Here is a 56,889-nt window from a genome sequence, read left to right on the forward strand (position 1 = left end):
GGCGCTCGATCTCATAGGCGCCAGAGGAGCAAAGACAGGCACCCCCACAGCCAATACCCTCTCAAGACAGGCCCATAGCCGCCCTGACGCACCCCACAACCAAAAGCCAAACCCCAAAAACAAAACGGGGAGGCCTACCGGCCTCCCCGCTTCTATATAGCTACACCCAAAGCCAATCACTCAGCCTTCAAGGTAACCCGCGCAAACGACTTCTTGCCCGCCTGGCACACATGCGTCGCACCCAGCGCAAACATGAAATCGCGATCAACCACCACACCATCAACCTTGACCGCACCACCACTCAGCAAGTCCCGCGCCTGCGCCGAGTTCTTCACCAGGCCAGCCCGGTTCAGCACGGCAGCAATCGGCAGGCTTTCCGCCGCAGCCACTTCGACTTCCGGCAGGTCTTCCGGCAGCTCACCTTCCTTCATACGGTTACCCGCAGCGCGGTGAGCATTGGCCGCAGCCTCCTCACCATGGAAGCGCGCAACGATCTCTTCGGCCAGCTTGATCTTGATGTCCCGCGGGTTGGCGCCATTGGCAACATCGGCACGGAACTGCTCGATCTCTTCCATCGAACGGAAGCTCAGCAGCTCGAAGTAGCGCCACATCAACGTATCCGGGATCGATACCAGCTTGCTGTACATCACCCCCGGCGCTTCCTGGATACCTACATAGTTACCCAGCGACTTGGACATCTTCTTCACACCGTCGAGCCCTTCGAGCAGCGGCATGGTCACGATGTTCTGCGCTTCCTGGCCATAGGCGCGCTGCAGTTCGCGCCCCATCAGCAGGTTGAACTTCTGGTCAGTACCACCCAGCTCGACATCCGCCTTCAGCGCCACCGAATCATAGCCCTGCACCAGCGGGTACAGGAACTCGTGGATGGCGATCGGCTGGTTGGTGGTGTAGCGCTTGTCGAAATCATCGCGCTCGAGCATGCGCGCCACGGTGTACTGCGACGCCAGACGAATGAAGTCGGCCGGGGTCAGCTTGTCCATCCAGGTGGAGTTGAACGCGACCTCGGTCTTGGCCGGGTCGAGGATCTTGAACACTTGCTGCTTGTAGGTCTCGGCGTTTTCCAGCACCTGCTCGCGGGTCAGCGGCGGGCGCGTGGCGCTCTTGCCGCTCGGGTCGCCGATCATGCCGGTGAAGTCACCGATCAGGAAGATGACCTGGTGCCCCAGATCCTGGAACTGGCGCAGCTTGTTGATCAGCACCGTGTGCCCAAGGTGCAGGTCAGGCGCGGTCGGGTCGAAGCCGGCCTTGATGCGCAGAGGTTGGCCGCGCTTGAGCTTCTCCACCAGTTCCGACTCGACCAGTACTTCTTCCGCACCGCGCTTGATAAGCGCCAGCTGCTCTTCAACCGACTTCATAGACAAACCCGCAAGGCTCAGATTCAGGGGGAGCCAACCATACAAGATCGGCCGTCAATTACAAGTTTCGCAAAGGAATGTGACCCGAACACAGGCTTGCGGCGTCTACGCGCCCTTGCGTGAAAATGGATTTGGTTATATTTTATACAGTTATTTCATCTTCATCATGTCATTCATCTTTTCCATTTCACCTTTTTCAAAGTCACCTTGCCCATGACCAACGAACCGCCTAAAGCGCCCCCGCTTTATCCGAAAAGCCATCTGTTGGCCGCCAGCGGCATCGCCGCCCTGCTCAGCCTGGCCCTGCTGGTGTTTCCCTCCAGCGAAGTGGAAGCCAAGAAAACCACCCTCAACCTCGAGCTGGAGAGCCCTGCCGAGCAGTTGAAGGACGAATCCCGCGCTGCGCCCCTGGTGCAGGCAGAAACCGAGCAAAGCTCGCCATTCGCCCAGATCGAAGACGCCGCCCCCGAGACCCAGAAGGCCGAACAGGAGGCGCCTGCTGCCGAACCGGTCGTCGAAGCCGCCAAGGAACCCAGCCACCGCGAAGTCACCGTGGCCCGTGGTGATACGCTGTCCACCCTGTTCGCCAAGGTCGGCCTGCCGACCAATGCGGTGCATGACCTGCTGGCCAGCAACAAGCAGGCCAAGCAGTTCAGCCAGCTCAAGCACGGCCAGGTACTGCAGTTCGAGCTCGACAAGGATGGCCAGCTGGCCAGCCTGCACAGCAAGGTCAGCAACCTCGAAACCATTCGCCTGACCAAGACCGCCAAGGGCTACACCTTCAACCGCGAAATCAGCAAGCCGGTAATGCGTACCGCCTACGCCCACGGCGTGATCAAAAGCTCGCTGTCGGCCTCGGCCCAGCGCGCCGGCCTGTCCCACAGCATGACCATGGACATGGCCCGCGTGCTGGGTTACGACATCGATTTCGCCCAGGATATTCGCCCGGGCGACGAATTCGACGTGGTCTACGAGCAGAAAGTGATGGACGGCAAGGTGGTCGGCACCGGCAACATCCTGTCCGCACGCTTCACCAACCGCGGCAAGACCTACACCGCCGTGCGCTATACCAACAAGCAGGGCAATACCAACTACTACACCGCCGATGGCAACAGCCTGCGCAAGGCCTTCATCCGTACCCCGGTCGATTTCGCCCGCATCAGCTCACGCTTCTCCGCCGGCCGCAAGCACCCCATTCTGAACAAGATCCGCGCCCATAAAGGCGTCGACTATGCCGCCCCACGCGGCACGCCGATCAAGGCAGCCGGTGACGGCCGCATCGAACTGGCCGGGCGCCGCGGTGGTTATGGCAACACCGTGATCATCCAGCACGGCAACCGCTACAAGACGCTGTACGGCCACATGCAGGGCTTTGCCAAGGGCATCAAGACCGGCAGCTTGGTCAAGCAGGGCCAGATCATCGGTTACATCGGCACCACCGGCCTGTCCACCGGACCGCACCTGCACTACGAGTTCCAGGTCAACGGTGTACACGTCGACCCGCTGAGCCAGAAAGTGCCGATGGCCGACCCGATCGCCAGGAACGAGCGCCAGCGTTTCCTGCAGCAGAGCCAGCCCCTGATCGCCCGCATGGATCAGGAAAAGGCCACCCTGCTCGCAGCGAACAAGCGCTAAGCCCATGGCGCTCTACCTGGGGGTGATGTCCGGTACCAGCCTCGATGGCCTGGACATTGCCCTGATCAAACAAGGCGAGCAGCTCGAACTGCTCGCCACCCACTACCTGCCCATGCCCGGCGACCTGCGCCAGGAACTGCTGAGCCTTTGCAGCAGCGGTCCTGACGAGATCGCCCGCGCCGCACTGGCAGAAAACCGCTGGGCCAGCCTGGCAGGCGAAGGCATCCGCCAACTGTTGGCCAGGCAAGGGCTGCAGGCCGATGCCATCCGTGCCATCGGCAGCCACGGCCAGACCATCCGCCACGAACCAGCACGCGGTTTTACCGTGCAGATCGGCAACCCGGCGCTGCTGGCCGAGCTTACCGGTATCAGCGTGGTCGCTGACTTCCGCCGTCGCGATGTGGCGGCCGGTGGCCAAGGTGCGCCACTGGTGCCGGCCTTCCATGAAACCCTGTTCAGCCACCTCGGCCAGCGCCTGGCCATTCTCAACGTGGGCGGCTTCAGCAACCTCAGCCTGATCGAACACGACAAGCCGGTCCACGGCTTCGACTGTGGCCCGGGCAATGTGCTGCTGGATGCCTGGATCGAGCGCAAGCGCGGCCAGGCCTACGATGCGGATGGGGCGTGGGCTGCCTCGGGTGTGGTGCAGCCCGACTTGCTCAGCGCACTGCTGGCCGACCCGTTCTTCGCCGGCAGCGGCCCGAAGAGCACCGGCCGCGAAGTGTTCAACCTGCCTTGGCTGGATGGCCACCTGGCCCGCTTGCCCGCTTACCGCGACGAGGACGTGCAGGCGACATTGCTGGAGCTGACCGCACGCAGCATCATCGACTCGCTGAGCAACGCCCAGCAAGATACCGAAGCGTTGCTGGTCTGCGGTGGCGGTGCGCGCAACGGCGCCCTGATGGCGCGCCTCGGCCAGTTGCTGCCCGACGCCCGTGTCGCCAGCACCGGTGCCCATGGCGTGGACCCGGACTGGGTCGAAGCCATGGCCTTCGCCTGGCTGGCCCACTGCTGCCTGGAGGGCATCGCCGCCAACCGCCCTAGCGTGACAGCGGCCAAGGGCCTGCGTGTACTCGGCGCAATCTATCCGGCCTGAGCGCTACGCCAGAAAGCAAAACGCCGCGCAATTGCGCGGCGTTTTCGTATAGCCTGGCCTCAGATCGAGAACGACGAGCCGCAGCCGCAGGTGGTAGCAGCATTCGGGTTCTTGATTACGAAGCGCGAACCTTCCAGGCCTTCCTGGTAATCCACTTCGGCGCCAGCCAGGTACTGGAAGCTCATCGGGTCGACCACAAGGGAAACACCCTCGCGCTCAACGATGGTGTCGTCTTCGGCCACGTCTTCATCGAAGGTGAAGCCGTACTGGAAGCCCGAGCAGCCGCCACCGGTGACGAACACGCGCAGCTTCAGACGATCGTTGCCTTCCTCGGAAACCAGGTTCTTCACCTTTTGTGCAGCGCCGTGGGTGAATTCCAAAGCCGTGGGGGTGAAGGTTTCGACGCTCATGTTGATTCTCCCGGCGCGGTAGCCGCCATAAAACTCGATGACGCGCATTATCCGCTTTCCCGAGAAAATCGGTCAAGAATTGTGCGGCTTTAGTCGCGACATACAAAAAGGCCCGCACGACGCGGGCCTTTTCGAACGCTGGCTGCTTACGGCAGCAAGCCCGCGTGGGACAGGCCCATGCGCTCGTCCAGGCCGAACAGGATGTTGAGGTTCTGCACCGCCTGGCCGGACGCGCCCTTGACCAGGTTGTCGATCACCGACAGTACGACTACCAGGTTACCACCCTGCGGGCGATGAACGGCAATGCGGCAGACGTTGGCGCCGCGCACGCTGCGGGTTTCCGGGTGGCTGCCCGCCGGCATCACGTCGACGAACGGTTCATCGGCGTAGCGCTTCTCGAACAGCGCCTGCAGGTCGACCGAGGTGTCGGCGACGGTAGCGTACAGGGTCGCGTGAATGCCACGGATCATGGGCGTCAGGTGTGGCACGAAGGTCAGGCCGATATCCTTGCCAGCGGCCAGGCGCAGGCCCTGGCTGATCTCCGGCAGGTGGCGGTGGCCCTTCACCGCGTAGGCTTTCATGCTTTCACCGGCTTCGCAGAACAGCGAACCCACCGCCGCACCACGGCCAGCGCCGCTGACGCCCGACTTGCAGTCGGCGATCAGGCGCGACGGGTCGGCCAGGCCAGCTTCCAGCAGCGGCAGGAAGCCCAGCTGGGTGGCGGTCGGGTAGCAACCCGGCACTGCGATCAGGCGCGCCTGGCGGATCTTCTCGCGGTTGACTTCAGGCAGGCCGTACACCGCGTCCTTGAGCAACTCTGGCGCACCGTGCGGCTGGCCGTACCACTTGCCCCACTCGGCGGCGTCCTGCAGGCGGAAGTCGGCCGACAGGTCGATCACCTTGGTACCGGCCGCCAGCAGCTCGCCGGCCAGGGCATGGGCTACACCGTGCGGGGTGGCGAAGAACACCACGTCACAGGCGGCCAGGGTCTTGCTGTCCGGCACGCTGAACGCCAGCCCGTCATAGTGGCCGCGCAGGTTCGGGTACATGTCCGCCACTGCAACGCCCGCCTCGGAGCGCGAAGTGATGACCGCCACCTCGGCCTGTGGATGCTGTGCCAGCAGACGCAACAGTTCGACGCCGGTGTAACCCGTGCCGCCGACGATACCGACCTTGATCATAACGCTTGCCCCTTATCAACGAGCCGTCTGGAAAGCGCACGATAATAGGGGCGCAAGGCGCCTGTAACAACTCTTCGGGTGACCCTTCGGGCGCTTGACCACTACTATCTGACGACCGTGTATACCTGAAGGAACTCCCCCATGCTTTACCTATGGATCAAAGCGCTGCATATCGTCAGCGTGGTCTGCTGGTTCGCCGGCCTTTTCTACCTGCCGCGGTTGTTCGTCTACCACGCCCAAAGCCAGGACAGCATCAGCCAGGAACGCTTCGTGACCATGGAGCGCAAGCTGTTTCGCGGCATCATGAACCCGGCGATGATCGCCACCTACGTGTTCGGCGCGTGGATGCTCTACCTCACACCCGGCTGGCTCAGCCAGGGCTGGCTGCATGCCAAGCTGACCCTGGTCATCCTGCTGACCGTCTACCATCACATGTGCGGCGCCCAGCGCAAACGCTTCGCCAGCGGCAGCAACACCCACGGCCACGTCTACTATCGCTGGTTCAATGAAGTACCCGTGCTGTTCCTGCTGGGTATCGTAATTCTGGTGGTGGTCAAACCGTTCTGACATAGCCACTCGCTCAAGGAGCCTTGCCATGTCGCTACCTGCCTCCCTCGAACAACGCCTGCGCCTGCCCGTGGTTGCCGCACCGATGTTCCTGATCTCCAACCCCAGGCTGGTATTGGCCTGCTGCGCCAGCGGCGTGGTCGGCAGCTTCCCGGCCCTAAACCAGCGTGACAGCGCCGGTTTCAAGGCCTGGCTGGAGGAAATCGAGACAGGCATGGCGCAATTGCAGGCGCCAGCGCCCTATGCCGTGAACCTGATCGTCCACCCGACCAACCCGCGCCTGCAGGCCGACCTGGCGTTGTGCGTGGAACACCGCGTGCCGATCGTCATTACCAGCCTGGGCGCGGTGAAGGAAGTGGTCGATGCCGTGCATGGCTACGGCGGCCTGGTGTTCCACGATGTCACCACCCGCCGCCATGCCGAGAAAGCCGCCGAAGCCGGTGTCGATGGCCTGATCGCCGTCGCCGCCGGCGCAGGCGGCCATGCCGGCACCTGGAGCCCGTTCGCCCTGGCCGCGGAAATTCGCCAGTTCTTCGACAAGACCCTGCTGCTGGCCGGCTGCCTCAACCACGGCCACGAGATCCTCGCCGCGCAAATGCTGGGTGCGGACCTTGCGTACATGGGTACCCGCTTCATCGCCACCGCAGAAAGCCAGGCCCCGGGCGCCTACAAGCAGATGCTGCTCGATGCCCATGCCGCCGACATCATCCACACCCCGGCGGTGTCCGGCGTGCCTGCCAGCTTCCTGCGCCCGAGCCTGGAGCAGGCTGGCTATGACATGAACGCTCTCAAGAGCGGCCACGAGCAAGGCAAGCTCAAGCCGATCGACGACGAAGCCAAGGCCTGGAAGACCGTGTGGTCGGCGGGCCAGGGGGTCGGCGGTATCGACGACCTGCCCAGCGCCAGCGCGCTGATCGGCCGGCTGCATGACGAGTACCGGGACGCCCTGGAACGCTGCCAGGCCCTGCGCGCGCGGACCTTGTAGCAAAAGGCAACACCTTGCCCGGCCAAGCTGTACACTAGGCGCCCTCTTCAGCCCCCAGGAGCCTTGCATGACCCGTTACGCCATGATCACTGGTGCTTCCAGCGGCCTGGGCCTGGCCCTGGCGGAAGCCCTGGCGCGGCGCGGGCGCAACCTGATCCTGGTGGCACGCCAGCGTGAAACGCTGGAGCCGGTGGCCATCGAGCTTACCCAACGCTTCGGTGTCGAGGTGCTGTTCCGTGCCTGCGACCTCAGCCAGCCGCTGCGCCTGTCGGGCTTCGTGCTGGAGCTGGAAGAAGGCGAGCGGCGCATCGACCTGCTGGTCAATTGTGCCGGCCTGCGCACCTACGGGCCATTCCTGGCCCATGAGTGGGCCGACGAGCAGGACCTGCTGGAAGTCAACGTGCTGGCCCTGAGCCGCCTGTGCCACGCCATCGGCAACCTGATGGCCGTGCAGGGCGGCGGGCAGATCCTCAACGTCGCCGGCCTGGCCGGGGTGGCGCCTGGCCCCTGGATGGCCACCTATGCCGCCAGCAAGGCCTATGTGCTGAGTTTCTCCCAGGCCTTGCGTGAAGAACTCAAGCGCACCGGCATCAAGGTTTCGGTACTGTGCCCCGGGCCGGTGCGCTCCGCGCGCCGTCGCATTCCGCGGCTGCATGGCAAACCACGCTGCCTCAGCCCTGAGGAAGTGGCTTTGTACACCGTGCGCGCGCTGGACAAGAACCGCGCACTGATCCTGCCCGGTCGGCGCAACCGCTGGCTGGCGTTCGCCCCGCGCCTGCTGCCGCGCTGGCTGGTGCGCAAGCTGGCCGGGGTCATCCACCGCCGCTATTGCCCGGTCGGCATGGAATAGCCACTGGGCGAGCGGCGCCCGGCTGAGTACACTCGGCCCGACCCTCACCATGGAGCAAGTGCTGTGGACGATTTATTCATCAAGATCATCAACCGGGACATCCCGGCGAAGATCATCTACGAGGACGACCAGGTACTGGCGTTCCACGATATCGCCCCCCAGGCGCCGGTGCATTTTCTGGTCATCCCGAAAAAGCACATCCGCACCCTCAATGACTTGACCGAAGAAGACAAAGGCCTGGCTGGCCACATCTTGTTCACCGCCCAGCGCCTGGCCAAGGAACTTGGCTGCGAGGACGGCTTCCGCGTGGTCATGAACTGCAACGAGCAGGGCGGCCAGACCGTCTACCACATCCACATGCACGTGCTTGGCCAGCGCCAGATGCACTGGCCACCGGGCTGATCCACGGCAAGCGACCCTGCCACTATTGCGGTAAACTGTCGGGCACATTCTTGCGGAGGTGCCCGATGGCTACCGAACGTCACTACTCGCCGCTCGACCGCTTGTTGCTGCAGGCCGATACCGCCATGCGCACCTTGCTGCCCTTCAGCGGCCAACCCGCCCGCCCATCGCCGGCCATCGTCCAGCCGGACGTCGACCTGGACGAGCAGCAAGCGCGCCATGTTGCCGGGCTGATGCGCATCAACCACACCGGTGAAGTCTGCGCCCAGGCGCTGTACCAGGGCCAGGCCCTGACCGCCAAGCTGCCCGAAGTGCGCAAGGCCATGGAACACGCCGCCGAGGAAGAAGTGGACCACCTGGCCTGGTGCGAACAGCGCATTCGCCAGCTGAACAGCCACCCCAGCGTACTCAACCCTTTGTTCTACGGCATGTCGTTCGGCATCGGCGCACTCGCCGGGCTGGTCAGTGACAAGGTCAGCCTGGGCTTCGTCGCTGCCACCGAGCACCAGGTCTGCAAGCACCTCGACGAGCACCTGGAGCAGATCCCGCAGGAAGACGAAAAATCCCGGGCCATCCTCGAGCAAATGCGCATCGATGAGGAACAGCACGCCGAGTCTGCGCTGGAAGCCGGCGGATATCGCTTCCCCGCCCCGGTTCGCTTTGGCATGAGCCTGTTGGCCAAGGTCATGACCAAGAGCACCTACCGTATCTGAAGGCATCACCATGACGGACCGTTTCGACGCCAAGGACCTGGCGCGCGCCGTGCAAGCCGGCATTCTCCAGCCGGGCCAGGACCAGGCCCTGCTGGCGTTCCTGCGCCAGCAACCGGCACAGCGTGGCAGCTTCCAGCTGGCCCATGTCGCTTTCTACTTCGGCGCCATGCTGATCATGGCAGCCATGGGCTGGTTGCTCACCGAAGCCTGGATGCGCATCGGCGACTGGGCGCTGCTGGTCATCGCCAGCCTCTATATTCTGCTGCTCACGCTGTTCGCCGTTAACCTGCAACGGCGCGTACAGCCCGTCGCGGCCGGGGTGCTGGCGGCGGTGGCGGTCAGCATCGTGCCGTTGGCGGTGTTCGCCATCGAACGGCTGGCCGGCTGGTGGCCGATGGATGATGCGCAGGCGAACTATCACCAGTACTACACCTACGTGCAGGGCGGCTGGCTGGCAATGGAAGCGGCCACGATGCTTGCCGGGTTGTTGATGCTGCGGCTGATCCCCTACCCGTTCATCGTCATGCCGATTGCCGTGGCCTTGTGGTTCATGTCGATGGACCTGAGCGAATGGTTCTTCGGCTCGCCATTCAGCTGGGAGCAACGCCGCGAGGTTTCGTTGTGGTTCGGGCTGGGGTTGCTGGTGGTGTTCGTCGGGGTGGATGGTCGCACCCGCGAAGACTACGCCCACTGGGGCTACCTGGCCGGGCTGGCGGCATTCTGGGGCGGGCTGACGCTGATGGACAGCGGCAGCGAGTTGGGCAAGGCCCTGTACTGCCTGATCAATATTGTACTGATGGGCATGGCGGTGCTGTTACGTCGGCCGGTGTTCATGGTGTTCGGGGCGCTGGGCGTGGCGGCTTACCTGGGGTACCTGTCGTACGAGGTGTTTGCCGACTCGCTGCTGTTCCCGCTGGTGGTGACCCTGATCGGGCTTGGGGTTATCGGGCTGGGGCTGGTTTACCAGAAGCGGCGGGAGCGGTTGAGCCGGGTGATGCGGGGCTGCTTGCCGGGATGGGTGCGGGCTGCACTGCCGGCGCTTCGCAGCTGAAATTGTCGGGGCTGCGTTGCAGCCCCAAAAATCCGGGGCTCAACCCAGCTCTACAATCTCGTACCCGTGGGTAATCTCTACCCCGGCACGCTCGAGCATGATCGAAGCCGAGCAATACTTCTCCGCCGACAGCTCCACCGCACGCTTGACCTGGGCCTCTTTCAGCCCACGCCCCTTCACCACGAAGTTCATGTGGATCTTGGTAAACACCTTCGGGTCTTCGCTGGCACGCTCGGCCTCCAGGAAAGCCTCGCAGCTTTCCACTGCCTGGCGCGACTTCTTCAGAATGCTGACCACGTCAAAGCTGCTGCAGCCACCCAGGCCCAGCAACAGCATTTCCATCGGGCGCACACCCAGGTTGCGGCCGCCGGCCTCGGGCGGGCCGTCCATCACGACGACATGGCCGCTCCCCGATTCGCCGAGGAACATCGCCTCACCGGCCCACTGGATACGTGCCTTCATCTACCCGGACTCCTGATATTCGAAAAAGGGTGTCAGCTTAGACCTTGTATGGCTGCGGGAAAAGTACGAGTCGTGTCGGTTTAGTACCGAAACATCCTGTAGTGTCTGATAAGCTGGCGCCAAATGACTGGCGCACACCGCCAGCCAACCTTTATAAAAAGGCCTATGCGTCGTATCGAACAGGATTTCGTGATGGTTGCCTCTGCCCTACCCGCCAAGATCAAGAACATCGACAAGCTGCTGGCGCACTGCCAGCGTCGCCGCTATACCGCCAAAAGCAACATCATCTGCGCCGGCGACCGGGCCGAGACATTGTGGTTCATCATCAAGGGATCGGTCACCATCCTCATCGAGGACGACAACGGCCATGAAATGATCATCGCCTACCTCAACAACGGTGACTTCTTCGGCGAGCTGGGCCTGTTCGAACCGGTCGAGGGTGAACAACAGCGCAGTGCCTGGGTGCGCGCCAAGACCGAATGCGAAGTAGCCGAAATCAGTTACGAGAAGTTTCGCGAACTGGCCCGCCAGGACCCGGAAATCTTGTACGCCCTGGGCAGCCAGATGGCCCAGCGCCTGCGCAACACCACGCGCAAGGTCGGCGACCTGGCTTTCTTCGACGTTACCGGGCGCGTCGCCCGTTGCCTGCTGGAGCTGTGCAAGCAACCCGACGCCATGACCCACCCCGACGGCATGCAGATCAAGATCACCCGTCAGGAAATCGGCCGTATCGTCGGTTGCTCCCGGGAAATGGTCGGCCGCGTCCTCAAGGACCTTGAAGAGCGCAGCCTGGTGCAGGTCAAAGGCAAGACCATGGTGGTCTACGGTACCCGCTAGTCCTTGGGCAGGTCGGCCAGCACCTTGGCATAGGCCTGCGACAGCCGCTCGAACCAGGGCGCCGCGGGCGCCACTTCGTGCAGGGCGATGTGCGCATCGGCGCGGCAGCGCTGCTCCAGCTCGCAGCACTCGTTGAAGCGGTTGACCGCCGCCACCATCGACTCACGCTCGTTATCCAGCAGCAGCGCACCGTGCACCAGCACCACCGGGCGTTTGCCGCCCAGCCCCTGGCGCCAGCGTTGGGCAGTGCCCACCAGCTTGCGGCCATTGAGGTTGACGTTGTAGCGGCCATCGCAGAAAGCGCCGTCGATTTCGCCCACCGACGCCACCCCGCCCCACTCGCGCAGCACATCGCACAGCGGCAGGCACAGGCGCTCGTAGGCGTTCTCGATACGGCCGTGGTCGCCTTCACTGCGGGGGGCGACATAGACCAGGGCAACGTTCACCGTCGAATGAGACTGCGGCACCGGCTCACCACCGGTTTCGCGTAGCAGCACCGGCCAGCCGGCGATTGCCAGCTCCGAGCAGGCGGCTTCAAAGTTTTCCAGTCGGCTCATGCGCCGAGGCATGACCAGGGCGTGGTCGGTCGGGCGCCAGAACAGCACGCCACTGTCGCGTTCGCCGCGGCAGACGGCGGCCAGCAGTTCCTGTTCGGCGTGCAGGCCTTGTTCTACGGTCAGGGCCAGGGGTTGATCGGTCATTGATCCACCTATGTCGTTTTTACCGGCCTCTTCGCGGGCTCGCCCGCTCCCACAGGGATTCCACAGATGCCAAAGGCAGTGATCATCCTGTGGGAGCGGGCGAGCCCGCGAAGGGGGCATGGCAGGCATACAAAAAAGCCGGCGACAATGCCGGCTTCGCTTCGATCAGTCCAGTTGCTGAACAGTCTTCTTCACCTGATCCGGGAAGAACAACCGCTGCAGCTCAAGCCCTGGCTGCTCGGCGCGCATGAACGCCTCACCCACCAGGAACGAGTAGACCTCGTTGATCGCCATCAGCTCCACATCGGCCCTGTTCAAGATACCGCTCTCGGTAATCGCCAGGCGATCACGCGGAATACGCGGCAGCAGGTCGAGGGTGGTTTCCAGGCTGACCTCGAAGGTGTGCAGGTTACGGTTGTTCACCCCCACCAGCGGTGTATCCAGGGTTTTCAACGCACGCTCCAGCTCATCGCCATCGTGCACTTCCACCAGCACGTCGAGGCCGACATCCTTGGCCGTGGCCGCCAGTTCGGCCATTTTCACGTCATCCAGCGCCGACACGATCAGCAGCACACAGTCCGCGCCCAGGGCCCGGGCTTCAACGATCTGGTACGGGTCTACCATGAAGTCCTTGCGGATCACCGGCAGCGACACCGCCGCGCGGGCCTGCTGCAGGTACTCGTCGGCACCCTGGAAGTAATCCACATCGGTCAGCACCGAAAGGCAAGTCGCCCCGCCCTTCTCGTAGCTGACGGCAATTTCCGCCGGCACGAAATGCTCGCGAATCACGCCCTTGCTCGGCGAAGCCTTCTTGATTTCGGCAATTACCGCCGGCTGCTTGCGCCCGGCTTGCTCGATCAGGGCCTTGGCAAAGCCACGCGGGGCATCGGCAGCCTTGGCCAGGCCCTCCAGTTCGGCGAGGCTGACGCGCGCACTGCGCTCGGCCACTTCCTGGAACTTGCGGGCAATGATCCTTTCCAGCACCGTCGGCACACTCATGCTTCGTTCTCCACCTTGAATACTGCAGTAAAGGCACCCAGCTCCTGCAGCTTCTCCCAGGCCAGCCCGGTGTGCAGTACGTCGTGGGCCAGTTCCACACCGGCTTTCAGGCTCATGGCATGGTCAGCGGCATACAGCGCCGCGCCCGCATTGAGCACGATCATCTCGGCGGCCTTCTGGCCGTTCTCGGTCTTGCGTCGGCCCAGCGCATCGCGGATCAGCTCCAGCGACGCCTGGGGGTTCTCGACAGCCAGGCCGTGCAGGCTCTGGCTCTTCATGCCGAGGTCTTCCGGCTCGACCCAGTATTCGGTGATTTCGCCATTCTTCAGTTCGGCGACGAAAGTCGGCGCGGCCAGGCTGAACTCGTCCAGGCCGTCCTTGGAGTGCACCACCAGCACGTGCTTGCTGCCCAGGCGCTGCAATACTTCAGCCAACGGGCGGCACAGGGTCTGGGCGAATACACCGACCACCTGATGCTTCACTCCGGCCGGATTCGTAAGCGGGCCGAGCATGTTGAACAGGGTACGCAGCCCCAGGTCGCGACGCGGGCCGGCAGCATGCTTCATGGCCGAGTGATGGCTTTGCGCGAACATGAAGCCGATGCCCAGGCTGTCGATGCAGCGGGCCACCTGGGTGGGCGTCAGGTTCAGGTAGATGCCGGCGGCCTCCAGCAGGTCGGCACTGCCGCTCTTGCCCGATACCGCGCGGTTGCCATGCTTGGCCACGGTGCAACCCGCCGCCGCCAGGACGAACGACGAGGCGGTGGATACGTTGAAGATGTTGGCACCATCACCGCCGGTGCCGACGATATCGACCACGCCATCGAGACTTTGCAGTTCGACCTTGTCGGCCAGCTCGCGCATCACCGACACCGCACCGACGATCTCGTCGATGCTTTCGCTCTTCATGCGCATGCCCATCAGGAAGGCACCGATCTGCGCTTCGCTGCACTGGCCGGTCATGATCTGGCGCATGACGTCACGCATTTCTTCGGTGGAAAGGTCCAGCTGGCCGACGATACGGCTCAACGCACTCTTGATATCCATGTTCGATCCTTAGCGGCGGCCGCCGGTCTGCTTGAGGAAGTTGGCGAACAGTTCGTGGCCCTGTTCGGTCAGGATCGACTCGGGGTGGAACTGCACCCCTTCGATATTCAGCGTTTTGTGACGCAGGCCCATGATCTCGTCGACCGAACCGTCAGCATGGGCGGTCCAGGCGGTCACTTCCAGGCACTCGGGCAAGGTTTCGCGCTTTACCACCAGCGAGTGGTAACGGGTCACGGTCAACGGGTTGTTGAGGGTGGCGAACACGCCCAGGTCGCGGTGGTGGACCGGGCTGGTCTTGCCGTGCATCACCTGGCGGGCACGCACTACGTCACCGCCAAAGGCCTGGCCGATGGACTGGTGGCCCAGGCACACGCCGAGGATTGGCAGCTTGCCGGCAAAATGCAGGATGGCCTCGATCGACACGCCCGCCTCGCTCGGCGTGCACGGGCCTGGAGATACGACGATGCGCTCGGGGTTGAGGGCTTCGATCTGGGCGATGGTCATTTCGTCATTGCGAATGACCTTGACCTCGGCACCCAGCTCGCCAAGGTACTGAACGACGTTGTAAGTGAATGAGTCGTAATTGTCGATCATCAGTAACATCGGGTTAAACCTCTTGAATCTACTGACTTCAGAATTCGAACCTTTCTGCACCCGCCAACAGGCGCGGCTTTGCCACAAGGGGCGGTAGACAGGAAGGCAAACGGGGGCGGGCCGGACGGGCCGGCAGGAGATAAAGTCAGGCGCGCCAACGCCAACGGGCGTGGGCCTTGATTACGCGCATCAAGAGTTTGCTGACGATCAACACAGGATAGGTCTCGCTCATACGTCACGGCACAGTAGCCTACCGGGGCGGCGGGCGCAATATGCCCGTAAACACGGGGAAACGAATGGACTTAGGAGGGATGCACTGCGATTTGCTAAGGTCGATCGGGTTGTCCTTCATAAAAAAACAAAGAAAAGGATATTCCCAGATGCGAAAAGCACCGTTATTGCGCTTTACCCTCGCCTCCTTGGGCTTAGCCTGCAGCCAAGCCTTCGCCGCCCCCTCTCCCTACTCCAGCATGATCGTGTTTGGCGACAGCCTCAGCGACGCGGGACAGTTTGGCGGCGTGCGCTTTACCAACCGCGATGCCGATGGCAATTATGCGCCGGTGTCGCCGATGATCCTTGGTGGGAAGCTCGGGGTAGACCCGACAGCGCTGAGCCCTTCCACGTCCCCCATCAACCCGGCACTGGGGATTCCCGACGGCAACAACTGGGCCGTTGGCGGCTATACCACCCAGCAGATCCTGGATTCGATCACCACTACGTCCAAGACGGTCATCCCACCCGGGCGCCCCGGCGCCGGGCAGGTACTGCGAGAAAAACCGGGCTACCTGGCCAACGGCCTGCGCGCCGACCCCAACGCGTTGTACTACCTGACCGGTGGCGGCAACGACTTCCTGCAAGGCCTGGTCAGCAGCCCGGCAGATGCCGTGGCCGCTGGCGCCCGCCTGGCCGCCAGCGCCCAGGCCCTGCAGCAAGGCGGTGCCCGCTATATCATGGTCTGGCTGCTGCCCGATCTCGGCCAGACGCCGAACTTCAGCGGTACGCCGCAGCAGAACCCGCTGTCGCTGCTGTCCGGTGCCTTCAACCAGTCACTGCTCGGCCAACTGCGGCAGATCGATGCCGAGATCATTCCACTGAACATCCCCATGCTGCTGAGCGAAGCGCTGGCCAGTCCCGAGCAGTTCGGCCTGGCCAGTGGCCAGAACCTGGTCGGCACCTGCTACAGCGGCGAAGGCTGCGTGGAAAACCCGGTGTATGGCATCAACGGCACCACGCCGGACCCGACCAAGCTGCTGTTCAACGACTCGGTGCACCCGACCATTGCCGGCCAGCAACTGATTGCCGACTACGGCTACTCGATCCTTTCCGCCCCGTGGGAACTGACCCTGTTGCCAGAGATGGCCCACGCCAGCTTGCGCGCCCACCAGGACGAATTACGCAACCAATGGCAGACACCCTGGCAGGCAGTTGGCCAGTGGCAGTCCTTCGTCGCCAGCGGCGCCCAAGACCTGGACTTCGACGGCCAGCGCAGCGCAGCCAGCGGCGATGGCCGCGGCTACAACCTTACCCTGGGCGGCAGCTACCGCCTGAACGATGCCTGGCGCCTGGGCCTGGCCGGCGGCGTGTACCGGCAGAAGCTGGAAGCCGGCGCAGAGGACTCGAACTACAAGCTGGACAGCTATCTGGCCAGCGCCTTCGCCCAGTACCGCGAGGACCATTGGTGGGCCGATGCAGCGCTCACCGCCGGGCACCTGGACTACAGCGACCTCAAGCGCACCTTCGCCCTTGGCGTGAACAACCGCAGCGAAAAGGGCGACACCAATGGCGAGGCCTGGGCGATGTCGGCTCGGCTGGGCTACAACCTGGCGGCCGAGGGCAGCAGCTGGCAGCTGGCGCCGTTCATCGGCGCCGACTATGCGCGGGTGAAGGTGGATGGCTATGACGAGAAGAGCGGGCGCTCGACGGCACTGGGCTTCGATGACCAGGAACGTACATCACGCCGTTTGGGCGTGGGGTTGCTGGGCAGTGTGCAGGTGCTGCCGAGTACCCGGCTGTTCGCCGAGGTGGCGCAGGAGCATGAGTTCGAGGATGACCAGCAGGATGTGACGATGCACCTGACCAGCCTGCCGGCGAACGACTTCACCCTGACCGGGTATACGCCGCACAGCGACCTGACCCGGGCGAGCCTGGGGGTGAGCCATGAAGTGGTGGCGGGGGTGCATTTGCGCGGGTCCTACAACTGGCGCAAGAGTGATGAGTTGACGCAGCAGGGGGTAAGTTTGGGTGTCAGCGTCGACTTCTGAATTGATGGGGCCGCTTTGCGGCCCTTCGCGGGCTCGCCCGCTCCCACAGGTATTGCACAGGCCTTGTGGGAGCGGGCGTGCCCGCGAAGGGCTGCAAAGCAGCCCCAATCAATTTATTTGGCGGAAGTCTGCTCGGCCAGCGCGACCGCACGGAACATCGCCCGGCGCTTGTTGATGGTTTCTTCCCACTCCAGCGCCGGCACCGAGTCGGCAACGATGCCGCCACCAGCCTGCACATGCAGCTCACCGTCTTTGATCACGGCAGTACGGATGGCAATCGCGGTATCCATGTTGCCGTTCCACGCGAAGTAACCGACCGCCCCACCGTAAACCCCACGCTTGACCGGCTCCAGTTCGTCGATGATCTCCATCGCACGAATCTTCGGCGCCCCCGAAAGCGTACCGGCCGGCAGGATTGCCCGCAGCGCGTCCATTGCCGTCAGCCCTTCACGCAGCTGGCCAGTGACGTTCGACACGATGTGCATCACGTTGGAGTAACGCTCGATCACCATCTTCTCGGTCAGGCGCACGCTGCCGGTCGAGGACACACGGCCCACGTCGTTACGGCCCAGGTCGATCAGCATCAGGTGCTCGGCAATTTCCTTGTCGTCCGACAGCAGGTCGTCTTCCAGCGCGCGATCGGCCTCTTCGGTAGCACCACGCGGGCGGGTACCGGCAATCGGGCGCACGGTGACCAGGTTGTCCTCGACGCGCACCAGCACCTCGGGCGAGCTGCCGACCACATGGAAGTCGCCAAAGTTGAAGAAGTACATGTAAGGCGTCGGGTTGAAGCAGCGCAGCGCACGGTACAGGTCGATAGGCGCGGCCTTGAAGTCGATCGACATGCGCTGCGACGGCACCACCTGCATGCAGTCACCGGCCAGGATGTATTCCTTGATACGGCCGACGGCGTTCTCGTAATCCTCACGGGTGTAGCTGGAGCGGAATTCCGGTTCGGCAGCCTGCGGGCCACTCAGGTCCAGACCACGGCGTGGGGTGATCGGCTGACGCAGGGTTTCCAGCAAGCCTTGCAGGCGTGCCTGACCCTGTTCGAATGCCTGCTCTTGAGCCGGGTCGACCAGCACGATCGCGTGCATCTTGCCCGCCAGGTTATCGAACACCACCACCGCATCGGACACCATCAGCAGGATATCCGGCACGCCCAGCGGGTCCGGGTTGGGGCTGGCGCCCAGGCGCTTTTCCACATAGCGCACGCAGTCGTAGCCGAAGTAGCCGACCAGGCCGCCGTTGAAGCGCGGCAGGCCGGGGATATCAGCAACCTTGTAACGGTCCTTGAAGGTTTCGACGAAGGCCAGCGGGTCTTCGACCCCAAAGCTTTCCACCTCCACGCCATCCTGCAGGATGCTGACATGGTAACCGTGCACACGCAGCACGGTGCGCGACGGCAGGCCGATCATCGAATAACGGCCCCATTTCTCGCCGCCCTGCACCGATTCGAGCAGGTACGAGTTGGGCTGGTCGGCCAGTTTCAGGTAGATCGACAGCGGCGTGTCGAAGTCGGCCAGGGTTTCGCAGGCCAGGGGAATGCGGTTGTAGCCGGCAGCGGCCAGGCGCAGGAATTCTTCGCGGGTCATGGGTAGCCTCGTGGCAAGCAGCAATAGGTCAGGCAAACGGACGGGCCGGCACGCGCCGGCAGGCTAAAGTCAGGCGCGCCAACGCCAACGGGCCAGGGCCTTGATGACTTTCATCCAGAATTTGCCAGTAACCGCCACGGTGGACTCTCTGTCTTGTGAGGCTTGAAGGTCCGCCAACGTTATCCCAGTGGCCGGGTCTGCGCAACCGGGCAGCAATGCGCGCAGGTCGTCGATCACCAGGCTGGGGGATTCGTCGTGGATCGGCCGCCCGTGGTTGTAGCCGTAGGTCAGGCCCACGCACTGCACGCCAGCCGCCTTGGCCGCCAGCACGTCACTGCGCGAATCGCCGACGAACAGCGACTGTTGCGGGGTAACGCCGGCCATCTGCATGACGAACAGCAGCGCCGCCGGGTCGGGTTTTTTCTGTGGCAGGGTGTCGCCGCCGATGATCCAGCGGAAGTAGTTGCCGATCTTCATCTGGTCCAGCAACGGGCCGACGAAGCGCTCGGGCTTGTTGGTGATCAGCGCCATCTCCACGCCCTGCTTGCGCAGCCAGCGCAGGGTGTCCTGCACACCGGGGTAGACCACTGTCAGTTCGTGGCTCTCGGCATAGGCGTCCATGAACAGCGCCAGCGCCTGGTCGGCCAGCGCATCGTCCACGGCGGCGTGGTCGATGCCACCGGCCAGCGCCCGACGCACCAGCACCTGGGCGCCGTTGCCCACCCAGTGGCGCACCGCCTCCAGGCCGGCGGGCGGGCGCCCCAGTTCGAGCAGCATGCGGTCCACGGCGGCGGCCAGGTCTGGCACGGAATCGATCAGGGTACCGTCCAGATCGAACATCACCAGCCTGGGCAGCGTCCCCGGGAACAGCTGCTCGAAGCCGCTCATGGGCGGGCCTGAGCCAGTTCGGCGCGCATCCTGGCGATGACTTCCTGGTAGTCCGGGGCGTTGAAGATCGCCGAGCCGGCCACGAAGGTGTCGGCGCCAGCGGCAGCGATCTCGCGGATGTTGTTGACGTTGACGCCACCGTCGATTTCCAGGCGGATATCACGGCCACTGGCATCGATCAGCGCACGCGCCTCGCGCAGCTTGTCGAGGGTACCAGGGATGAACTTCTGCCCGCCGAAACCTGGGTTGACGCTCATCAGCAGCACCATGTCGACCTTGTCCATCACGTACTTCAGGGCATCCAGGCTGGTGGCCGGGTTGAACACCAGGCCGGCCTTGCAGCCACCGTCCTTGATCAGCTGCAGCGAACGGTCGATGTGCTGCGAGGCTTCCGGGTGGAAGGTGATGTAGGTAGCGCCAGCTTCGATGAAGTCACCAATGATGCGGTCGACCGGGCTGACCATCAGGTGCACGTCGATGGGAGCGGTGACGCCGTACTTGCGCAGGGCGGTGCAGACCATCGGGCCGATGGTCAGGTTGGGGACGTAGTGGTTGTCCATGACATCGAAGTGGACGATGTCGGCACCCGCGGCCAATACCTTGTCGACATCCTCGCCCAGGCGGGCGAAATCGGCGGAGAGAATGGAGGGGGCAATAGCGTAGGGCTGCATGGCGCACCTGTTGGCAGAATCACGGTGGCGCGCATTGTAACCCAGGGAAGCGGATGAAGGCTGATTAGCATCAACCTGTACTGGCCTCTTCGCGGCTAAAGCCGCTCCCACAGGTGCACAAACCCTGTGGGAGCGGCTTTAGCCGCGAAGAGGCCAGCACAGGCAACATACCTTCAACCAGGCTGCTGGGTTCTCAACTTCTCGCTACGCCCGCGCAACCACTCCAGGGTCAGCAGCAACACCACCGAGAAGGCAATCAGCAAGGTCGCCGCCGCGGCAATGGTCGGGCTCAGGTTTTCGCGAATACCACTGAACATCTGCCGCGGCAGGGTCGCCTGCTCCGGCCCGGCCAGGAACAGGGTCACCACTACTTCGTCAAACGACGTGGCAAAGGCGAACAACGCCCCCGAAATCACCCCGGGCGCGATCAACGGCAGGGTCACCCGGCGGAACGTGAGCAGTGGCGAGGCGCCCAGGCTGGCCGCAGCGCGCACCAGGTTATAGTTGAAGCCCTGCAAGGTCGCCGACACGGTAATGATGACGAACGGCACGCCCAGTACAGCATGCACCAGGATCAGCGAGGTGAAGCTGTTGCCCATGCCCAGCGGGGCGAAGAACAGGTAGCTGGCCACACCGATGATCACCACCGGCACCACCATCGGCGAAATCACCAGCGCCATCACCAGCGACTTGCCAGGGAAGTCGCCACGGGTCAGGCCGATGGCTGCCAGGGTGCCGAACACCATGGCCAGCACCGTGGCCGCCGGGGCGACGATGATGCTGTTCTTCAAGGCCCGCATCCATTCGGCCGAGCCGAAGAAGTCCTGGTACCACTGCAGCGAGAAGCCCTGCAGCGGGTAGACCAGGAAACTGCCACTGTTGAACGACAGCGGCACGATCACCAGAACCGGCAGAATGAGGAACAGCAGGATCAGGCCGCAAAGAATGCGCAGGCTGTAGAACCACACCCGCTCCACGGGCGACATGTAAGGGCTCAGCATGACAAGGCTCCTCAGCTCAGGCGCAGGCGGCTGGCGCCGACCAGCCAGCTATAGATCAGGTACAACAGCACGGTCGCCAGCAGCAACAGCCCGCCCAGCGCGGTGGCCATGCCCCAGTTGATGCTGGTGTTGGTATAGAAGGCCACGAAGTAGCTGACCATCTGGTCGTTCGGGCTGCCCAGCAGTGCCGGGGTGATGTAGTAGCCGATGGCCAGGATGAACACCAGCAGGCAACCGGCGCCAACGCCGGCGTAGGTCTGCGGGAAGTAGACCCGCCAGAAGCTGGCGAACGGGTGGCAGCCCAGCGAGATCGCCGCACGCATGTAGCTGGGTGAAATGCCCTTCATCACGCTGTACAGCGGCAGGATCATGAACGGCAGCAGGATGTGCACCATCGAGATGTACACGCCGGTACGGTTGAACACCAGTTCCAGCGGCTGGTCGATGATGCCCATGGCCATCAGCGCGCTGTTGATCAGGCCACCCGACTGCAGCAGCACGATCCACGCCGCCACCCGCACCAGGATCGAGGTCCAGAATGGCAGCAGCACCAGGATCATCAGCAGGTTGCTCTGCCGGGTCGGCAGGTTGGCCAGCAGGTAGGCCAGCGGGTAGGCCAGCACCAGGCAGATGGCGGTAATCACCACACCCATCCACAGGGTGCGGGCGAAGATGTCCAGGTAGATGGCCTGGTCCGGGGTGGCCTTGGCCAGTTCGCCAAGGTCATCGATACGGTGGTCGAGCGAAGCCAGCAGGTAGAACGGGGTGACCGTGCTGGTGTTGCGGCGGATCGCCTGCCAGTAGGCCGGGTCGCCCCAACGCTCGTCGAGGGCCTGCAAGGCATCTTTATAGGAAGCGGGTTCGCTCTTGAACGGCAGCGCCCGCGCGGTCTTGGCCAACAGGCTGCGGTAGCCGGCCAGCTCCATGTTCAGGCGCTTGGACAGGTCGCCCAGGGTCTGGTTCTTGCGCGATTCGGCCAGGTCCTGGCTCAACGCCTTGTACACGTCCTCGCCCGGCAGGCTCTTGCCATCCCACTGGGTGATGACGCCCACGGTGCGCGGCAGGCCGCCAACCACTTCCGGGTTGCCGACGCTCTTGTACAGCAGCGCCGCGATCGGCACCAGGAACACCAGCAGGAGAAACAGCGCCAGCGGCGCGATCAACGCCTGCGCCTTCCAGCGGTTGACCCGCTCGGCGTGCTTGAGGCGCTGCTTGAGACTTGGACCTGCGCCTTCTTTGAGGGGCACTGCAATGGCCATGGCGAACTCCGCGATACAGGCTGAAATGGGGGCTGCAATGCAGCCCCACACACTGGTCGTTTACTTCTTCGCCGCCCAGGCGTTGAAGCGTTGCTCCAGCTGCTCGCTGTTGTCAGCCCAGAAGGCCACATCGATCTGCACCTGGTTGGCGATGTTTTCAGGCGTGGTCGGCATGTCCTTCTTCACCGCGTCCGACAGCAGGCTCACGGCCTTGGAATTGGCCGGGCCGTAGGCGATGTTCTCGGAGTAGGTCTTCTGCTGCTCGGGCTGCACGCTGAAGGCGATGAATTTCTTCGCTTCGTCGGCATCCTTGGCACCTTTCGGGATGGCCCAGGCGTCGAAGTCGTAGATGCCGCCGTTCCACACCACCTTCAGGTTGCTCTCTTTCTGCACGGCAGCGATGCGGCCGTTGTAGGCCGAGCTCATGACCACGTCACCCGAGGCCAGGTACTGCGGCGGCTGGGCGCCGGCTTCCCACCACTGGATGCTGGGCTTGAGTTCGTCGAGTTTCTTGAAGGCGCGGTCCACGCCCTCTTTGGTGCCCAGCACCTGGTACACGTCCTTCGGCGCCACACCGTCGGCCATCAGGGCGAATTCCAGGGTGTACTTGGCGCCCTTGCGCAGGCCGCGCTTGCCGGGGAATTTCTTGGTGTCCCAGAAATCGGCCCAGCTGGTCGGTGCGGTCTTCAGCTTGTCGGCGTTGTAGGCCAGCACCGTGGACCATACGAAGAAGCCCACACCGCAAGGCTGGATGGCGCCCGGCACGTAGTCACCCTCGTTGCCGAACAGCGCCGGGTCGAGCTCTTCGAACATGCCCTCGTCACAACCGCGGGCCAGCTCCGGTGACTCCACTTCCACAAGGTTCCACGACACGCTCTTGGTGTCGACCATGGCTTTGACCTTGGCCATTTCGCCGTTGTACTCGCCAGCGACGATCTTGCCCTTGCCGGCCTTCTCCCAGGGCTCGTAGAACGCCTTGACCTGGGCCGCCTTGTTGGCACCGCCGAACGAGACCACAGTGAGGTCTGCGGCCATGGCCTGGCCAGCGGCGAACAGCCCCAGGGCCAGGGCGGTCAGTTTCAACTGCTTGCGCATTATTATTCTCTCCACAGTACAGGGTTGGTGAAGCAATCCATCAATGGGCTTCGGCAATCGGATCGAGCGCGCGGGCGTGCTCCACCTCCCAGCCCAGCGGTACCACATCGCCCACGGCCAGGGCCGGGTCGAGCTCGGCAATCGGCTGCTTCACGAAGAAGTCGCCCTTGCCGCAAACCTCCAGGCGCACCCGCACGTGGTCGCCCAGGTAAATGAATTCGGCCACCCGGCCCGAGAAACGGTTCACGCAGCTTTCGCTGTGGCCGTTCAGGCGCACGCGCTCCGGACGAATCGACAGGGTCACCGGCTCGCCGGCCTGGCCGACATTCACCGCCAGCGCCTCGACCCGCTCGCCACGCGGCAACTGCACCTGGCAGCGCTTGCCATCGCTGCCCAGCAGGGTGCCGTTGATGCGGTTGTTCTCGCCGATGAAGTTGGCGACGAAGGTGTTGCAGGGCTCTTCGTACAGCGTGCGCGGGTCGGCGATCTGCTGGATCTCGCCCTGGTGGAACACCGCCACGCGGTCGGACATGGTCAGCGCCTCGCCCTGGTCGTGGGTCACGTACACCACGGTCACGCCCAGGCGCTGGTGGATGTGCTTGATCTCCATCTGCATGTGTTCACGCAGCTGCTTGTCGAGGGCGCCCAGCGGTTCGTCCATCAGCACCAGCTGCGGCTCGAACACCAGTGCCCGGGCCAGGGCCACACGCTGCTGCTGGCCGCCGGACAACTGGCCGGGGTAGCGCTTGGCGAAGGCGTCGAGCTGGACCATGTTCAGTACCCGCTTGACCCGCTCGCTGATGTCGGTCTTGCTCAGGTTGCGCACGGTCAGCGGGAAGGCCAGGTTCTCGGCCACGGTCATGTGCGGGAACAGCGCGTAGTTCTGGAACACCATGCCGATGTCGCGCTTGTGCGGCGGCACGTTGTTGATCGAGCGCCCGGCCAGCTGGATCTCACCGGCGGTGGGGGTTTCGAAGCCGGCCAGCATCATCAGGCTGGTGGTCTTGCCCGACCCGGACGGGCCAAGCAGGGTAAGGAACTCGCCCTTGCGAATATCCAGGTTGAGGTCTTTGACGATCAGCGACTCGCCGTCGTAGCTCTTCTGCACACCACGGAAGCTGACCAGCGTTTCGCTGGTTGCAGCGTTCGACTTCGCCTCGCTCATGCCTGCACCTTCTTGTTGGATGACTGCGTAGGCAAAGACTAGACAAGCGGCAAGCGCCGGAAAATCGGGGGTGCTGAGAGAATGCCATCATCCGGATGGAAGATTTTTTGTAGGGATTCCCCTACAAAGATGGCGGTTTTGGAATGCTCCCCTCAGCCCTCCGGCGCCCGCTGTGGGAGCGGGTTCACCCGCGAAGAGGCCGGCCCAGGCACCGCAGATGGCAGGTCAGGCCCTTTCGCGGGTAAACCCGCTCCCACAGGGACTCGCTACAGACTGCAGGAAGTGCATGTCGCAATCAGACCAGCTTGTGCTCCATGGCGTACTTCACCAGCTCCGCCAGCGAGTTCACTTTCAGCTTCTGCATCAGGCGCGCCTTGTGGGTGCTGATGGTTTTGCTCGACAGTGCCAGCTGCTGGGCGATGTCGTTGACGTTGGCGCCCTGGGCCAGGCGCTCGAACACCGAAAACTCCCGCTCCGACAGCAGCGTGTGCAACGGCCGCGACTCGGTCAGGCCCACTTCGAAGACCATGCGGTCGGCCAACGCCGGGTCGATATAGCGCCCGCCAGCGGCAACCCGGCGAATCGCGGTCAGCAACAGCGCCGGGTCGCTGTCCTTGGTGGCATAGCCCGCCGCCCCGGCCTTCAGCGCCCGCGCCGCCATCTGCGCTTCATCGTGCATCGACAGCATCAGGATCGCCGGGGCGTCGTGCAACGCGCGGATACGCGGGATTGCCTCCAGGCCATTCACGCCCGGCATCGAGATATCCAGCAACACCACTTCGCACGGTGTGTGGCGCAGGGTTTCCAGCAACTGCTCGCCATTACCGGCCTCCCCCGCCACCTGCATGTCCTTGGCCAGGCCAATCAACTGCTTGATGCCCTCACGGACAATGGTGTGGTCTTCGGCCACCAGCACTCGAATCACGATCGCTCTCCTACTCCAAGGGTATGGCCACGCTCAGGCTGGTGCCTTCGCCCGGTTCACTGTCCAGCACCATGCTGCCGCCCAGCATCAGCACCCGCTCACGCACCCCCACCAGGCCAAACGAGGTGGGCCGGGGCTGGTCGCGGCAAAAGCCCTGGCCGTCATCGCTGACGGTCATGCGCAATTGCCCGTGCTCACGCACCAGTTCGATCTCCACGCTGTGCGCCTGGGCGTGGCGCATCACGTTGGTCAGCGCCTCCTGGAGGATACGGAACAGCCCGATGGCCTTGGCATCGCTCAATGCTGGCAGATTATCCGGTACTTGTACCAGGCAGGGGATTTGCGTGCGTGCTTCAAAGCGCCGCGCCTGCCATTCGATGGCCGAGGCGATGCCGGCATCGAGAATCGGCGGGCGCAAGGCGGTGGCCACATCGCGCACCAGCTGGAACAGTTGGGCGATCAGGCGCTTCATGCTGGCCAGGCGCTCGTTCAGGCCCGGGTCCAGTTCGGCAAAGGCCAGCTCGCACATCGACACCTCCAGCTTGAGCACAGTCAGCATCTGCCCCAGTTCATCGTGCACTTCCCGGGCGATGCGGGCCTTTTCTTCCTCGCGCACGCTTTCCAGGTGGGCCGACAGTTCGCGCAGCTGCTCCTGGGACCTGGCCAGCGCCAGCTCGGCCCGCTTGCCTTGGGTGATGTCCCACACCACGCCGTCCCACACCACCTGGCCGTTGCCCAGGCGCCGGGTACTGGCCTTGATGTCGGCCCAGCGCTGTTCACCCTGGCGGGTGAGGATACGCCCCTGCCAGGACCAGTCCTGGTCGCTGGCCAGGGCCAGGTCCTGCACCCGGTGGTAATCGGCGCGGTCCTCGGGATGCACCAGGTTGCGCAGGCCCATCTGCGGGTGCTGGATCTCGCTGGGCGCATAACCCACCAGGGCCTCGCTGCCCTCGCTGATGTAGGGGAACTCCAGGTCGCCCTCGGCCGGGTCGCGCTCAAGGCGAAACACCAGCCCCGGCACGTTGCCGGCAATGCCCTTGAGCCGCGCCTCGCTTTCGCGCAGGGCCGCCAGGGCGCGGTGGCGCTCGGTGACATCGGCGAGGTAGACCACCAGGTACTCGGAATCACGAAAGCGCAGAAAACTCAGCGACAGCTCGACCGGCAGCAGGCTCTGATCAGCCCGACGGCACTGCGTCTCGAACTGGCCGACACCGCCCGACCCGGTGCGCGCGCCCTTCCACAGCTCCAGCCAGCGGTCCATGCTCAAGCTGGGTTCAAAGTCGCTCAGCGGCCGCTCCAGCAGCGCGCCTTCACCGTAGCCCAGCATGCGCTCGGCGGCATGGTTGGCGTACCGTACGTGGCTGTCCCAGTTGACCCAGAGGATGCCCACCGTGCTCTGGTCGATGGCGAACTGGCTCAGACGCAACGCTTCTTCACGCACTTGCCGCTCCACCAGGCTTTCTCGCGTGGCCAGCAGGCTGCGCTCCAGTTGGCGCTGCTGCCGACGCTGCCACACCAGGGTGGCCAGCGCGCACAACAGCAGCAGGCCGGACAGCAAGGCCAGGTTCTGCCAGAAACCAGTCGACTCACTCAGACGTGGGTACTTTGGCTGCAGCCAACGCTGGTGCAGTTGTTCCAGCTCCTTGGCCGGCAGCGCCTGCAGCCCACGCTCGAGCACATCGGCCAGCAGCGGCCAGTCGCTCCGCGAACCGATGCGCAACAGTTGCGGCAGGCCGATATCGCCGACCACCGCCAGCTCGCCGAACTCGCTTTCGCGCGACAGGCGGCTGAGCTGGGCTTCATCCAGCACGGCGAAACTGGCCTGGCCGCCTACCACCAATTGCAGGGCCTCGCGCTCGCTGGGCACCCCTTGCAGGTTGAGGTTGCTGTAGTTGCCGCGCAGGTAGTCCGCCAGTTGGCTGGGCATGCGCACAGCAACCCGCTGCTCGGCCCCGAGCGTTTCCAGTTCCACGGCCATGGTCCCGGTGCGCGGCCCCACCACCAGTTGCGGCACGCGCATGTAAGGGTCGCTGAACAACCACAGGCGCAGGCTGGCGGGGGTCTGGGTAAGGCCTGGGGCAAAGTCGATTTCGCCTGCCTGCAGGGCATGCTCAAGGCTGGCCTGGTCGGTGAAGTTGCGCCAGGTCAGGTCCAGGCGCAGCACCTGCGCCAGGCTGCTCACCAATTCCACGTTGGCCCCGTACAGTTGCTGCAGGCGCCGGTCGAACTGAGCGTAGGGCGCCTGCAACACCAGGCCGACGCGCAGGCTGCGGTGCGTATCCAGCCATTGCTGCTGGGCCGGTTCCAGGGAAACCGTGGGCACCGTCTCGGGCCTGGCCAATGCAATCAAGGGCAGCCACAAGCAGCCGATAACCAACAGGCGACGCACTCGCTTCATCTATACGCTCGTCTTGGCAAAGGCGGCCATGCAGCATGGCCGTCACGGGCAAATACTATTAGGCTGCCGGTATCATTCTGGCCCCGGGTTGACTCATGTCCACACTTTATCGCACGACGCTGGCAATGTGCTGCCTGGCCTCGATCCTTCCTCTCGGCGCCCTTGCCGCCGATGCCGAAAAACCATCCACCACCACCGAGGCACCCGCGGCCCAAGCCCAGCGCCCGCCGCTGCTGGAACGCAGCCAGGAGGATGCCCAGGCGCTCGAACGGCTGGTGCCCAAGGCCGAGCAGCAGACCCTGCAGGCCGGTGCCGACAGCTTCCTGGCCCTGTGGAAACAGGCCAACGACAGCGACCCGCAAGGGGCGGTCATCATCGTCCCCGGTGCCGGCGAAACGGCCGACTGGCCAAATGCAGTCGGCCCATTGCGGCAGAAATTCCCCGATATCGGCTGGCACAGCCTGAGCATCAGCCTGCCCGACCTGCTCGCCGACAGCCCGCAGGCGCGGGTCGAAGCCAGGCCGGCTGCCGATCCGGAGCAAGACAAGGGCGAAAGCGCGCCGGCCAAGGACGTGCCGGCCGATGCCAATGCCAACGTTGCCCAGGCCACGGCGGCCGATGCCGACACCGCAGAAAGCACTGACGCCAAACAGGCCAGCGAGCAAACCGACCCGGCCGATGCCGAGCGCGTTTTCGCCCGCCTGGATGCCGCGGTGGCCTTTGCCCAGCAACACAATGCCCGCAGCATCGTGCTGATCGGCCATGGCAGCGGCGCGTACTGGGCGGCCCGTTACCTGAGCGAGAAACAGCCGCCGCAGGTGCAGAAACTGGTAATGGTCGCCGCGCAGACACCGGCGCGGGTGGAGCATGACCTGACAAGCCTGGCCCCGACCTTGAGAGTGCCGACTGCCGACATCTACTACGCCACCCGCAGCGGTGACCGCAATGCGGCCGCGCAGCGCCTGCAGGCCAGCAAGCGGCAGAAGGACAGCCAGTACCGGCAGTTGTCGCTGATTGGCATGCCGGGGAACAAGGCGGCCGAGCAGGAACAACTGTTCCGCCGGGTGCGGGGGTGGATGAGCCTGTAGGGTTGATCTGAAATCGCCGGGGGCGCTTTTTTATGCTTGTCGTGGGTTGTGTGGCGCCAGTGAGATCGAGCGCCGCCCGCGCGGCGCTCGACTTACGCATCACCTCAAAACTCAAGCCAGGTACCCTTTAAAGGCCCCGCCGCTTGCGGATCATGGCATAGGCCTGATGCAACTCCCGGGTCCGCTCGGTCGCTTCCCGCACCTGTGCCTCACTGGCGCCAGTGCCCGCCAGCTTGTCCGGATGGTGCCGGCTGACCAGCCGACGATACGCCTGCTTGATCTTGTCGCCATCGGTGTCCGCCTCGACTGCCAGCAAGCGCAACGCCGCCGCATAGGTCATGGCCACCCCTTCTGGCCCCGCCTTGCGCGGCTCGTACTCCAGCGACATGGCCTGCACCTGCCGTCGGCTCAGGCCCAGCTTCTGCCCCCAGTCCAGCAAAAGCTCACGCTCCTTGTTGCCCATCTTGCCGTCGGCCCAGACCATGCGCCAGCAGGCACGCAGGGTGCCCTCGGCCGCATGTGGCTGCTGGCGAATGCGCCGCAGGTGCCCGCCCAGCCGGTCCTTGCCCGCCTTGCCACGGTTGAACGCGGCAATCGCGCGCAGCCGGGCCGCTTCGGCCAGGTCCAGGCGCACCATTTCCTGACGCGCCTGCTGGATATGCTGCTCACCCACCCGGCCATCGCACTTGGCCAGGCGCCCGAGCATCACGAACAGCAACTCGTCATCCTGCAAGGCCGGCCGCCCGCCCAGGCGTTCGCGCATGTCCTCCCAGCCTTGCAAACGCAGGCGGCGGTCAATGGCCTGCCCGAGCAAAGCGCCGAGCAGGGCGCCGGGGATGCTGGCAACGGCAAAGCCGGCACCGGCAGCAATCACCGTGCTTGGCCACCACATGTCAGGCGCGCTCGCCGATCAGGCGCTCGGCCTCGGCCAGGCGTTCTAGCGTACCGACATCCACCCAGTGCCCGCGGTAGTGCTCACCACTGACCTGGCCCGCCGCCATGGCCTGGCGCAGCAACGGCGCCAGCTTGAAGGCACCGGGCTGACAGCCTTCGAACAGTGCCGGGTGCAGTACCGAAAGGCCGCTGAAAGTCAGCGTGCCGGGCGCATCGTCACCATCGACCACCCGCTCGCCCACCAGGCGGAAGTCGCCGCGGCCGTGATGGCCAGGGTTATCGACCAGCACCAGGTGAGCCAGGCCTTGCAGGGGGGCCTGCAGGCGCGCGAAGTCGTAGTCGGTCCAGACATCGCCGTTCACCAGCAGGAACGGCGTATCCCCTAGCAATGGCAGGGCCTTGAAGATGCCGCCGCCGGTTTCCAGCGGCTCGCCTTCGGGCGAATAGCGAATGCTCAGGCCGAAACGGCTGCCGTCGCCCAGGTGGTCCTCGATCTGCTGGCCGAGCCAGGCATGGTTGATCACCACCTCGGTGACGCCCGCCGCAGCCAGGGCCCGCAGGTGGTACTCGATCAGTGGCTGGCCGGCGACCGGGACCAGCGGTTTGGGGGTGTGCAGGGTCAGCGGGCGCATGCGCTCGCCTTTACCCGCTGCCAGGATCATTGCCTTCATGCACGCGCTCCGGCCTGCAACTCGGCAATCAGCTCACCCAGCTCCGCCAATTCGGGCCGGCGGCTGATCACTTCTTCTATATAGGCGAAGAAGCGCGGCACGTCGCCCAGGTAACGGGGTTTGCCGTCACGGTGGCAGATACGGGCGAAGATGCCGATCACCTTCAGGTGGCGCTGCACCCCCATCAGGTCGCTGGCACGCTGGAACGCTTCGAACTCGGCCTGCACCGGAATGCCGGCGGCCTGCGCCTTCTGCCAGTAGTCGCGCAGCCAGCCTTCGACCCGCGCCTGCGGCCAGCTGAGGAAGGCGTCCTTGAACAGGCAGGTGATGTCGTAGGTGACCGGGCCGTACACCGCATCCTGGAAGTCCAGCACGCCGGGGTTGGGCGTGCTCTGCATCAGGTTGCGCGGCATGTAGTCGCGGTGCACCAGCACCTTGGGCTGGGCCAGGGCGCTGTCGATCAGCATCTGGCTGATACGCTGCCAGGTGGCTTTCTGGGCTTCGCTGAGGGTAACGCCAAGTTCACGCCCCACGTACCACTCGGGGAACAGTTCGACTTCACGGCGCAGCAGCGCATCGTCGTAGCTGGGCAGCGGCGCGTCCATCGGCAGGCGCTGGAACGCCAGCAGCGCGTCGATGGCATCGGCGAACAGGCCGTCGGCGTTGTCGGCATCAATGATGTCGAGGTATGTCTGGTGGCCCAGGTCACCCAGCAGCAGGAAGCCGCGCTCCAGGTCCTGGGCGTGGATCAGCGGTACATGCACGTCGGCGCTGGCCAGCAGGTGGTCGATGGCGACGAACGGTCGGCAGTTTTCCTGCGGCGGAGGCGCATCCATGATCACGAAGCTGTGGCCGGCGCCCTGCCAGCGGAAATAACGGCGGAAGCTGGCGTCGCTGCTGGCCGCGGTCAGGCTGCCTGCGGGCACATCGCCCCAGGCGTTTTTCCGGAAAAGATCATTGAGCTGCTCATCGAGCCAGACCGTCAGTTGTTGCAGGCGTACATCGTGTTCAGGCATTACAAGGGTCTCCGACGGCCCTAGCCGTCAAGCGGGTCATGCTTTATTATCCAGCATCTTTTTCAGACCATCGAGAGGCGTGCGGCCCCACACGCGGGCAGATGGCACGCAGGAAGCCCGGACTAATAAGATGGCATTGAAATCCCCCGCGTTTCGTAGAAAGTTTCCGTTGCTGGTAACCGGCGGTCTGCTGGCCCTGCAACCTCTGGCCACGTCTTACGTGGTGGCAGCCGAACAGTTCGACTGCCAAGTGTCCGCCTCCGGTGGTTGGGACTGCAAGCCCAAGACCCCAGTCAACAACCTGCCGCCGCGCCCGGTGCACGAGGGTGCTGCCGTCAGCACCGGCACCGAAGCCGCGAGCGAAGGCGAAACGGCGGACCGGCCGGTGCTGGTCACCGAAGCCAAGGGCCGCGCCCTGAAGTCGCGCAGCGAAGACTACAGCCACCTGGACTGGGTTCCGCGTGAAAAGCTCACCGCCGCGCAACTGGCCGAAACCGGCCCGTACTGCGGTGGCGCGTACATCGAGCCAACCCGTCCAGGCATGGCCGACACCACGCCGAAGGACGAGTCGCCGACCTACATCAACGCCAAGGTGTCCAAGTACCAGCAAGAGCAGCAGATCGCTACCCTCGCCGGTGACGTGGTGATGCGCCAGGGCAGCATGCAGGCCGAAGCCGACGAGGCCAACCTCTACCAGACCGAAAACCGTGGCGAGCTCAAGGGCAACGTCAAGATCCGTGACAACGGTTCGCTGGTAGTCGGTGACGAGGCACAGATCCAGCTCGACACGGGCGAAGCCCAGGTCGACAACGCCGAATACGTGATGCACAAGTCGCACATCCGCGGCAGTGCCCTGTACGCCAAGCGTGGCGAAAACGCCATCATCCGTCTCAAGGACGGTACGTACACCACCTGCGAACCGGGCAGCAACGCCTGGCAGCTGAAGGGCAACAACATCACCCTGAACCCGGCCACCGGTTTCGGTACCGCGACCAACGTTACGCTGCGGGTCAAGGATTTCCCGGTGTTCTACACACCGTACATCTACTTCCCGATCGACGACCGTCGCCAGTCCGGTTTCCTGCCGCCATCGTTCAGCAGCACCAGCGACACCGGCTTCATGCTGGTCACGCCGTACTACTTCAACCTGGCGCCGAACTACGACGCCACGTTGTACCCGCGTTACATGACCAAGCGCGGCCTGCTGATGGAAGGCGAGTTCCGCTACCTGACGCCTTCCAGCGAAGGCCAGTTCGGTGGCGCGTACCTCAACGACAAGAACGACGACCGCAAAGACCAGACTGACTACAAAGAGCAGCGCTGGATGGTCAACTGGCAGCACAAGGGCGGGCTGGACGAGCGCCTGATGGCCGAGGTGGACTACACCGACATCAGCGACCCGTTCTACTTCCAGGACCTGGAATCCGACCAGATCGGTGTTGAAACCCAGGACTTGCTGAACCAGCAGGGTGCACTGACCTACCGTGGTGACAACTACACCGCGCGGTTGAATGTGCACGCCTACGAGATGGCGACCATCTCGAAGATCACGCCGTATGATCGCCTGCCGCAGATTACCTTCAACGGTAAGCTGCCGTATGAGCCGGGCGGGCTGAACCTTAGCTATGAAACTGAAGCCGTTCGCTTTGATCGTGACCTGAAAAACGACCTGGTCTTCAACGAAGACGGCCTGCCAGACACAACTGCAGGCGTCGTCAGGGACCCAGTCACAGGAGCAGTGCTTGGCGGTCGCCGACTGGATCAGAACGTTTCCGGCATCGCTCGCGCCAACGGCAACCGTTTCAACGTTGCACCATCTATCAGCCTGCCGATGGAATCCAGCTACGGCTTCCTGACACCCAAGCTGAAGTATGCGTATACCCACTACGATCTGGATCTGGACAGCCAGGGTAAAACCCAGGCTATCGCACAGTCGGCCAACCCTGCGTACGGCAGCTATAACAGTTCGCTGAACCGCGACATTCCGATCTTCAGCGTGGACAGCGGGCTCTACTTCGACCGTAATACGTCGTTGTTCGGCACCAATTACAAGCAGACCCTCGAACCGCGCATGTACTACCTCTACGTACCGTACGAGGACCAGAAAGACATTCCGCTGTTCGACTCGGGTGAAACCCTGTTCAGCTATGACTCGCTGTTCCGCGACAACCGCTTCAGCGGGACCGACCGCATCGGTGACGAGAACAAGCTGTCGCTGGGCGTGACCACCCGCTGGATCGAAGAAAACGGTTTCGAACGCCAGAACTTCAGCATCGGTCAGGCCTTCTATTTCAAGGACCGCAAAGTTCAGCTCCCTGGTATCGATTATCGTACCCGCAGCGACTCGCAGTCCGATGTGTCGCCATACGCTTTGGTCTACAACTACTACTTCAACCGCGACTGGCGCTTCAATTCGGACTTCAACTGGGACCCGGACAGCCGCAGCACCCGCTCGGGCAGCGCGATGTTCCACTACCAGCCTGAAGACAACCCGAACAAAGTGGTCAACCTCGGTTATCGCTACCGTAACGACACCATCTCCTACGACTCCACGACCGGTACCTGGAAAGTGGGCGGTGGTGACTACGGCGTCCCAGGCAGCGAGAACTACATCAAGGACTACTACAAGATCCAGCAGCATGACTTCTCGGTCATCTGGCCGATCGTCCCGCAGTGGAGCGTCATCGCTCGCTGGCAGCATGACTACAACCGCAACCGCACCCTGGAAGCCATGGGTGGTTTCGAGTACGACAACTGCTGCTGGAAGCTGCGCCTGATCAACCGCTACTGGATCGATTACGACGACTTCAGCCAAGCCCTCCCGGCAAACGAAAAGGGCGACCACGGCATCTTCCTTCAGATCGTCCTGAAAGGCCTCGGTGGTGTAGTCGGCAACAAGGTCGAATCTTTCCTCGACCAAGGCATTCAAGGTTACCGTGAACGTGAAGACCAAGCTTATTGATCGACTGCGCCCAGCGTTGCTGGGCGTTGCATTGCTGAGTGGCGCGGTGCATGCCGCGGTACAACCTCTTGATCGCGTGGTGGCCATCGTCGACAACGACGTGGTCATGCAAAGCCAGCTGGACCAGCGTGTCCGCGAGGTCCAGCAAACCATCGCCAAGCGCGGCGGCGGCATGCCGCCTGCCGGCGCGCTGGACCAGCAGGTACTGGAGCGCCTGATCGTCGAGAACCTGCAGCTGCAGATCGGCGAGCGCTCCGGCATCCGCATCACCGACGAGGAACTGAACCAGGCCATGGGCACCATTGCCCAGCGCAACGGCATGTCGCTGGAGCAGTTCCACGCCGCCCTGGCCCGTGACGGCATGTCATTCGACGACGCCCGCGAACAGGTCAAGCGCGAGATGATCATCAGCCGTGTACGCCAGCGCCGCGTGGCCGAGCGTATCCAGGTGTCCGAGCAGGAAGTGAAGAACTTCCTCAACTCCGACCTTGGCAAGATGCAGATGTCGGAAGAGTACCGCCTGGCCAACATCCTGATCCCGACCCCGGAAGCAGCCAACTCGGAGGCCATCCAGGCCGCCGCGCGCCAGGTTGGCGATGTGTACCAGCAGCTCAAGCAGGGCGCGGACTTCGGCCAGATGGCCATTGCCCGCTCCGCCAGCGAGAACGCCCTGGAAGGCGGCGAGATGGGCTGGCGTAAAGCCGGCCAGCTGCCGCCAGACTTCGCCAAGATGCTCAGCAGCATGGCGGTGGGCGACATCACCCAGCCCATTCGCATCCCCAACGGCTTCATCATCCTCAAGCTCGAGGAGAAGCGCGGTGGCAGCGAGAACGTGCTGCGTGACGAAGTGCATGTGCGCCACATCCTGATCAAGCCAAGCGAAATCCGCAGCGATGCGGCCACCGAGCAACTGGCCGAGCGCCTGTACGATCGCATCAAGAACGGCGAAGACTTCGGCGAACTGGCGAAGAGCTTCTCGGAAGACCCGGGTTCGGCGCTCAACGGCGGCGACCTCAACTGGGTTGACCCGAACAGCCTGGTACCGGAGTTCCGCGAGCAGATGGCCAACGCCGCCCAGGGCGAAGTCACCCGTCCGTTCAAGACCCAGTACGGCTGGCATGTCCTGGAAGTGCTCGGCCGCCGCGCTACCGACAGCACCGAGCAGGCTCGGGAACAGCAGGCCATGAACGTTCTGCGCAACCGCAAGTACGACGAAGAGCTGCAGACCTGGCTGCGCCAGATCCGCGACGAGGCCTACGTTGAAATCAAGCTGCCTGGCGCTGACCAGGCCACCCAGTGAAGCCCCTGCGCTTCGCCGTCACCCCCGGCGAGCCGGCCGGCATAGGCCCCGACCTGTGCCTGCTGCTCGCCGCAGACGCCCAGCCCCACCCCCTGATCGCCATCACCAGCCGTGACCTGCTCGCCGAGCGGGCCACGCAGCTGGGGCTGGCCGTCAACCTGCTGCCGGTAGCACCGGGCCAATGGCCCGAGCAGCCGGCGCCAGCGGGTAGCCTGTACGTCTGGGATACCCCCCTGGCAGCCCCGGTAGTGCCGGGCCAGCTCGACAAGGCCAATGCGGCGTTCGTGCTGGATACCCTGACCCGAGCCGGGCAAGGCTGCCTGGACGGGCATTTCGCCGGGATGATCACCGCCCCTGTGCACAAGGGCGTGATCAACGAAAGCGGTATCGCCTTCTCCGGGCATACCGAATTCCTCGCCGAACTCACCCACACCGCGCAAGTGGTGATGATGCTGGCTACCCGGGGCCTGCGCGTGGCCCTGGTGACCACGCACCTGCCGCTGCGCGACATTGCCGACGCCATCACTGCCGAGCGCGTCGAGCGTGTAACCCGTATCCTGCATGCCGACATGCGCGACAAGTTCGGCATTGCCAACCCGCGCATCCTGGTGTGCGGCCTCAACCCGCACGCGGGTGAGGGCGGCCACCTGGGCCGCGAGGAAATCGACATCATCGAGCCGACCCTGGCCCGCCTGCGCACCGAAGGCATGGACCTGCGCGGGCCGCTGCCGGCCGATACCCTGTTTACCCCCAAATATCTGGAGCACTGCGATGCAGTGCTGGCGATGTACCACGACCAGGGCCTGCCCGTACTCAAGTACAAAGGCTTCGGTGCTGCGGTCAACGTGACCCTGGGCCTGCCGATCATCCGCACGTCGGTCGACCACGGCACCGCCCTGGACCTGGCCGGCACTGGCAAGGTCGACACCGGCAGCCTGCGCGTCGCGCTGGAAACCGCCTACCAGATGGCCGAGAACCGACCATGAACGAGCAATACCAACACCGGGCGCGCAAGCGCTTCGGCCAGAACTTCCTGCATGACGCCGGCATCATCGACCGCATCCTGCGTGCCATCAACGCCAAGGCTGGCGAACATCTGCTGGAAATCGGCCCGGGCCAGGGCGCCCTGACCGAAGGCCTGCTGGGTAGCGGCGCACAGCTGGACGTGGTGGAACTGGACAAGGACCTGGTGCCGATCCTGCAGCACAAGTTCGCCGGCCGCAGCAATTTCCGCCTGCACCAGGGCGACGCCCTGAAGTTCGACTTCAACCAGCTGGGCGTGCCAGCGCGCAGCCTCAAGGTAGTGGGCAACCTGCCCTACAACATCTCCACCCCACTGATCTTCCACCTGCTCAGCCATGCCGGGCTGATCCGCGACATGCATTTCATGCTGCAGAAGGAAGTGGTCGAGCGCATGGCCGCCGGCCCCGGCGGTGGTGACTGGGGGCGTTTGTCGATCATGGTGCAGTACCACTGCCGGGTCGAACATCTGTTCAACGTTGGCCCTGGCGCCTTCAACCCACCACCGAAAGTGGACTCGGCCATCGTCCGCCTGGTGCCGCACGAAGTGCTGCCGTACCCGGCCAAGGATGCAAAGCTGCTGGAGCAGGTGGTACGCGAAGCCTTCAACCAGCGCCGCAAGACCCTGCGCAACACCATGAAAGGCCTGCTCGACAGCGCGGCCATCGAAGCGGCTGGCGTGGACGGCAGCCTGCGCCCCGAACAGCTGGACCTGGCCGCCTTCGTGCGCCTGGCTGACCAGTTGGCCGATCAGCAAGCCTGATATCGCCTGTATCGGCCCTTTCGCGGGTAAACCCGCTCCCACAGGAATTGCACAACCCTTGAAATCTGTGTGATCCCTGTGGGAGCGGGTTTACCCGCGAAAGGGCCGGTACTGGCAACAAAGACCTCAAGCCCCTGCACCGCTGGCCCTCCCCCCTCTCAATGGCCTAGACTGCATTATTGCGTCAGCTCGCCCAAGGCCCTTGCATGTCCGACCCCCGCTATCAGATCGACGTCAGCGTCGTGACCCGCTACCTCAAAGAACAATCCGACCCCGAAAACAGTCGCTTCGCTTTCGCCTACACCATTACCGTGCAGAACAATGGCTCGCTCAAGGCCAAGCTGCTGTCTCGTCACTGGCTGATCACCAACGGTGACGGCGAGGTCGAGGAAGTGCGCGGTGCCGGTGTCGTTGGCCAACAGCCCGATATCGACCCAGGCCAGAGCCACACCTACAGCAGCGGCGCGGTCATCAGCACCCGCGTGGGCACCATGCAGGGCAGCTACCAGATGTTCGCCGAGGACGGCAAACGCTTCGATGCCGAGATCGCCCCCTTCCGCCTGGCGGTGCCCGGAGCGCTGCACTGATGGCTACCTACGCCGTCGGTGACCTGCAGGGCTGCCTGCAGCCACTCAAATGCCTGCTCGAACGGGTCAACTTCAACCCCGCCGTCGACCGCCTGTGGCTGGTCGGCGACCTGGTCAACCGCGGCCCCGAGTCACTGGAAACCCTGCGCTTCCTTTATTCCATCCGCCAGTCGCTGGTGTGCGTGCTGGGCAACCATGACCTGCACCTGCTGGCCGCCTGGCACAACGTCGAACGCCTGAAGAAAAGCGACACCCTGCGCGAGATCATCGAAGCGCCGGACGCTGACCAGCTGTTCGACTGGCTGCGCCAGCAAAAGCTGCTGCATTACGACGAGCCCCGTGGCATCGCCCTGGTACACGCCGGCATTCCGCCGCAATGGACCTTGGGCAAAGCCCTGGCGCTGGCCGCCGAGGTCGAGGAAGTGCTGCGCGACGATGAGCGCCTGAAGCTGTACCTGGACGGCATGTACGGCAACGAGCCGAACAAGTGGAACAAGAACCTCAGCGGCATCGAACGCCTGCGGGTCATCACCAACTGCCTCACGCGCATGCGCTTCTGCACCCCCGAGGGCAAGCTCGACTTCAAGAGCAAGGAAGGCCTGGATACCGCGCCCAAAGGCTACAAGCCCTGGTACGCGCACAAGGACCGCCGCTCACGCCATGTAAAGATCATCTTCGGCCACTGGGCCGCCCTGCAGGGGCAGGTGAACGAGCCCGGCATCATCGCCCTGGACACCGGTTGCGTGTGGGGCGGCGCCATGACCCTGTACAACGTCGACAGCGGCGAATACCACCGCTGTGACTGCAGCGACGACGGCAACTTACGCCTCCCCACCCAAACGCCTACACTGAACGATCAACCCTGAAGGAAGCCGTACCCATGAGCGAATTCAAGCGCATCCCTCCCGAACAGGCCCTGGCCCTGCGCGCGCAAGGTGCGGTAGTCGTCGACATTCGCGACCCGCAGGCCTTTGCCGCCGGCCACATCACCGGCGCCAGGCATCTGGATAACCATTCGGTCGCCGAGTTCATCCGCAATGCCGACCTCGATGCCCCGACCTTGGTGGTGTGCTACCACGGCAATTCCAGCCAGAGCGCTGCCGCCTACCTGGTGAACCAGGGCTTCTCCGACGTGTACAGCGTGGACGGCGGCTTTGAGCTGTGGCGCGCCACCTACCCGGCCGAGACCGCCCAGGGCACTGCCGAATAATTTTTTCATTTTTACTGCAGCCCGCGCCCCGTGCGGGCTTGCGGCTTATCTGACGAACGGTCGTTCGCAACTTCTCCGCCCCTCGCCCTTGACCTTGCGGATAACCAACTATTCTTAAGCGCAGGCCATCCAGAAAAAGGGGAGAGCCGGTACACCGGCGTGCGGGTCATCGGTAGCGTTACAGGGTGTTCTGGGGGGTATACAGCAGCCGGCGGACCCGGTTGCATGCCAGCATCAGCTGACTGATCCGGCGTCGTCTCCACGTATCGAGCGAGGTGACGTCATGAGTATTTTTAGCCACTTCCAACAACGTTTCGAGTCAACGCGCCAGGAAGAACTCTCGCTGCAGGAGTACCTCGAGCTGTGCAAAGAGGATCGCAGTGCCTACGCATCGGCGGCCGAACGGCTGTTGCTGGCCATCGGTGAGCCGGAGCTGATCGACACCTCAACCAACTCCAGACTGTCGCGAATCTTCTCCAACAAGGTTATCCGCCGCTATCCGGCCTTTGCCGACTTCCATGGCATGGAAGAGTGCATCGACCAGATCGTGTCCTACTTCCGCCACGCCGCCCAAGGCCTGGAAGAAAAGAAACAGATCCTCTATCTGCTGGGCCCGGTTGGCGGTGGTAAATCGTCGCTTGCCGAAAAACTCAAGCAGCTGATGGAAAAGGTACCGTTCTACGCCATCAAGGGCTCGCCGGTATTCGAGTCGCCCCTGGGGCTGTTCAACGCCACCGAAGACGGGGCCATTCTCGAGGAAGAGTTCGGCATCCCGCGGCGCTACCTGAACACCATCATGTCGCCCTGGGCCACCAAGCGCCTGCAGGAGTTCGGCGGCGACATCAGCAAGTTCAAGGTAGTCAAGCTGTACCCGTCGATCCTCAACCAGATCGCCATCGCCAAGACCGAACCCGGCGACGAGAACAACCAGGACATCTCGGCCCTGGTCGGCAAGGTGGATATCCGCAAGCTCGAGGAATTCCCGCAGAACGACGCTGACGCCTACGCCTATTCGGGCGCGCTGTGCCGGGCCAACCAGGGCCTGATGGAATTCGTCGAGATGTTCAAGGCCCCGATCAAGGTCCTGCACCCGTTGCTCACCGCCACCCAGGAAGGCAACTACAACAGTACCGAAGGCCTCGGCGCCATCCCCTACTCCGGGATTTTGCTGGCCCACTCCAACGAATCGGAATGGCATACCTTCCGCAACAACAAGAACAACGAGGCGTTCATCGACCGGATCTACATCGTCAAGGTGCCGTACTGCCTGCGCGTCAGCGACGAAATCAAGATCTACGACAAGCTGCTGATCAACAGTTCGCTGGCCAAGGCCCACTGCGCACCCGACACGCTGAAGATGCTCGCCCAGTTCACCGTGCTGTCGCGCCTGAAAGAGCCGGAAAACTCCAACATCTACTCGAAGATGCGGGTGTACGATGGAGAAAACCTCAAGGACACCGATCCGAAGGCCAAGTCGATCCAGGAATACCGGGACGCCGCCGGCGTCGACGAAGGCATGAACGGCCTGTCGACCCGCTTTGCCTTCAAGATCCTCTCCAAGGTGTTCAACTTCGACCCGCATGAGGTGGCCGCAAACCCGGTGCACCTGCTGTATGTGCTGGAACAGCAGATCGAGCAGGAACAGTTCCCTGCCGAAGTGCGCGAACGCTACCTGCGCTACCTGAAGGAGTACCTGGCCCCGCGCTACATCGAGTTCATCGGCAAGGAAATCCAGACCGCCTACCTGGAGTCCTACAGCGAATACGGCCAGAACATCTTCGACCGCTACGTGCTGTACGCCGACTTCTGGATCCAGGACCAGGAATACCGCGACCCGGAAACCGGCGAAATCCTCAACCGTATCGCCCTCAACGAAGAACTGGAGAAGATCGAGAAGCCGGCCGGCATCAGCAACCCGAAAGATTTCCGCAACGAAATCGTCAACTTCGTGCTGCGTGCCCGAGCCAACAACAATGGCAAGAACCCGAGCTGGCTGAGCTACGAAAAGCTGCGGGTGGTGATCGAGAAGAAAATGTTCTCCAACACCGAGGACCTGCTGCCGGTCATCAGCTTCAACGCCAAGGCCAGCAAGGAGGACCAACAGAAACACAACGACTTCGTCACGCGCATGGTGGAGCGTGGTTATACCGACAAACAGGTTCGTCTGCTGTCGGAATGGTACCTGCGGGTCAGGAAATCGCAATAAAGCGACAAGCTACCCACCGCGCGCCCAAGGCTGCTACACCAGCCTTGGGCGGCGGCAGCTGCTTTGCTGCCTTTACGTGAAGCGGCTCGTAGCTTGAAGCGTGCAGCTGTTCCCAGCTACCGGAGGGACCATGAGCTACGTTATAGATCGACGCCTGAACGGCAAGAACAAGAGCACGGTGAACCGCCAGCGCTTCTTGCGGCGGTACCGCGAGCACATCAAGAAAGCCGTCGAAGAGGCGGTGAGCCGCCGTTCCATCATGGACATGGAACATGGCGAGCAGATCAGCATTCCGGGGCGCGACATCGACGAACCGGTGCTGCACCATGGTCGCGGGGGCAAACAGACCATCGTGCACCCAGGCAACAAGGAGTTCACCGCCGGTGAACACATCCCCAGGCCGCAAGGCGGCGGCGGTGGTGGCAGCGGCCGTGGCAAGGCCGGCAACTCCGGCGAGGGCATGGACGACTTCGTCTTCCAGATCACCCAGGAAGAATTCCTCGAGTTCATGTTCGAGGACCTCGAACTGCCCAACCTGGTCAAACGTCACCTGACCGGGGCCGACACCTTCAAGACCGTGCGCGCCGGTATCGCCAACGAAGGCAACCCGTCACGCATCAACATCGTGCGCACCCTGCGTTCGGCCCATGCCCGGCGCATCGCCCTGACCGGCAGCAGCCGCGCCCTGCTGCGCGAAGCACAGAAGGAACTCGCCCGCCTGAAGGTCGAGGAACCAGACAACTTCACCGATATCCAGGAAGTCGAACATGAGATCGAACGCCTGAAGGCACGCATCAACCGCCTGCCCTTCCTCGACACCTTCGACCTCAAGTACAACCTGCTGGTCAAGCAGCCCAACCCCAGCTCCAAGGCGGTGATGTTCTGCCTGATGGACGTGTCCGGCTCGATGACCCAGGCCACCAAGGACATCGCCAAGCGCTTCTTCATCCTGCTGTACCTGTTCCTCAAGCGTAACTACGAGCGCATCGAAGTGGTCTTCATCCGCCACCACACCAGCGCTCGTGAGGTCGACGAGGAAGAATTCTTCTATTCGCGGGAAACCGGCGGCACCATCGTTTCCAGCGCACTCAAGCTGATGCAGGAGGTCATGGCCGAACGCTACCCGGCCAGCGACTGGAACATCTACGCCGCCCAGGCCTCCGACGGCGACAACTGGAACGACGACTCGCCGATCTGCCGCGACATCCTGGCCAAGCAGATCATGCCGCATGTGCAGTACTACACTTACGTTGAAATCACCCCGCGAGAGCACCAGGCGCTGTGGTACGAATACGAGCGCATCGGCGAAGCCTTCCCCGACACGTTCGCCCAGCAGCAGTTGGTATCGGCCGGCGACATCTACCCGGTCTTCCGTGAACTCTTCCAGCGCAGGTTAGCCACATGACCGCCAGAGCACAGAGACGCCAACCCATTTCCACCGGGTCCGAGTGGACGTTCGAACTGATCCAGACCTACGACCGGGAAATCAGCCGCCTGGCCGAGCGTTACGCCCTGGACACCTACCCCAACCAGATCGAGGTGATTACCGCCGAGCAGATGATGGACGCCTATGCCTCGGTCGGCATGCCGCTGGGTTATCACCACTGGTCCTACGGCAAGCAGTTCCTCAGCACGGAAAAGTCCTACAGCCGCGGCCAGATGGGCCTGGCCTACGAGATCGTGATCAACTCCGACCCGTGCATCGCCTACCTGATGGAAGAAAACACCATGTGCATGCAGGCACTGGTGATCGCCCATGCCTGCTACGGCCATAACAGCTTCTTCAAGGGCAACTACCTGTTCCGCACCTGGACCGACGCCAGCTCGATCATCGACTACCTGGTGTTCGCCAAGCAGTACATCGCCCAGTGCGAAGAGCGCCATGGCATCGATGCCGTGGAAGACCTTATCGACTCCTGCCATGCCCTGATGAACTATGGCGTCGACCGTTACAAGCGGCCTTACCCGATTTCCGCCGAAGAGGAGCGGCGCCGGCAGAAGGAGCGCGAGGAGCACCTGCAGCGGCAGATCAATGACCTGTGGCGGACCATTCCGAAAAGCGCCGACAAGGGCAACGATCGCGATGATGCGCGCTTCCCCGCCGAACCGCAGGAAAACATCCTGTATTTCATCGAGAAGAACGCCCCGTTGCTGGAACCCTGGCAGCGCGAGGTGGTGCGCATCGTGCGCAAGATCGCCCAGTATTTCTACCCGCAACGTCAGACCCAGGTGATGAACGAGGGCTGGGCGACGTTCTGGCACTACACGCTGATGAACGACCTGTACGACGAAGGGCTGATCACCGAAGGCTTCATGATGGAGTTCCTGCAGTCGCACACCAGCGTGGTGTTCCAGCCCGGCTTCGACAGCCCCTACTACAACGGCATCAACCCCTACGCACTGGGCTTTGCGATGTACACCGACATCCGCCGCATGTGCGAAAACCCGACCGAGGAAGATCGCCGCTGGTTCCCCGACATTGCCGGCAGTGACTGGCTTTCTACCATCAAGTTCGCCATGAGCAGCTTCAAGGACGAGAGCTTCATCCTGCAGTATCTTTCGCCCAAGGTCATGCGCGATCTCAAGCTGTTCAGCATCCTAGATGACGACCAGCGCGACGACCTGTATGTACCTGCCATCCACGACGAGGCTGGCTACCGGACCATTCGCGAACTGCTGGCGGCGCAGTACAACCTGGGCAACCGCGAACCGAACGTGCAGATCTGGAGCGTCGACCGCCGCGGCGACCGCTCGCTGACCTTGCGCCACCAGCAACACAACCGCAAACCGCTGGGCGACTCGACCGATGAAGTGCTCAAGCACCTGCACCGCCTGTGGGGCTTCGACATCCATCTGGAGACCGTACAGGGCGAGCAGGTAATGAAGACCCACCACATGCCACCACGCGGCGAACACGGCGAAAACGGCGACTACGGCCGCATGGACCTGGCTGTCATCCACCACCTCTAGTGCCACGCCACGACTGCCGACAGGGTATCCTGTCGGCAGTTATGGAGAGTTGCACATGCACATCTACAAAGTCGGCGGCGCCGTGCGCGACCGCTTGCTCGGCCGCCCTGTCAGCGATATCGACTGGCTGGTGGTCGGCGCCACGGTCGAGGAAATGCACGCCAAGGGCTTTCGACCGGTCGGCGCTGATTTCCCGGTGTTCCTGCACCCGAAAACCGGCGAGGAATACGCCTTGGCGCGCACCGAACGCAAGAGCGGGCGTGGCTATGGCGGGTTCACCTTCCACGCCAGCCCCGATGTAACCCTGGAAGAGGACTTGATCCGCCGTGACCTGACCATCAATGCGATGGCCGAGGACGAGGCGGGTACGGTGTACGACCCTTATCATGGCCAGGACGATCTAGATCAGCGCCTTTTACGCCATGTTTCCCCGGCATTCGCCGAAGATCCCTTGCGCGTGCTGCGCGTAGCGCGCTTTGCTGCCCGTTATGCACCGCTGGGTTTCCGGGTTGCCGATGAGACACTTGAGCTGATGCGCCAGATCAGCGCCTCTGGCGAATTGCAGGCGCTGACTGCCGAGCGCAGCTGGAAGGAAATCGAGCGAGCGCTGATGGAGGCGCAGCCGCAGGTGTTCTTCCAGGTGTTGCATGCTTGTGGCGCCCTGCAGCAGCTGTTGCCTGAGCTTGATGACGCTCCCCAGGCCCTGGCAGCGCTGGAACAGGCGGCATTGCACGAACAGCCCCTGCATGTACGCTGGGCCTGCTTGTTGCGGGCGCTGGCCCCAGCCGCGATCAAAGCCGTCAACCAGCGCCTCAAGGCGCCGCGAGAGTGCCAGGAGCTGGCGTTTCTGACGGGTGAGTGCCTGGCGCAAGGCAACCAGGCGCTGGAGCTGCCTGCCACGGCATTGCTGGAGTTGTTGCAGAAGTTCGATGTGTACCGGCGACCGCAGCGGTTCGAGGACTTCCTGATCGCTTGCGAGATGACCGCGCTGGGCGAGGGCAAATCGGGTTATCCACAGGCCGATTACCTGCGCGGGGCAGCGGCGGCGGCGCGGGCGGTGGATGTGAAGCCGTTGGTGCAGGCAGGGCTGACTGGCCAGGCCTTGGGCGAAGCGCTCAAAGGTGAGCGGCTGAAAGCCCTCGAGGCTTACAAGCTCGGTTGAGCATACCGGCCCCTTCGCGGCTAAAGCCGCTCCCACAGGGATCGCACAACATTTGGCATCATGCGATCCCTGTGGGAGCGGCTTTAGCCGCGAAAGGGCCGGGACAGGCTTATGCCGGAGTCAGCTGCAACCCACGCCACTCAAAGGCAACCGGCGCCAACACCTGATCGATCCGCGCCTCCTGCCACAACTGCGCCATCGTCTTGCCTACCCCCGGATGCACCAGCTCCGGCGCCAGCAGCGACAGCGGCCACAGGACGAAGGCATTCTTCAGGATCTCGGCCCGAGGCAACACCAGCCCATCGAACGTGCCGTGCAAATCGTCATACATCAGCACGTCGATATCCAGCGGCAGCCCTTTGCGGTCCGGCGCATAGCGGCCGTTGTCGGCCTCGATGAACTTCAGCCGGCGGTCCAGTTCGATCAACGGCAACGCAGTCTGCCCGGTCACCACGAAGTTGATGAACGGCCCGCTCTTGATCCCCACCGCCTGGCTTTCGAACGCCGGCGAACAGCGTATATCGGTCAGGATGCCGGCCAACGCATCGAGCCCGGCGCACAAGTGCGCCTCGCGCTCGATGTTGCTGCCAAGGCCAAGGTAAACCGTGCTCAGAGACATCCGCGCTCGATCTCCACGCCAACACCACCACGGGCCGCAGGCACCGCACCCGGCTTGGTCAGTTTCAACCGCACCCACGGGATGTGGAACTCTTCCATCAATGCCGCCACCAGGCGCTCGGCGAAGGTTTCCACCAACTCGAAACGGGCCTGTTCGGCAAACGCCTGGATGCGCGCCGACACGCTGGCATAGTCCAGGGCCAGGTTCAGGTCGTCACCGGCCGCTGCCGGGCGGTTGTCCCAGGCAAAGCTCAGGTCCAGGCGCAAGCACTGGCGAATATCCCGCTCCCAGTCATAGGCACCGATGACGGTATCGACTTCCAGGCCTTCGATGAACACTCTGTCCAAGCACTTCTCTCCACAGCACGACAAGGGCGACTGGCGCCGTTAGAATCAGGGCGTCCTCGCCCGGAATAGTTAGCATGTTTTGGTTACTGGCGTTGCTCGCCTACCTGCTCGGCTCGCTGTCCTTCGCCATCGTCCTCAGCCGCCTCACGGGCAGCCCGGACCCGCGTTCCAGCGGCTCAGGCAATGCCGGCGCCACCAACATGCTACGCCTGGCAGGCCGCAAACTGGCGATCCTGACCCTGCTTGGCGACCTGTGCAAGGGCCTGTTGCCAGTATTGCTCGCCCGCCTTGCCGGGCTGGACCTGCACGCACAGGCCTGGGTCGGCGTGTGCGCGGTGCTGGGCCACCTGTTCCCGCTGTACTTCCGCTTCCAGGGCGGCAAGGGCGTGGCGACCGCCGCCGGCATGCTCATGGCCCTTTACTTCCCGGCCGCACTGCTGGCCATCGGCGCCTGGCTGCTGACCTTCTACCTTACCCGCACCAGCTCGCTGGCGGCGCTGATCGCCACACCACTGACCTTGCCATTGCTGGCCTGGCGCGAGCCCGAGGCCCTGCTGCCAATCACCGTGCTGACGGCGATGATCGTGTGGCGCCACCGCAGCAACCTGCGCGACCTGTTTGCCGGGCGCGAACGGCACTTCTGACGCTTAAACCGGCGGCAGCTGCTCCATCGGCCAGCGTGCCTGCACGCTGATTGCCAGGTCCTGCTGCTGCCCGGCCAACAACCGCTGGCAGCCAGCGTAGGCGATCATCGCGCCGTTGTCGGTGCAGAACTGCGGGCGCGCGTAGTACACGTTGCCCTTGATGCTGCCGAGCATGTCCTCGAGGGACGCGCGCAGGGCCTTGTTGGCGCTGACACCACCGGCAATCACCAGGCGCTTGAGGCCGGTCTGCTTGAGCGCCCGCTTGCACTTGATGGTCAAAGTTTCCACCACCGCCTGCTGGAATGCCAGGGACAGGTCGCAACGGGTTTGCTCACTGTCGTCGCCGGCATCGCGGCACTGCTGCCAGGTGTTCAGGGCAAAGGTTTTCAGGCCGCTGAAGCTGAACTCCAGGCCCGGGCGGTCGGTCATCGGCCGCGGGAACACGAAGCGGCCAGGCACGCCGCGCTCGGCCAGGCGGGCGATTTCCGGGCCACCGGGGTAGTTCAGGCCGATCAGCTTGGCCGTCTTGTCGAACGCTTCGCCGGCGGCGTCGTCCAGGCTCTCGCCCAGCAGCTCGTATTGGCCGATGCCATCGACCCGCACCAGCTGGGTATGGCCACCGGAAACCAACAAAGCGACGAACGGAAACTGCGGCGGGTTTTCTTCCAGCATGGGCGCCAGCAGGTGGCCCTCCATGTGGTGCACGCCAATCGCCGGGATGTCCCAGGCAAAGGCCAGCGCCTGGGCGCAGGAGGCCCCCACCAGCAATGCACCGACCAGGCCCGGGCCCGCGGTGTAGGCGATGGCGTCGATCTCGGTGGCGACGCAGCCGGCCTCGTCCAGCACCTGGCGGATGAGCGGCAGCATGCGCTTGACGTGGTCACGCGAGGCAAGCTCTGGCACCACACCGCCGAACACGCGGTGCAGGTCGATCTGGCTGAACAGCGCGTCGGCCAACAAACCGCGCTCGCTGTCGTATAATGCGACGCCAGTTTCGTCGCAGGATGTTTCCAATCCCAGTACTAGCATGGGTTCGTCCCTTGTGGGGGCTGAATTCGAAGCCGCGCATGATAGTCCCCGTGTCGGATGCCGACCAGCGGTTTTCGATCAGAGGCTTTGCATTCCGGCTTGCTAAGGGTTAACATCCGCAACCCTTGAAAACCGACGTTCTCCAGCACACCTTTGTTTTGCCAGGAGCACGTCTACCCCGGTAATGAATTAAGGTAGCCCTGGATGCCAGCCGTCAAAGTTAAAGAGAACGAACCCTTCGACGTAGCTCTGCGTCGTTTCAAGCGCTCCTGCGAAAAAGCCGGTGTACTGGCTGAAGTTCGTAGCCGCGAGTTTTACGAGAAGCCGACCGCCGAGCGTAAGCGCAAAGCAGCTGCTGCTGTTAAGCGTCACGCCAAGAAAGTTCAGCGCGAACAGCGCCGCGCCGTTCGTCTGTACTAATACAGACGTTCTACGCAAAGCTTCTGCCTGCCCGGCTAACCGCCGGGCGATGGCAGTGGTCGCTTCAAACTTGAGCAGCTAGCTCAAGGCCCTGCACAAGCTTCATGCGAACTGCACATGGGCAACCTGCCTGAAACGTCAGAGCTGGTCCTCCTTGTTGTATGACCAGACGTGCACGTCCGACTGACGGGCCCTCAGGGGCTGGCGACGAGCACACATTCCCTCGCACTTCCCCAAGCGGCACTCGCCCCATTCGGCGCGTGAGCGATTAGACTTGCCAGTTGCCAGATGACGAGACTGCCATGGCCGGGCTGATTCCCCAGAGTTTCATTGACGACCTTATCAACCGCCTCGACATCGTCGACGTGGTGAGTTCGCGCGTCCAGCTGAAAAAAACCGGCAAGAACTACTCCGCCTGCTGCCCGTTCCACAAGGAAAAGACCCCTTCCTTCACGGTCAGCCCCGACAAGCAGTTCTACTACTGCTTCGGCTGCGGTGCCGGCGGCAACGCCCTGGGCTTCGTCATGGACCACGACAACCTGGACTTCCCCCAGGCCGTCGAGGAGTTGGCCCGCGCCGCCGGCATGGAAGTGCCCCGCGAGCAAGGCCGCCGCGACCACAAGCCGCGCCAGCCAACCGATTCGCCGCTGTACCCGCTACTGGACGCCGCCTCGGAGTTCTACCGCCAGGCCCTGCGCAGCCACCCGACCCGCAAAGCGGCGGTGGAGTACCTCAAGGGCCGCGGCCTGTCCGGGGAAATCGCCCGCGACTTCGGCCTGGGCTTCGCGCCGCCAGGCTGGGACAACCTGCTCAAGCACCTGGGTGCCGACACCCTGCAGCAAAAGGTGATGATCGATGCCGGCCTGCTGATCGAGAACGCCGAAAGCGGCAAGCGCTACGACCGTTTCCGCGACCGGGTGATGTTCCCGATCCGCGACAGCCGCGGACGCATCATCGCCTTCGGTGGCCGGGTGCTCGGCGACGACAAGCCCAAGTACCTGAACTCCCCGGAAACCCCGGTATTCCACAAGGGCCAGGAACTGTACGGCCTGTACGAGGCGCGCAAGCACAACCGCAACCTCGACGAAATCATCGTCGTCGAAGGCTACATGGACGTCATCGCCCTGGCCCAGCAAGGCCTGCGCAACGCCGTGGCCACCCTTGGCACAGCCACCAGCGAAGAGCACCTCAAGCGCCTGTTCCGCGTGGTACCCAGCGTGCTGTTCTGCTTCGACGGCGACCAGGCCGGGCGCAAGGCGGCCTGGCGCGCCCTGGAATCGACCCTGTCGAACCTGCAGGACGGGCGCCGCGCGCGCTTCCTGTTCCTGCCCGAAGGCGAAGACCCGGACAGCCTGGTGCGCGCCGAAGGCACCGATGCCTTCATGGCCCGCATCAACCAGCACGCCCAGCCGCTGGCCGATTACTTCTTCGAGCAACTGAGCGTCGAAGCCGACCCGCGCTCGCTGGAAGGCAAGGCGCACATGGCGACCCTGGCCGCACCGCTGATCGAAAAGATCCCCGGCGCCAACCTGCGCCAACTGATGCGCAACCGCCTGAAGGAAATCACCGGCCTCGACCCGCAGCAGGTCGAGCAACTGACGCAACACGCCCCGGCCTCCAGCAGCGTGCCGGACTACGACCCTGGCTACGACTACGACGCCATGGCCAGCTACACCCCCGACTACGGCGACTTGCCGCAGCACGACTACGCCCCCGTTCATCAGGAACAGGAGTGGAAGCCGAACAAGGGCGCTGGCAAGAAGCAGTGGAGCGACAAGCCCTGGGACAAGAACCGCAAGGGTGGCAAGCCCTGGCAGCAACGTGACGAAGCGCCACCCCGCGTGCCGGCCCCGGTCGAGCCGCCCACCCTGGCCGCCCTGCGCACCCTGCTGCACCACCCGCTGCTGGCCGGCAAGGTGGAAGATGCCAGCCACTTCGCCGACGAAGAGCACCTGTACAGCCAGCTGCTGGTAGCACTGATCGAAGCCGCGCAGAAAAATCCTGGGCTAAGCTCAATGCAGTTGATCGCGCGTTGGCACGGCACCGAACAGGGGCGCCTGCTGCGAGCCCTGGCGGAAAAGGAATGGCTGATCGTGGCCGACAACCTTGAACAACAGTTTTTCGACACTATAACTAGCTTGTCCGCCCGCCAACGCGAGCGCAGCCTGGAACAACTGCTCAGGAAATCACGTCAAAGCGAATTGACCAGCGAGGAAAAAACCCAGCTCCTCGCCCTGCTGAGCCGGAATGTTCCCGCACAAACGCCGACCTCATCTGGCGCGTGAGGCCCATGCTCGGGTATAATCCTCGGCTTGTTTTTTGCCCGCCAAGACCTTCAGTGGATAGGGTGTTATGTCCGGAAAAGCGCAACAGCAGTCTCGTATCAAAGAGTTGATCACCCGCGGTCGTGAGCAGGGCTACCTGACTTACGCGGAGGTCAACGACCACCTGCCTGAGGATATTTCAGATCCGGAACAGGTGGAAGACATCATCCGCATGATCAACGACATGGGGATCAACGTATTCGAGAGTGCTCCGGATGCGGATGCCCTTCTGTTGGCGGAAGCCGACACCGACGAAGCCGCGGCCGAAGAAGCCGCTGCTGCGTTGGCGGCAGTTGAAACCGATATCGGCCGCACGACCGACCCGGTGCGCATGTACATGCGCGAAATGGGTACCGTCGAGCTGCTGACCCGCGAAGGCGAAATCGAAATCGCCAAGCGTATCGAGGAAGGCATCCGTGAAGTCATGGGCGCCATCGCCCACTTCCCGGGCACTGTCGACTACATTCTCGGCGAATATGACCGTGTCACCACCGAAGGTGGCCGTCTGTCGGACGTTCTCAGCGGTTACATCGACCCTGACGACAATATCGCCGCGCCGACCGAAGAAGTGCCGATCCCGGGCACCAAGGCCGCCGCCGCGAAGGAAGAGTCCGACGACGACGAGGAAGAGTCCGAAAGCGGTGACGACGAGGAAGAGGCCGAGAGCGGCCCGGACCCGGAAGTCGCCCGCCAGCGCTTCGGTGCGGTCAACGACCAGCTGCAGGCCACCAACAAGGTCCTGAAGAAGAACGGTCGCACCCACAAGGACAGCGTCGAGGCCCTGCAGGCCCTGGCCGACCTGTTCATGCCGATCAAGCTGGTACCCAAGCAGTTCGAGGTACTGGTAGAGCGTGTTCGTGACTCCCTGAACCGTCTGCGCCAGCAGGAACGCGCCATCATGCAGCTGTGCGTGCGTGACGCCCGCATGCCGCGTGCCGACTTCCTGCGCATGTTCCCGAGCAACGAAACCGACCAGACCTGGAGCGGTGACCTGGCCAAGCGCAACACCAAGTGGGCTGCCGCCCTGGGTGAAAAGGACGCTGCCATCGTCGCTTGCCAGCAGAAGCTGATCGACCTTGAGACCGAAACCGGCCTGACCGTTGCCGAGATCAAGGAAATCAACCGTCGCATGTCGATCGGTGAAGCCAAGGCCCGCCGCGCCAAGAAAGAAATGGTCGAGGCGAACCTGCGTCTGGTGATCTCCATCGCCAAGAAGTACACCAACCGTGGCCTGCAGTTCCTCGACCTGATTCAGGAAGGCAACATCGGCTTGATGAAAGCGGTGGACAAGTTCGAATACCGTCGCGGCTACAAGTTCTCGACCTACGCTACCTGGTGGATTCGCCAGGCGATCACCCGTTCGATCGCCGACCAGGCGCGCACCATCCGTATTCCGGTGCACATGATCGAGACGATCAACAAGCTCAACCGTATTTCCCGCCAGATGCTGCAGGAAATGGGTCGCGAACCGACCCCGGAAGAGCTGGGCGAGCGCATGGAAATGCCTGAGGACAAGATCCGCAAGGTACTGAAGATCGCCAAAGAGCCGATCTCCATGGAAACCCCGATCGGTGACGACGAAGATTCGCACCTGGGCGACTTCATCGAGGACTCGACCATGCAGTCCCCGATCGACGTGGCCACGGTCGAAAGCCTCAAGGAAGCAACCCGTGACGTGCTCTCGGGCCTGACCGCACGCGAAGCCAAGGTGCTGCGCATGCGTTTCGGTATCGACATGAACACCGACCACACCCTCGAAGAGGTAGGCAAGCAGTTCGACGTGACCCGTGAGCGGATCCGTCAGATCGAAGCGAAGGCGTTGCGCAAACTGCGCCACCCGACTCGCAGCGAGCATCTGCGCTCCTTCCTCGACGAGTGATGACAAAACCCCGGCCCAGGCCGGGGTTTTTCTTTTCCGCCCCTTCCACTGCCTGTTCTGGCCTCATCGCCTCCCCCTGCCGGCCGCAACCACACAAAGCCCGCCATCCATCGCACACCGGCAGCAATGCCCGTCTACACTCGACTTCAGACCCCCTGAATGCGAGGCCGCTATGCACCCGATGCCGGCCATTCTGTTGCTGCTCCTGATTTTGTGGAACACAACGGCCGGCGCCCTTACCCTGACAGACGAGGAGAAAGCCTGGTTGGCTGCCCATCCGCAGCTGAGCCTGGGTGTAGACGCCTCTTGGCCACCGTTCGAGTTTCGCGACCAGGAGGGCCGGTACCAGGGATTGGCCGCCGATTACATCGCCACGATCCAGCAACGCCTGGGGGTGACGCTCAAACCGGTCGAACCCAGCAGCTGGACCGAGGTACTGGCGCAAGCCCGCGAAAGCCGCATCGACCTGCTGCCCGGCATCATGTCCACCCCCGAACGCCAAGGCTACCTGGCCTTCACCCGGCCGTACCTCGACTTCCCCATCGTCATCCTCGCCCACAAAGGCGGCGCACAGCCGCGCAACCTGAAAGACCTGTACGGCCTGAAGATTGCCGTGGTCGAAAACTACGCTCCGCACGAACTGCTGCGCACCCACCACCCGGACCTCAACCTGGTGGCCCTGCCCAACGTCAGCTCCACCCTGCAGGCCCTGGCCACCGACGAAGTGGACGCGGTGGTCGGTGACCTCGCTTCAAGCATCTGGAGCCTGCGCCAGCTAAAGCTCGACGGCCTCTACGTCAGCGGCGAAACGCCCTACCGCTACCAACTGGCCATGGCCGCCCCGCGCGACAACAAGGTACTGGTCGGCATTCTCGACAAAGTGATGGCCGACATGAGCAGTGGCGAAGTCAGCCAGATCCAGCAACGCTGGGTGGGCTATGTGGTCGACCAACGGATGTTCTGGTCCGACCTGCTGGTGTATGGCCTGCCCGCGGTGCTGGTATTGATGGCCGTGCTGGCAGTGGTCATCCGCATCAACCGCCGACTCAGTTCGGAAATTTCTCGGCGCATCGCCCTGGAACAGGAGCTGCGCAGCAGCGAGTACCACTATCGCAGCCTGGTCGAGAGCCTGTCCGCCATCGCCTGGGAGGCCGACGCCAACGACTTCACCTACAGCTACGTCTCGCCCCACGCCGAAGGCCTGCTCGGCTACCCATTGGCCGACTGGCTCAAGCCCGGCTTCTGGCGCAGCATCCTGCACCCGGAGGATGCCCTCTGGGCCCAGGCCTACTGCGACAGCGAAACTGCCGCCGGGCGCGACCACAGCCTCGACTACCGGGTGATCCGGGCCGATGGCCAGCCATTGTGGGTGCGCAACATCGTCAGCATGATCGAGCATGGCCACCAGCCAGTGATGCGCGGGCTGATGATCGACATCAGCGAGACCAAGCGCACCGAGGACGCCCTGCGCCTGTCCGAGCAGAAGTTCGCCTCGGTGTTCCAGCAGTGCCCCGACATCCTGCTGATCGCCCGCCACAGCGACGGCTGCCTGCTGGAGGTGAACGAAGCCTTCGAAGAGCAGATCGGCCTCTCCCCGGGCCAGGTCATCGGCCGCACTGCCACCGATCTCAACCTGTGGGGCGTCGAAGGCACCGGCCCGCGGCTGCTCGAACGCCTGCATCAGGGCGGTATCCGCAACCTGGAAATGAGCTTCCGCCGCAGCAACGGCCAGCTGTTCACCGGCCTGACCTCGGCCGAAACCTTCGAGCTCGACGGCAACCTCGCATTGGTGGTGGCGGTACGCGACATCAGCCAGCTCAAGGAAACCCAGGAGCAGCTGCAAACCTCGGAAGAGAAATTCGCCAAGGCCTTCCACGCCTCGCCCGACGGCCTGTTGCTGTCGCGCCAGAGCGACGGCTTGCTGCTCGAAGTGAACGAGGGCTTCTGCCGCCTCACCGGCTATGACCTCAGCCCGACCCTTGACCAGACCTCGCTGGACCTGGGCATCTGGGTCGACCTCAACGAACGCAAGCGCCTGGTCGAACAGCTCAACCGCGATGGCTTCGTGCGCGACTTCACGTGCCACTTGCGCCGCAGCGATGGGCAGATTCGCCTCTGCGAGCTCTCTGCACGGCCGCTGCCAATTGCTGGCGAAGACTGCATGCTGACCATCGCCCGCGACATCACCGAACGCCACCTTATGCAGGAAAAGCTGCAGCTGGCCGCCACCGTGTTCGAGAACACCGCCGAAGGCGTGCTGATCACCGACATCGACCAGCGCATCAGTGCCGTCAACCGCGCCTTCAGCGAAATCACCGGCTACAGCGAGATCGAAGCCCTCGGCCAGACCCCACGCCTGCTCGCCTCCGGCCAGCACGACAGCGCGTTCTATGTCGCCATGTGGCATCAGCTGACCGATGAAGGCCACTGGCAAGGTGAAATCTACAACAAGCGCAAGAATGGCGAGCTGTACCCCGGCTGGCTGACCATCAGCGCCGTGCGCAACAGCGAGCGCGAAATTACCCACTTCGTCGCCGTGTTTGCCGACATCTCCAGCCTCAAGCACGCCCAGGCCAAGCTCGACTACCAGGCCCACCATGACCCACTGACCGGCCTGCCCAATCGCGCCCTGTTCGAGAACCGCCTGCAGGCTGCGCTCACCTGCTCACAGGTGTCCAACCGCAAGGGCGCGGTACTGTTCCTGGACCTTGACCGTTTCAAGCACATCAACGACAGCCTCGGTCACCCGGTCGGCGACCTGCTGCTCAAGGGCATCGCCCAGCGCCTGAAGGAGCAGGTGCGCGACGTCGACACCGTGGCCCGCCTGGGCGGCGACGAGTTCATCATCCTGTTGCCCGGCCTGCACAAACCCAGTGACGCCAGTACCATCGCCAACAAGCTGCTGGCCTGCTTCAACGCACCGTTCCAGGCCGGCGAGCACGAGTTCTTCACCAGCGCCAGCATCGGCATCAGCCTTTATCCACAAGACGGCACCGACGTTGCCACACTGATTCGCAACGCCGACGCCGCCATGTACCGCTCCAAGGCCAAGGGCCGCAACCGCGTCGAAGCCTACACCCTCGACCTCACCACTCAGGCCAGCGAACGCATTGCCCTGGAGCACGAACTGCGCCGCGCCATCGAACGCAACGAACTGAGCCTGTGCTTCCAGCCCAAGCTCAGCCTCAAGACCCAGAGCCTGGTCGGCGCCGAAGCGCTGATCCGCTGGAGCCACCCGACCTTTGGTGAGGTTCCGCCCGAGCACTTCATCCACTTGGCGGAAGAGAACGGCACCATCCTCCAGGTCGGCGACTGGGTACTGGAGCAGGCCTGCCGGCAGATGCAGGCCTGGAAGAAGCACTACCAACCCTTCGGCCCGCTGTCGATCAACCTCGCCGGCGCCCAGCTGCGTCACCCGCACCTGGCCCGGCGCATCGAACAGCTGCTGAAGCAATACCAACTCAAGGCCGGCGACCTGCAGCTGGAAATCACCGAAAACTTCATCATGAGCCAGGCAGAAGAAGCCCTGGCCGTGCTGTACCAACTGAAGAAACTGGGCGTGCAGTTGGCCATCGATGACTTCGGCACCGGTTATTCATCCCTGAGCTACCTCAA

The 56,889-nt window shown here is 63.5% G+C and carries 50 protein-coding genes (1 of these 50 only partly in view); 27 read left to right on the forward strand and 23 right to left on the reverse strand.

Annotated elements, in window-relative coordinates:
* Positions 1-176: 176 nt before the first annotated feature.
* Entirely contained in the window at positions 177-1,376 is a 1,200-nt protein-coding gene (tyrS, locus tag M2S36_RS09535) for a tyrosine--tRNA ligase (protein ID WP_333957062.1), read from the reverse strand.
* A gap of 213 nt (positions 1,377-1,589) precedes the next feature.
* On the opposite strand from tyrS, the gene M2S36_RS09540 reads away from it, so the two are divergent.
* Both M2S36_RS09540 and M2S36_RS09545 read left to right on the forward strand, forming a co-directional pair.
* On the forward strand, positions 1,590-3,011 hold the full coding sequence (locus M2S36_RS09540; protein WP_333957063.1) for a peptidoglycan DD-metalloendopeptidase family protein: 1,422 nt from the start codon (positions 1,590-1,592) through the stop codon (positions 3,009-3,011).
* A gap of 4 nt (positions 3,012-3,015) precedes the next feature.
* Positions 3,016-4,107, forward strand: a complete 1,092-nt coding sequence (locus M2S36_RS09545) for an anhydro-N-acetylmuramic acid kinase (RefSeq protein ID WP_241106194.1) — start codon at positions 3,016-3,018, stop codon at positions 4,105-4,107.
* A gap of 59 nt (positions 4,108-4,166) precedes the next feature.
* Here the strand turns inward: M2S36_RS09545 and erpA are convergent, their stop codons facing one another.
* Together erpA and argC are read right to left on the reverse strand one after the other, a co-directional pair.
* Entirely contained in the window at positions 4,167-4,517 is a 351-nt protein-coding gene (erpA, locus tag M2S36_RS09550; protein ID WP_015268740.1) for an iron-sulfur cluster insertion protein ErpA, read from the reverse strand.
* Between the two features lie 146 nt (positions 4,518-4,663).
* On the reverse strand, positions 4,664-5,698 hold the full coding sequence (argC, locus tag M2S36_RS09555; RefSeq protein WP_333957067.1) for an N-acetyl-gamma-glutamyl-phosphate reductase: 1,035 nt from the start codon (positions 5,696-5,698) through the stop codon (positions 4,664-4,666).
* Positions 5,699-5,839: 141 nt separating this feature from the next.
* Here argC and hemJ point away from each other — a divergent pair, with 141 nt between their 5' ends.
* The 6 genes from hemJ to M2S36_RS09585 all read left to right on the forward strand — a co-directional run bounded on the left by hemJ (position 5,840) and on the right by M2S36_RS09585 (position 10,266).
* On the forward strand, positions 5,840-6,265 hold the full coding sequence (hemJ, locus tag M2S36_RS09560) for a protoporphyrinogen oxidase HemJ (protein ID WP_207834258.1): 426 nt from the start codon (positions 5,840-5,842) through the stop codon (positions 6,263-6,265).
* Positions 6,266-6,293: 28 nt separating this feature from the next.
* On the forward strand, positions 6,294-7,250 hold the full coding sequence (locus M2S36_RS09565) for an NAD(P)H-dependent flavin oxidoreductase (RefSeq protein ID WP_241106193.1): 957 nt from the start codon (positions 6,294-6,296) through the stop codon (positions 7,248-7,250).
* Positions 7,251-7,317: 67 nt separating this feature from the next.
* The gene (locus M2S36_RS09570; RefSeq protein WP_207834254.1) at positions 7,318-8,100 is read left to right on the forward strand and encodes an SDR family NAD(P)-dependent oxidoreductase; all 783 of its coding nucleotides are present in this window, start codon (positions 7,318-7,320) and stop codon (positions 8,098-8,100) included.
* 63 nt (positions 8,101-8,163) lie between these two features.
* Positions 8,164-8,502: a histidine triad nucleotide-binding protein gene (locus tag M2S36_RS09575; protein ID WP_063914599.1), complete on the forward strand. Its 339-nt coding sequence runs from the start codon at positions 8,164-8,166 to the stop codon at positions 8,500-8,502.
* A gap of 65 nt (positions 8,503-8,567) precedes the next feature.
* Positions 8,568-9,215, forward strand: a complete 648-nt coding sequence (gene coq7 / locus M2S36_RS09580; protein ID WP_025337477.1) for a 2-polyprenyl-3-methyl-6-methoxy-1,4-benzoquinone monooxygenase — start codon at positions 8,568-8,570, stop codon at positions 9,213-9,215.
* Positions 9,216-9,225: 10 nt separating this feature from the next.
* Positions 9,226-10,266, forward strand: coding sequence for a DUF2157 domain-containing protein (locus M2S36_RS09585; protein ID WP_333957073.1), 1,041 nt, complete (start codon positions 9,226-9,228; stop codon positions 10,264-10,266).
* A gap of 39 nt (positions 10,267-10,305) precedes the next feature.
* Here M2S36_RS09585 and M2S36_RS09590 read toward each other — a convergent pair whose 3' ends face one another.
* Positions 10,306-10,728, reverse strand: a complete 423-nt coding sequence (locus tag M2S36_RS09590) for an OsmC family protein (RefSeq protein ID WP_004376171.1) — start codon at positions 10,726-10,728, stop codon at positions 10,306-10,308.
* Between the two features lie 192 nt (positions 10,729-10,920).
* Here M2S36_RS09590 and crp point away from each other — a divergent pair, with 192 nt between their 5' ends.
* Positions 10,921-11,565 (forward strand): cAMP-activated global transcriptional regulator CRP, encoded by a 645-nt coding sequence (crp, locus tag M2S36_RS09595; RefSeq protein ID WP_207834250.1) that lies wholly within the window; start codon positions 10,921-10,923, stop codon positions 11,563-11,565.
* Here the strand turns inward: crp and M2S36_RS09600 are convergent.
* The 4 genes from M2S36_RS09600 to M2S36_RS09615 all read right to left on the reverse strand — a co-directional run bounded on the left by M2S36_RS09600 (position 11,562) and on the right by M2S36_RS09615 (position 14,914).
* Positions 11,562-12,266: a lipoate--protein ligase family protein gene (locus M2S36_RS09600; RefSeq protein ID WP_207834244.1), complete on the reverse strand. Its 705-nt coding sequence runs from the start codon at positions 12,264-12,266 to the stop codon at positions 11,562-11,564. The two genes, crp and M2S36_RS09600, sit on opposite strands and share 4 nt — an antisense overlap.
* 165 nt (positions 12,267-12,431) lie before the next feature.
* Positions 12,432-13,265: an indole-3-glycerol phosphate synthase TrpC gene (gene trpC / locus M2S36_RS09605; protein WP_063914595.1), complete on the reverse strand. Its 834-nt coding sequence runs from the start codon at positions 13,263-13,265 to the stop codon at positions 12,432-12,434.
* Complete coding sequence (gene trpD, locus M2S36_RS09610; RefSeq protein WP_013970609.1) at positions 13,262-14,311, reverse strand: anthranilate phosphoribosyltransferase; 1,050 nt, start codon at positions 14,309-14,311, stop codon at positions 13,262-13,264. Before trpD ends, trpC begins: the two co-directional genes overlap by 4 nt.
* A gap of 9 nt (positions 14,312-14,320) precedes the next feature.
* Positions 14,321-14,914, reverse strand: coding sequence for an aminodeoxychorismate/anthranilate synthase component II (locus tag M2S36_RS09615; protein WP_063914594.1), 594 nt, complete (start codon positions 14,912-14,914; stop codon positions 14,321-14,323).
* A 371-nt stretch (positions 14,915-15,285) separates the two neighbouring features.
* Between M2S36_RS09615 and estP the strand changes: the two genes are divergently transcribed.
* Complete coding sequence (gene estP, locus M2S36_RS09620; protein WP_333957075.1) at positions 15,286-17,166, forward strand: esterase EstP; 1,881 nt, start codon at positions 15,286-15,288, stop codon at positions 17,164-17,166.
* 113 nt (positions 17,167-17,279) lie between these two features.
* Here estP and trpE read toward each other — a convergent pair whose 3' ends face one another.
* From trpE to M2S36_RS09665, 9 genes are all read right to left on the reverse strand, one after another.
* Positions 17,280-18,761 (reverse strand): anthranilate synthase component I, encoded by a 1,482-nt coding sequence (gene trpE, locus M2S36_RS09625; protein ID WP_333957076.1) that lies wholly within the window; start codon positions 18,759-18,761, stop codon positions 17,280-17,282.
* A gap of 69 nt (positions 18,762-18,830) precedes the next feature.
* Positions 18,831-19,649, reverse strand: a complete 819-nt coding sequence (locus M2S36_RS09630) for a phosphoglycolate phosphatase (protein ID WP_207834230.1) — start codon at positions 19,647-19,649, stop codon at positions 18,831-18,833.
* Positions 19,646-20,320, reverse strand: coding sequence for a ribulose-phosphate 3-epimerase (rpe, locus tag M2S36_RS09635; protein ID WP_038408593.1), 675 nt, complete (start codon positions 20,318-20,320; stop codon positions 19,646-19,648). The genes M2S36_RS09630 and rpe overlap by 4 nt, the downstream gene beginning before the upstream one ends.
* 173 nt (positions 20,321-20,493) lie before the next feature.
* On the reverse strand, positions 20,494-21,321 hold the full coding sequence (locus tag M2S36_RS09640; RefSeq protein ID WP_013970603.1) for an ABC transporter permease: 828 nt from the start codon (positions 21,319-21,321) through the stop codon (positions 20,494-20,496).
* Positions 21,322-21,332: 11 nt separating this feature from the next.
* Entirely contained in the window at positions 21,333-22,580 is a 1,248-nt protein-coding gene (locus tag M2S36_RS09645; protein WP_207834220.1) for an ABC transporter permease, read from the reverse strand.
* Positions 22,581-22,640: 60 nt separating this feature from the next.
* A complete protein-coding gene (locus M2S36_RS09650; protein WP_207834218.1) occupies positions 22,641-23,675 on the reverse strand; it encodes an ABC transporter substrate-binding protein in 1,035 nt (344 codons plus the stop codon).
* Between the two features lie 40 nt (positions 23,676-23,715).
* Complete coding sequence (locus M2S36_RS09655; RefSeq protein WP_063914589.1) at positions 23,716-24,840, reverse strand: ABC transporter ATP-binding protein; 1,125 nt, start codon at positions 24,838-24,840, stop codon at positions 23,716-23,718.
* A gap of 295 nt (positions 24,841-25,135) precedes the next feature.
* A complete protein-coding gene (locus M2S36_RS09660; protein ID WP_170929296.1) occupies positions 25,136-25,768 on the reverse strand; it encodes a response regulator in 633 nt (210 codons plus the stop codon).
* A 7-nt stretch (positions 25,769-25,775) separates the two neighbouring features.
* A complete protein-coding gene (locus tag M2S36_RS09665) occupies positions 25,776-28,163 on the reverse strand; it encodes a PAS domain-containing sensor histidine kinase (RefSeq protein WP_333957077.1) in 2,388 nt (795 codons plus the stop codon).
* Between the two features lie 95 nt (positions 28,164-28,258).
* Here M2S36_RS09665 and M2S36_RS09670 point away from each other — a divergent pair, with 95 nt between their 5' ends.
* Positions 28,259-29,251: an alpha/beta hydrolase family protein gene (locus M2S36_RS09670; RefSeq protein WP_333957078.1), complete on the forward strand. Its 993-nt coding sequence runs from the start codon at positions 28,259-28,261 to the stop codon at positions 29,249-29,251.
* Between the two features lie 127 nt (positions 29,252-29,378).
* Here the strand turns inward: M2S36_RS09670 and M2S36_RS09675 are convergent, their stop codons facing one another.
* From M2S36_RS09675 to M2S36_RS09685, 3 genes are read right to left on the reverse strand one after another with little or no spacing between them, the layout of a single operon-like run.
* Positions 29,379-30,143: a TerB family tellurite resistance protein gene (locus M2S36_RS09675; RefSeq protein WP_207834212.1), complete on the reverse strand. Its 765-nt coding sequence runs from the start codon at positions 30,141-30,143 to the stop codon at positions 29,379-29,381.
* A gap of 1 nt (position 30,144) precedes the next feature.
* Positions 30,145-30,816, reverse strand: a complete 672-nt coding sequence (gene murU / locus M2S36_RS09680; protein WP_207834203.1) for an N-acetylmuramate alpha-1-phosphate uridylyltransferase MurU — start codon at positions 30,814-30,816, stop codon at positions 30,145-30,147.
* A complete protein-coding gene (locus M2S36_RS09685) occupies positions 30,813-31,832 on the reverse strand; it encodes an aminoglycoside phosphotransferase family protein (RefSeq protein ID WP_333957079.1) in 1,020 nt (339 codons plus the stop codon). The genes murU and M2S36_RS09685 overlap by 4 nt, the downstream gene beginning before the upstream one ends.
* Before the next feature lie 130 nt (positions 31,833-31,962).
* On the opposite strand from M2S36_RS09685, the gene M2S36_RS09690 reads away from it, so the two are divergent.
* The 11 genes from M2S36_RS09690 to M2S36_RS09740 all read left to right on the forward strand — a co-directional run bounded on the left by M2S36_RS09690 (position 31,963) and on the right by M2S36_RS09740 (position 46,012).
* Positions 31,963-34,794 (forward strand): LPS-assembly protein LptD, encoded by a 2,832-nt coding sequence (locus tag M2S36_RS09690; protein ID WP_241106188.1) that lies wholly within the window; start codon positions 31,963-31,965, stop codon positions 34,792-34,794.
* Complete coding sequence (locus tag M2S36_RS09695; RefSeq protein ID WP_207834189.1) at positions 34,775-36,094, forward strand: peptidylprolyl isomerase; 1,320 nt, start codon at positions 34,775-34,777, stop codon at positions 36,092-36,094. Before M2S36_RS09690 ends, M2S36_RS09695 begins: the two co-directional genes overlap by 20 nt.
* Positions 36,091-37,080: a 4-hydroxythreonine-4-phosphate dehydrogenase PdxA gene (gene pdxA / locus M2S36_RS09700; protein WP_063914581.1), complete on the forward strand. Its 990-nt coding sequence runs from the start codon at positions 36,091-36,093 to the stop codon at positions 37,078-37,080. The genes M2S36_RS09695 and pdxA overlap by 4 nt, the downstream gene beginning before the upstream one ends.
* Entirely contained in the window at positions 37,077-37,877 is an 801-nt protein-coding gene (gene rsmA, locus M2S36_RS09705) for a 16S rRNA (adenine(1518)-N(6)/adenine(1519)-N(6))-dimethyltransferase RsmA (RefSeq protein WP_196179102.1), read from the forward strand. Before pdxA ends, rsmA begins: the two co-directional genes overlap by 4 nt.
* Positions 37,878-38,083: 206 nt before the next feature.
* On the forward strand, positions 38,084-38,464 hold the full coding sequence (gene apaG / locus M2S36_RS09710) for a Co2+/Mg2+ efflux protein ApaG (protein WP_207834185.1): 381 nt from the start codon (positions 38,084-38,086) through the stop codon (positions 38,462-38,464).
* On the forward strand, positions 38,464-39,330 hold the full coding sequence (locus M2S36_RS09715) for a symmetrical bis(5'-nucleosyl)-tetraphosphatase (protein WP_207834176.1): 867 nt from the start codon (positions 38,464-38,466) through the stop codon (positions 39,328-39,330). Before apaG ends, M2S36_RS09715 begins: the two co-directional genes overlap by 1 nt.
* 14 nt (positions 39,331-39,344) lie before the next feature.
* Positions 39,345-39,674, forward strand: a complete 330-nt coding sequence (glpE, locus tag M2S36_RS09720; protein ID WP_063914579.1) for a thiosulfate sulfurtransferase GlpE — start codon at positions 39,345-39,347, stop codon at positions 39,672-39,674.
* A 283-nt stretch (positions 39,675-39,957) separates the two neighbouring features.
* On the forward strand, positions 39,958-41,880 hold the full coding sequence (locus M2S36_RS09725; RefSeq protein WP_015268718.1) for a PrkA family serine protein kinase: 1,923 nt from the start codon (positions 39,958-39,960) through the stop codon (positions 41,878-41,880).
* Positions 41,881-42,010: 130 nt separating this feature from the next.
* A complete protein-coding gene (locus M2S36_RS09730) occupies positions 42,011-43,285 on the forward strand; it encodes a YeaH/YhbH family protein (protein WP_046614422.1) in 1,275 nt (424 codons plus the stop codon).
* A complete protein-coding gene (locus M2S36_RS09735; RefSeq protein ID WP_063914578.1) occupies positions 43,282-44,850 on the forward strand; it encodes a SpoVR family protein in 1,569 nt (522 codons plus the stop codon). Before M2S36_RS09730 ends, M2S36_RS09735 begins: the two co-directional genes overlap by 4 nt.
* Before the next feature lie 55 nt (positions 44,851-44,905).
* Complete coding sequence (locus tag M2S36_RS09740; RefSeq protein WP_333957082.1) at positions 44,906-46,012, forward strand: multifunctional CCA addition/repair protein; 1,107 nt, start codon at positions 44,906-44,908, stop codon at positions 46,010-46,012.
* A gap of 109 nt (positions 46,013-46,121) precedes the next feature.
* Here the strand turns inward: M2S36_RS09740 and folK are convergent, their stop codons facing one another.
* Both folK and folB read right to left on the reverse strand, forming a co-directional pair.
* Complete coding sequence (folK, locus tag M2S36_RS09745; protein WP_207834159.1) at positions 46,122-46,631, reverse strand: 2-amino-4-hydroxy-6-hydroxymethyldihydropteridine diphosphokinase; 510 nt, start codon at positions 46,629-46,631, stop codon at positions 46,122-46,124.
* On the reverse strand, positions 46,622-46,978 hold the full coding sequence (gene folB / locus M2S36_RS09750; RefSeq protein WP_009682799.1) for a dihydroneopterin aldolase: 357 nt from the start codon (positions 46,976-46,978) through the stop codon (positions 46,622-46,624). Before folB ends, folK begins: the two co-directional genes overlap by 10 nt.
* A gap of 74 nt (positions 46,979-47,052) precedes the next feature.
* Between folB and plsY the strand changes: the two genes are divergently transcribed.
* Positions 47,053-47,622 (forward strand): glycerol-3-phosphate 1-O-acyltransferase PlsY, encoded by a 570-nt coding sequence (plsY, locus tag M2S36_RS09755; protein ID WP_063914575.1) that lies wholly within the window; start codon positions 47,053-47,055, stop codon positions 47,620-47,622.
* Positions 47,623-47,625: 3 nt separating this feature from the next.
* Here plsY and tsaD read toward each other — a convergent pair whose 3' ends face one another.
* Positions 47,626-48,651, reverse strand: a complete 1,026-nt coding sequence (gene tsaD, locus M2S36_RS09760) for a tRNA (adenosine(37)-N6)-threonylcarbamoyltransferase complex transferase subunit TsaD (RefSeq protein ID WP_063914574.1) — start codon at positions 48,649-48,651, stop codon at positions 47,626-47,628.
* Positions 48,652-48,855: 204 nt separating this feature from the next.
* Between tsaD and rpsU the strand changes: the two genes are divergently transcribed.
* The 4 genes from rpsU to M2S36_RS09780 all read left to right on the forward strand — a co-directional run.
* Positions 48,856-49,071, forward strand: a complete 216-nt coding sequence (gene rpsU / locus M2S36_RS09765) for a 30S ribosomal protein S21 (protein WP_003255575.1) — start codon at positions 48,856-48,858, stop codon at positions 49,069-49,071.
* A gap of 302 nt (positions 49,072-49,373) precedes the next feature.
* Entirely contained in the window at positions 49,374-51,356 is a 1,983-nt protein-coding gene (dnaG, locus tag M2S36_RS09770; RefSeq protein ID WP_207834157.1) for a DNA primase, read from the forward strand.
* 67 nt (positions 51,357-51,423) lie between these two features.
* Positions 51,424-53,274, forward strand: coding sequence for an RNA polymerase sigma factor RpoD (rpoD, locus tag M2S36_RS09775; RefSeq protein WP_207834148.1), 1,851 nt, complete (start codon positions 51,424-51,426; stop codon positions 53,272-53,274).
* A 172-nt stretch (positions 53,275-53,446) separates the two neighbouring features.
* Positions 53,447-56,889, forward strand: partial view of an EAL domain-containing protein gene (locus M2S36_RS09780; RefSeq protein WP_207834138.1) — the 5' portion only. It continues 301 nt past the right edge of the window; the window shows 3,443 of its 3,744 coding nt (coding positions 1-3,443); its start codon is at positions 53,447-53,449; its stop codon lies beyond the right edge, outside the window.

It is taken from the genome of Pseudomonas sp. SF2, from assembly GCF_036858055.1.
Lineage (GTDB): Bacteria > Pseudomonadota > Gammaproteobacteria > Pseudomonadales > Pseudomonadaceae > Aquipseudomonas.

What these genes read in the sequence shown, in the direction of transcription:
- tyrS (WP_333957062.1), bottom strand. Translation starts at nt 1,376, where the DNA reads ATGAAGTCGGTTGAAGAGCAGCTGGCGCTTATCAAGCGCGGTGCGGAA.
- M2S36_RS09540 (WP_333957063.1), top strand. Translation starts at nt 1,590, where the DNA reads ATGACCAACGAACCGCCTAAAGCGCCCCCGCTTTATCCGAAAAGCCAT.
- M2S36_RS09545 (WP_241106194.1), top strand. Translation starts at nt 3,016, where the DNA reads ATGGCGCTCTACCTGGGGGTGATGTCCGGTACCAGCCTCGATGGCCTG.
- erpA (WP_015268740.1), bottom strand. Translation starts at nt 4,517, where the DNA reads ATGAGCGTCGAAACCTTCACCCCCACGGCTTTGGAATTCACCCACGGC.
- argC (WP_333957067.1), bottom strand. Translation starts at nt 5,698, where the DNA reads ATGATCAAGGTCGGTATCGTCGGCGGCACGGGTTACACCGGCGTCGAA.
- hemJ (WP_207834258.1), top strand. Translation starts at nt 5,840, where the DNA reads ATGCTTTACCTATGGATCAAAGCGCTGCATATCGTCAGCGTGGTCTGC.
- M2S36_RS09565 (WP_241106193.1), top strand. Translation starts at nt 6,294, where the DNA reads ATGTCGCTACCTGCCTCCCTCGAACAACGCCTGCGCCTGCCCGTGGTT.
- M2S36_RS09570 (WP_207834254.1), top strand. Translation starts at nt 7,318, where the DNA reads ATGACCCGTTACGCCATGATCACTGGTGCTTCCAGCGGCCTGGGCCTG.
- coq7 (WP_025337477.1), top strand. Translation starts at nt 8,568, where the DNA reads ATGGCTACCGAACGTCACTACTCGCCGCTCGACCGCTTGTTGCTGCAG.
- M2S36_RS09585 (WP_333957073.1), top strand. Translation starts at nt 9,226, where the DNA reads ATGACGGACCGTTTCGACGCCAAGGACCTGGCGCGCGCCGTGCAAGCC.
- M2S36_RS09590 (WP_004376171.1), bottom strand. Translation starts at nt 10,728, where the DNA reads ATGAAGGCACGTATCCAGTGGGCCGGTGAGGCGATGTTCCTCGGCGAA.
- crp (WP_207834250.1), top strand. Translation starts at nt 10,921, where the DNA reads ATGGTTGCCTCTGCCCTACCCGCCAAGATCAAGAACATCGACAAGCTG.
- M2S36_RS09600 (WP_207834244.1), bottom strand. Translation starts at nt 12,266, where the DNA reads ATGACCGATCAACCCCTGGCCCTGACCGTAGAACAAGGCCTGCACGCC.
- trpC (WP_063914595.1), bottom strand. Translation starts at nt 13,265, where the DNA reads ATGAGTGTGCCGACGGTGCTGGAAAGGATCATTGCCCGCAAGTTCCAG.
- trpD (WP_013970609.1), bottom strand. Translation starts at nt 14,311, where the DNA reads ATGGATATCAAGAGTGCGTTGAGCCGTATCGTCGGCCAGCTGGACCTT.
- M2S36_RS09615 (WP_063914594.1), bottom strand. Translation starts at nt 14,914, where the DNA reads ATGTTACTGATGATCGACAATTACGACTCATTCACTTACAACGTCGTT.
- estP (WP_333957075.1), top strand. Translation starts at nt 15,286, where the DNA reads ATGCGAAAAGCACCGTTATTGCGCTTTACCCTCGCCTCCTTGGGCTTA.
- trpE (WP_333957076.1), bottom strand. Translation starts at nt 18,761, where the DNA reads ATGACCCGCGAAGAATTCCTGCGCCTGGCCGCTGCCGGCTACAACCGC.
- M2S36_RS09630 (WP_207834230.1), bottom strand. Translation starts at nt 19,649, where the DNA reads ATGAGCGGCTTCGAGCAGCTGTTCCCGGGGACGCTGCCCAGGCTGGTG.
- rpe (WP_038408593.1), bottom strand. Translation starts at nt 20,320, where the DNA reads ATGCAGCCCTACGCTATTGCCCCCTCCATTCTCTCCGCCGATTTCGCC.
- M2S36_RS09640 (WP_013970603.1), bottom strand. Translation starts at nt 21,321, where the DNA reads ATGCTGAGCCCTTACATGTCGCCCGTGGAGCGGGTGTGGTTCTACAGC.
- M2S36_RS09645 (WP_207834220.1), bottom strand. Translation starts at nt 22,580, where the DNA reads ATGGCCATTGCAGTGCCCCTCAAAGAAGGCGCAGGTCCAAGTCTCAAG.
- M2S36_RS09650 (WP_207834218.1), bottom strand. Translation starts at nt 23,675, where the DNA reads ATGCGCAAGCAGTTGAAACTGACCGCCCTGGCCCTGGGGCTGTTCGCC.
- M2S36_RS09655 (WP_063914589.1), bottom strand. Translation starts at nt 24,840, where the DNA reads ATGAGCGAGGCGAAGTCGAACGCTGCAACCAGCGAAACGCTGGTCAGC.
- M2S36_RS09665 (WP_333957077.1), bottom strand. Translation starts at nt 28,163, where the DNA reads ATGAAGCGAGTGCGTCGCCTGTTGGTTATCGGCTGCTTGTGGCTGCCC.
- M2S36_RS09670 (WP_333957078.1), top strand. Translation starts at nt 28,259, where the DNA reads ATGTCCACACTTTATCGCACGACGCTGGCAATGTGCTGCCTGGCCTCG.
- M2S36_RS09675 (WP_207834212.1), bottom strand. Translation starts at nt 30,143, where the DNA reads ATGTGGTGGCCAAGCACGGTGATTGCTGCCGGTGCCGGCTTTGCCGTT.
- murU (WP_207834203.1), bottom strand. Translation starts at nt 30,816, where the DNA reads ATGAAGGCAATGATCCTGGCAGCGGGTAAAGGCGAGCGCATGCGCCCG.
- M2S36_RS09685 (WP_333957079.1), bottom strand. Translation starts at nt 31,832, where the DNA reads ATGCCTGAACACGATGTACGCCTGCAACAACTGACGGTCTGGCTCGAT.
- M2S36_RS09690 (WP_241106188.1), top strand. Translation starts at nt 31,963, where the DNA reads ATGGCATTGAAATCCCCCGCGTTTCGTAGAAAGTTTCCGTTGCTGGTA.
- rsmA (WP_196179102.1), top strand. Translation starts at nt 37,077, where the DNA reads ATGAACGAGCAATACCAACACCGGGCGCGCAAGCGCTTCGGCCAGAAC.
- apaG (WP_207834185.1), top strand. Translation starts at nt 38,084, where the DNA reads ATGTCCGACCCCCGCTATCAGATCGACGTCAGCGTCGTGACCCGCTAC.
- M2S36_RS09715 (WP_207834176.1), top strand. Translation starts at nt 38,464, where the DNA reads ATGGCTACCTACGCCGTCGGTGACCTGCAGGGCTGCCTGCAGCCACTC.
- glpE (WP_063914579.1), top strand. Translation starts at nt 39,345, where the DNA reads ATGAGCGAATTCAAGCGCATCCCTCCCGAACAGGCCCTGGCCCTGCGC.
- M2S36_RS09725 (WP_015268718.1), top strand. Translation starts at nt 39,958, where the DNA reads ATGAGTATTTTTAGCCACTTCCAACAACGTTTCGAGTCAACGCGCCAG.
- M2S36_RS09730 (WP_046614422.1), top strand. Translation starts at nt 42,011, where the DNA reads ATGAGCTACGTTATAGATCGACGCCTGAACGGCAAGAACAAGAGCACG.
- M2S36_RS09735 (WP_063914578.1), top strand. Translation starts at nt 43,282, where the DNA reads ATGACCGCCAGAGCACAGAGACGCCAACCCATTTCCACCGGGTCCGAG.
- M2S36_RS09740 (WP_333957082.1), top strand. Translation starts at nt 44,906, where the DNA reads ATGCACATCTACAAAGTCGGCGGCGCCGTGCGCGACCGCTTGCTCGGC.
- folK (WP_207834159.1), bottom strand. Translation starts at nt 46,631, where the DNA reads ATGTCTCTGAGCACGGTTTACCTTGGCCTTGGCAGCAACATCGAGCGC.
- plsY (WP_063914575.1), top strand. Translation starts at nt 47,053, where the DNA reads ATGTTTTGGTTACTGGCGTTGCTCGCCTACCTGCTCGGCTCGCTGTCC.
- tsaD (WP_063914574.1), bottom strand. Translation starts at nt 48,651, where the DNA reads ATGCTAGTACTGGGATTGGAAACATCCTGCGACGAAACTGGCGTCGCA.
- rpsU (WP_003255575.1), top strand. Translation starts at nt 48,856, where the DNA reads ATGCCAGCCGTCAAAGTTAAAGAGAACGAACCCTTCGACGTAGCTCTG.
- dnaG (WP_207834157.1), top strand. Translation starts at nt 49,374, where the DNA reads ATGGCCGGGCTGATTCCCCAGAGTTTCATTGACGACCTTATCAACCGC.
- rpoD (WP_207834148.1), top strand. Translation starts at nt 51,424, where the DNA reads ATGTCCGGAAAAGCGCAACAGCAGTCTCGTATCAAAGAGTTGATCACC.